Raw genomic sequence first — 46,931 nt, 5'->3', positions numbered from 1 at the left:
TAGCTTTTAGCTTTTAGCAAAGTGTTTGTTTGCTTATTCAGCAAATCAAATTTGGTTTGAATATTAGCTTGCGATGCACTAATGTGGCGTTTCATCAGCATTTCAGCAAGTTCACCATCGTGGTTCTCTATTGCGTTTATAATGGCTAAATGCTCGTCAAACGCTTTAGATACGCGCGGCCCCACCATACCCATTTGCACACGATACATACGTATTAACTGGTAAAGTCCATTACACAACAAATGGATAAGGTGCGCGTTTTTACTACCTTTAATAATGCGATAATGAAAGTCTAAATCGCCCGCTTCTTGATAGTACGACTCGCCCTCTTTAACGCGTTGAGTTTGCAAATGTTGATTAAGTAATTGCTTTAAGCCTTTAACCTCATCGGGTTCCATATTGTCGGCAGCAAGCCTACATGCTAAACCTTCAAGAGAACTGCGTACTTGATAAACCTCAATTAAACGCTCTGCAGTGAGTGCCACAACACGGCAACCCACGTTCGCTTTACGCTCTACTAAGTAACAGCTTTCTAAGCGGTTAAGTGCTTCTCTAAGCGTGGCACGGCTTACACTGTAACGCTTAGCAAGTTCTGGCTCTGAAATTTTGCTACCCTGCTCTATGCTGCCCTCTACTATTTCACGGCGCATATCTACAAACACTTGATCAGAAGCTGTAGTAATTGGTGTATCGATTAAAAAAGGTTGCGTCATGGCTTTATAAATAAATTGTCGACAATTAATGAGCTAACTATGTGCTTAATAAAAAAACATGTCAACCCCAAATAAGTTAAAAAGGAGTAAAAAACACATATATTGTCGACACTGTTAATCTAAAGTCGTATAAATCTGCTTTAAAACAAAACTAAAAACACAATATGTCGACATTCTAGCAAATTATAAAACCGCTATTTAACGCTGAAAAAACTCTTTAAAAGTGCTAATATCACGCTTTATTTTTTAATGTAAGAGCCACTGCGTGAACGCCAACACTTATATTCCTGAGCACTTTATTGATGACGTAAAAACCTATTTACCTGCTCACCTTAATTTAGACGACTTTATAAACGCGTGTCGTCGCCCGCTCAGAAAGTCTATTCGTGTAAATACATTAAAAATTTCGATTGAAGAATTTTTAAAGCGCGCAGAACAAAAAAACTGGCAACTTACCCCTATACCTTGGTGTAACGAGGGTTTTTGGCTAGAGCGCCCAAGCGATGAAGAGCAAAATTTAGCACTGGGCAATACCGACCTACACCTAAGCGGTGCCATGTACGTGCAAGAGGCAAGCTCAATGCTACCGCCTATGGCACTAAAACACAGTATTAAAAACGCAGACGAAAATAATACCTATGTGCTTGATATGGCATCAGCCCCAGGCTCTAAAACCTCACAACTTGCCGCACTCATGAATAACCAAGGCGTACTGGTTGCCAACGAGCTTTCGTCGTCTCGCTTAAAAGTACTGAGCGCAACGCTTAAACGTATGGGTGTAGGTAACTGTGCGCTTTCGCATTTTGATGGTGTTATATTTGGTAACTACATGTTTGAATGCTTTGATAGCATTTTGCTTGATGCGCCTTGCTCAGGCGAAGGAACGGTAAGAAAAGACGCCGACGCACTTAAAAATTGGTCAATAGAATCAAATATTGAGATTGCTCAAGTACAAAAAGACTTAATTAAAAGCGCCTTTTACGCATTAAAGCCAGGTGGTACGCTTGTGTATTCAACCTGTACGCTCACCCCGCTCGAAAACCAACAAGTATGTGATTATTTACTCAGTGAATTTGGCGACTACATTGAGCCACAAGCGCTTAGTGATTTATTTGAAGGCGCAGAAAAAGCCACAACTCCCGAGGGCTACTTACATGTATGGCCGCAAACGTACGACAGTGAAGGTTTTTTTATTGCTAAATTTAAAAAACGAGCAAGCTGCAATAACCCAACCCAAACGGTTAAAAAAGGTGCGTTTCCGTTTAACGAGTTTGATAAAAAGCAAACCACGTTATTTATGAGCCAGCTTAAAAAGCAGTTTGGTTTAAAAGCGCTGCTAGGTAAATTAATGCAACGCGATAAAGAGCTGTGGTTGTTTCCTGATGGGTTTGAAGCCGTGCAAAATAAAATTAAATACGCACGTTTAGGTATTCAGCTGGGTATTATTCATAAAAATGGTGTAAGGCTTACTCACGAATTTGCTACCGTGTTTGGCAGTGAGTGTAAAAGCAATACCTATGCTTTAACAAACGAGCAAGCAAATGACTATTTTAACGGTAAAGATGTACGCCTTGAAGACGTTACAAAAGCCACCGGCGAAGTAGTATTAACCTTATGTGGCTGCCCTATTGGACTGGGTAAATGGCAAAAAAATAAAATAAAAAACTCTTTGCCTCGCGATCTCGTGCAAAATACGCAGTTAATAAGCTGGGCATAAAACAAGCAATACATTAGTTAACCTGTGCACAACTTAATTAATCCTTTGTTATTATTTTAGGTTAATAAACAAACAAAACTTAGAGTTTTACGGGTTGGTTAACTACACTAGAATGTACTTTCTTCTTCTCCCTAAGAATTACGAAAGTGTATTTAGTTAGCGCAAGGCTCAACTAAGAGCCATTTATAGCCCAGAGCTATTTACAATGGCTCTGGGCGTTTTCATACAACTAAGTTAAGTGATTTTTAAATAGGCTGCACATGTTTTTTCGCGCTTTTAACATAAGTAAACTATACGCTTACAAGTACATACCAAACCTTCCTCTGTAGACGCGCATCTTGCTGGCGTTTAAAAGCAACGCTTTTACATACCTATAAATAAAGCGCCAACAAGCAAGGCGCCTACAGTAAAATTATTCACAAAGAGGTTTAGAGACGCTGCGCTATAGAGAAGTGATCTAGTGGCTAAGTAAATAAACCATCATTGATGTATTTATGTCTACTCATTTACTCCCCATTTTCTTCTCTTCGTGCAATTTGTTTTTAGGTAATTTTTCACAAAGAGGTCATGAGACGCTGCGTTTTTAGAGTAGTGATAAATTATTAAGTAATAAACCTTCATTGGTGTATTTATGTCTACTCATTTACTCCTCATTTTCTTCTCTTTGTGCAATTTTTTTAGTTAATTTTTCACAAAGAGGTCAAGAGGCGCTTCGCTTTTAGAGTAGTAATTAATCATTAAGTAATAAACCTTCATCGGTGTATTTATGTCTACTCATTTAATCCTCATTTTCTTCTCTTCGTGCAATTTGTTTTCAAGTAATTTTTCACAAAGAGGTTAAGAGGCGCTGCGCTTTTAGAGTAGTAATAAATTATTAAGTAATAAACCTTCATTGGTGTATTTATATCTACTCATTTACTCCTCATTTTCTTCTCTTTGTGCAATTTGTTTTTAGGTAATTTTTCACAAAGAGGTCATGAGACGCTTCGCTTTTAGAGTAGTGATAAATTATTAAGTAATAAACCTTCATTGGTGTATTTATGTCTACTCATTTACTCCTCATTTTCTTCTCTTCGTGCAATTTGCTTTTAGGTAATTTTTCACAAAGAGCTTAAGAGACGCTCCGCTTTAGAGGGTTGAAGAACAAAGTTATTAAGCAGCTTGGCCAATGGCTTCTCATTTGCTTCTTTGTGCACATGATCTTTTAAAAAGAAGCTATGCTTTTAACGTGAGAAGCAACGCTCTAAAGTAAATACACGCAATTTCACTTTACTCACGGTGGTGAGGTTAAATAACTAATAGCTGAAATATTTTCCTAAACAAGAAAACCTATTTACAGTACTTTTTAAACATCCAGTTATTTCTGGCAGATTCAAATTGTGCGCCAAACTGAAGAGACAAACATAAAATAGGGAGTGTATTTGTCTGCTTAGCTATCTCAAACGCACGTGAAAACTTATAGCCATGCTTGGCTGCAAGCCTAAGCTCGCTAACATACAAAGCTTTATATTTTGGAGGGAGTTGCTGCCAATTAGTAAGCGCTATTTCAATAACACCTAAATGAACATCTATTTTAAAAGGGCCTGATTTTTTAGCCTGCTGAATATAACCAAACACACGATCGCTTGGGCCCTCTTTATAGCTAGTGACTTTAGCTAAGTCTATCCATGTTTCGGCCCACGACGTTCTGTACTTTAACGAATTTAAAAGAGAAGACTCTACTTGCTTATATACTTTAGGAGCGCTTTCAACGTTTACATTATTTTTAGTTAGGCTAAGCATTTTTATATAAGCACTTAGCTGCCAATAATGCGCTTGGAGAGGCTCTAGTTGTGTGGCGAGTGTTATTGCCTCGTTTGCCAGGCTAAGCTCTTGAGGTGTTAGTAAATCATCTGGCTGTTTTAGCGTATTTAATGCATTAAAATACCACGCATTAGCACGCATACTTTGTATGCTTTCAAAACTAATAAACAAAGTAATAATTGCAAGCAATGTAATTTGAGTTAGCTTTTTTAAATTACTCATCAAACAAAGACTCTGTTAAACGCTGTGGATTGTTTACAAACAAGTTTTGTGCTTCTAACTCACCTATTAAATCGGTAACGAGCCTTTTTGCATTACTTAATAATGGAGGCCTGCGTTTGACTGAGTGTGCATCGCTTGCAACATAACTAACCAAGCTTTTTTGTAGCATATCAATACTAATTGCTTTAGCAGTATCGCCCCACGCCCCTTCTATGCTTGAGGCTGTTAATTGAAAATCACAACCTAACTGCTTTAAACGCTCAATATAAAATGGGTTTGCTTGGATATCTCTGTTGCGTTCGGGGTGAGGAATTATCGCTTTTATATTTTGCTTTGATAGCCAGTTTATAAACTTATCGTAGCCTTGCGGTACATGGGAATGCGGTAACTCTAACAATAAATAATTAACCGAATCTAACGCACCAATAAAAGGTAACTGTCCTGCCATAACAAGACCCATTAATTCGATGTCGAGCCTAACCTCTGCAGCTACTGCAAGCTTTAAATCAATACCTGCATTTAAAGCCTCTTGCTTTAAAACATCAATGTCATTATTAAGTGCTTTTGCTGAGTTATTAAATCGGCCTATATGAATATGTGGGGTTGCCACCATATGTGTTATCCCATCACTTTGCGCCATTTTTAATAGCGCTAAAGACTCGTTTAAATCTTTAGCGCCATCGTCAATGCCTGGCAAAATATGAGAATGAATATCAAACATAAATTTTTAGCAATTAAGAGGTTGGTTGCTCAGGCTTTTGCGAGTAGTCGTAATAATCGTAATAACCATGGCTATGCTCATCTTTGTTTTTACTCATATCAACTTTATTTAACACAATACCCGCAACATGAGCTTTTGACTCAAATAAACGCTCTATACCTGCTTTTATAGGTTTAATACGTGTTACGTCAGATTTAACAACATAAATTACCGAATCAGCACTTTGTGAAATAACAAGTGCATCACTCACTGCTTGGGTAGGCGGTGTATCAATAATAATATGGTCGTACTTAGTTTTTAGCACATCGAGCACTTCGTTAAAACGCGAGCTTGATAGTAGTTCCAACGGGTTACCAGGAATTTGCCCACTAGGCATAATAGCCACACCCGACTGTCCATCAACATGTACACATTCACTAAACTGCTCGGTGCCTATCATTAAATTGCTTAGTCCAGGATGAAATACCGGTATATCAAAGCGCTTTGCTATACTTGGTTTACGTAAATCTGCATCAATAAGTAATACTTTACCCATTTGCGCAAGCGACATTGCTAAATTAGCTGAAGTAGTTGTTTTACCCTCACCCGGAGAGCTGGATGTAACAGCAATAACCTTATGGTCACGCTCTAACTGAGTTAACAATAAACTAGTACGGAATGTACGTACAGACTCTGCAAAACGTCTGTAGTTATCGTCAAGGTAAGCATGTATGGGGAATACGCTCTTTTTAGGCATAGGTACATTAGGTAATAAACCTAACATACGCTGAGCGAGTTTCCCCTCAACATCGTTTTTAGTTTTAACTGTATCGTTTAAGGCATCAAATACAAAACTCATTACAACTGCAAAACCAAAACTTGCAACAAATGCCAAAATAACAATAAGTTTTTTATTTGGTTTAGCTGGGTCTTTAGGTGCGTAGGCACGGTCGGTAAATCGTGCAGCAGCCGAACTAAAATCGCTTGTTACCTCGGTTTCTTTAGAGCGGGATAAAAACGTATTAAATATATTACGGTTAGTTTCAACTTCACGTTTTAATTGGTTATATTTGGTTTCTTTACGGGTAATGTCTTGGTATTCAGCGCGTATTTTAATTAAATCACGCTCAAGCGCACTAACAGTTCGTGTGACGCGGTTTAACTCTTTTTCAATACCGGTAATAAGGCCTTTAATTTGTTTATTTAAGTTACTTTTTACGGTAGCAAGCTCTGCTTTAGCAGAAATTATTTTAGGGTGCTTAGGGCCATATACTTCGCTTAAATCACTCAATTTACGCTCAACTAATATAACCTCTCGCTTGACATCTTGTATCACTTTATGTGAGGTAATTTCTGGCATGCTGCCTAGTAGCTCTAAGTTATTGTTACCATATTCACTAATTACACGGTTAATGCTTTCTAGGTTGTTTTTTTCGTTTCGCACTACTACTAGTTGTTGCGATATTTGTTCAAGTTCTTGCGTTGCAAGGCCTGCTATTCCTTCAATATCAACTAATTTTTGTTGTTCACGGTATGCCTGCAAACGTACCTCAGAGTCATCTAACTGAACACGAAGTTGAGACAAACGCGTGTTTAGCCAGCTAGATGCTTGTTGCGTAATGCCCATTTTGGCACGCATTTGGCTTTCTATATAAACTTCCCCCACAGTATTGGCAACAAGTGCCGCTAATTTTGCATCGCTTGATTCAAAGCTCACTTTAACTAACTGTGTTTTACGAATAGGCGAAACAGAAAGGCGAGATTTAAACGCTAATAATAAACCGAGCATTTCACGCTCAGCTTGTTCTTCAGCAGAATACACAGTTGCTTCTTTTTTATTTAAAAAAGGCAAGTGTGATTTTATAGCCTCTTTTACTTCACTAATTGCAGACGGCTTAGCAATAAAATCTTTATGGCTTTTCAAATCAAGTTTTGCAATCACTTCGCGTGCAATACTGTCAGATTTAATTACCTCAAACTGAGTTAGGTAATACTCTTTTTGATTTGAGTCTAAGCCGTATATCTCCTCAAAACTAACCGCTTTTGCTTGTTCTGCCTCAATAAGTAAAGTTGCCGTTGCTACATATTTTGGCACTAAAGTTAGAGTGACCATAATAGCTAACAAAGTAGCTACAATGGCAAAACCTAAAATACGCCACTTTGCCCGCTTTAGCACATTGAGGTAGGCACTAAAGTCAATTATTTCTTCATTATTTACGTTATCGTTTATTTGGTTCATTAAATACTGCCTTGTAAACTGCTTAAAACAAGCGTTGTTCAATTTTTATAGTATCGCCCGCTGCAATTTGGCTATTTAAACTACCTTTTTGTTGCTGCTGTTTAGTTTGCTCTTTAAAAATAAAAATTTTATCGGTAGATGCTCGCTCGGTTAAGCCGCCGGCAAGGGCTATAGCTTGGTTAACTGTCATAGCGGGTTGGTAAGGGTATGCACCCGGGTGTTCCACCTCGCCATGAATGTAAAAAGGCCGGTATTCTACAACTTGTACATAAACATTCGGGTTTACTAAATAATCAGGTTTTAAACCTTCGGTTATAACTTGCTCAACCTCTGAGGTATTTAATCCTGCAAGTTTAACTTTACCTAAAAATGGGTAATTAACCTCGCCGCTGTTACCTAATAGTGCGGTAACCTCTAAATCTGGCTGGCCGAATACTTTGATTTCAACCTTATCACCTGCTCCTAACACATAATTTTGCGCAGATTGAGCAAAACAAATGCTGCTAAATACAAGCAGCATTAAACCAAAAAAATACTTCATTAATTAGCCTTTAACGCAAAAGTAAAGTTAACGCCTACAATTACACGGTCAAACTCAATAGCATTTACTGTAGAGTTTTTATCCATAAAATCTACATAGGTAGAAACCATGCCAAAATTGCTCGCTACATAATTTAAACCTAAACGGAAGTTTTTAGTTTTATCTTTACGGCCAACATCACCTGTATACTGCTCGTCAATATAATTAACGCTTGCAAGCGAGCTTAAATAATCGCTCCAACTATGGGTCCAATTTACACCATAAATGCTTTCTTTAATGTAATCGCCTTGTACTAATGGGTCTTTTGCTGCGCGACTAGTCATAAGCTGAACGGTAGAGTAAGTAAGTGGCTGCCAATTAATGGCGGCCTCCCAACTTAAACCACTAAAGTTTTCACGTTCACTCGAGTCAAAGTCTTTATTCTGATAACCCACTTTAAACGAGCCAGAAGTAACAGATGTTGCCTCCCACTCCATACCAGCAAGTATTTTTATATCGTCGCTGTCGCGCGATATACCACTACTGGCTAATACATCGTAACGGTAGTTTTCTTGCTTAATTTCTAAAAAAGTGCGTGTAGCGGATTGGGTATTATAATAACCCGTAATACCTAATAACGATTTATCGTAGTCACGATACTGCGATACTTCTCTAAAACTTTGATATTTTTTACTAAAAAAGCCGGCACTTAAAGCAACTTGTGCTTTTGAACTTTGCGCACCGTACTCATAACGTGCTAACACATTTTGTTGTTGGTACTTTACAAGTTCATTAACAACATCGCCTAAACCTTCGGTTAAACCACTGCCACGAGGTTCATATAGCCAATCGGCATCGCCGTTAATATCTAAGCGATGCTGGCTGGTAAACTCTTTATGTACGCCCGCACCTATATTTACTTGGGTGAAGTTATCGGCAGTATCTTTATTGTGTAACGAGCTGCTAGTGCCTAAGTCTATGTTATAGCTATCTGGCCCATCCTCAATTACCGCTTTAACATTTGGGGTTATGGTCCAAATAAATCGCGACTCTTCATCGTTCGGGGTGCTAAAAAAGTTACTATTACTACTGATACCAGTTTGTAACGTAGGGGTGATTTCGGCCCCATCTTTAGTCATAACGCTACCTGGTTTTAAATTAGCAGTAGCAGGCGCAGCTATCATAGCGCTCAAAAATGCGCTAAGTGGTACAAGTTTTTTAGTATGCATTTGCATTTTTAAATCCCTTAAAAATTGTTATAAAAATAATTTTTATATCAAACCACAACGACCAGTGCTTAATATAATGTAAGTCAAATTCAACACGTTTTTCCATTTTGTCTAAGGTGTCGGTTTCGCCGCGCCAGCCATTAATTTGCGCCCAACCAGTAATACCGGGTTTAGCTTTGTGGCGTAGCATATAAAACTCTACCTTTTTACGGTATTCCTCGTTATGCGCAACAGCATGCGGCCTTGGCCCCACAATCGACATATCGCCTTTTAAAACATTTATAAATTGCGGTAATTCATCAAGGCTAGTGCGGCGTAAAAAACCGCCTAGTGGAGTAATGCGGGCGTCATTTCTTTTAGCTTGTGTTACCACATTACTATTTTCAGTAACACTCATTGAGCGAAACTTCCATACCTTAATTTTGCGCCCATCAAGCCCATACCTGTCTTGTTTAAAAATAATAGGCCCATCCGATGTAAATTTAACAGCAAATGCAATGGCAATTAAAATAGGTGAAATCAACAGCAAAATGATACTAGCAGCAATTATGTCCTCAGTTCGCTTTATAAATTCACGCGCACCAATAAAGGGGGATTCAAAAACGCTGAGTGTATCAAGCTCGCCAACGTGTTCTATTCGTGCGTGTATTAAATTAGATACTAAAAAGTCAGGAATAATATGTACATCAACTGTGGTATCACCTAACTGCAGTAATATATCTGCTATGCGTTTATCTGCTTTCATAGGTAGGGCAATATATAAAACACTTATTTCACCATTACGTGCAGCATTAACAGCGTCCTGAATTTTGCCTGCAACATCATGCTTGGTTGAATTTTCAAACAAACGCTCTGGCTGCCTGTCGTCATAAAAGCCTAAAAACTTAAAGCCGAGCTCATCATTTTTTGTAATTTCATTATACAAATGTACGGCCGACTCTGTTGCACCAACAATGGCGACATTACGTAAGTTCATACCAAGCTTGCGCTTGTTGCGTTTAAACATGTGTGCGCCTAATCGCCAGCTATACATGAAAGCAAAGCTTAATAAAAACCACAAACCTAAACCAATACGCGAGAGCTCTTCTGTAAACTTAAATACGAACGACACACAAAATAAAACTGCAAAGGCAACAAACAAAGAGCCCCAAGCACATAAAACCATGGTCCTAAATTTACCTGCTCGCCAAGAGCGATAAGCCGAAAATATTTCAGCGCAATACAAAAAGCTTAACGCAACGGATAATGCAGCAACCATGTAAGTAGGCGAGAGTTCAAAGCTATAAAAAACAGCAGAACATTGAAAGGCCAAAAACAATGCAAAAATGTCGAACAAACGATAAAAATTTGCATCAGACGAACCATTAGGCTTAAACGTCCTTGAAGATGTCATACTATGTATCCCTATAGATATCTTAATAAGTGAACTAAGCTCCACAAAACTGTGCGACAAATGTTACAGCATCATACTAACGTATTCAATATTTAGGGTGGTTTAATATATAGCAATATTATGCAAAATATTTTTAAGTAGCTAGGTTGTTACATAAAACGAAACAAATATAAACTTATAAAAACTGGGGCAAACATTTATAAACAAAATCGTAACCTAGCTTTCAAACAATTCCTTAAACCACGACCACACGCCAAATGAGTAGTTGCTAAATATATCAATCCCTAAAGCTGATTTAACCAAATAAACAACCAATAGAAATATGCTAATAACAATAAAACTAAATAGTGATACAGTTATTGCTTGAGATACAGCGGCTATCTTTTTTTCTTTCTCGCTCAGTTCTCGCCTGTTTCGCCCTGCTAGTACAACAAAATAATATCTATATTTAAAAAACTTAATTACACCTCGGCAATCAACTGTATGCTTACCCCATTGCCTTGCACCTATCGCCACTTTTAAATGCGCTAGTTGATCTTCGGTAAAACTATCCTGTACATCATCAGGCATTCTATCAAGTAAACTACGTACAGCCGGATCTGCTTTTATATGAGACAAAAATTAGCCTTATTTATATTATTAATGTAAAATTTCTTATATACAACTAAACCCGAAATGATATTTTTACTCTAGGCATTAGGTATTTCAATTTACTAAAAGACTTTCTAGAAATGCTACGAAAGAAATTTTAAAACTATTTATGCAATGACAAAAAAGTTACATCACTGCAATTCATTGGAAGGATCATATGAACCGTGAACCATTACTGACCGCAAAAAATTCATGAACAAAAAAACAGGTTACACATTATTAGATTAAGCTCCGTCAATGTTAATTTTTCCTATAGCGATAGATAATAAATGTTAAAAATCAAAAAACTCTCCAACAAGCGCTTTTCTTTATAAGTGTTCATCCGATCAATTTACAAAAATATGTCCTATTATAGTTTTAAAGCTATTAATTTATATGAGCTATAAGGTTATAGCATTGTTTAAAATAGAAGGTAATTACACTCTAATACTACTTTAAAGCCTTCTAAATTTAGTTTTCAACAATAACCAAATAAACTTTGAATTTGTTACTAAGTAACGCTTCCACATTCTTCTAGGCTCTTGTATTACCCTGTAAAGCCATTCTAAGCCTGCTTTTTGCATCCATTGCGGTGCGCGTTTGACCTTACCAGCTACTACATCAAAGGTACCGCCAACACCCATTACAAAGTCAACACCTAGCTTGTCTTGCCATTTATTAATAAAATTTTCTTTTTTCGGAGAGGTAATGGCTACAAATAACAGTTTTGCTCCCGATTCTCGTATTTTTTTCACTACAGCTTCCTCATCATCCCAAAAATAACCATCGTTAAACCCAGCAATATTTAAATTAGGGTTTTGTGCTTTCGCTACTTCCACTGTTTTAGTTACCACCTCTTCAGTCGCTCCCAGTAAAAACACAGGAAAGTCGCGTTTGGCACTCATAGCTAGGAGCTCATGAAATAAGTCAACCCCCGCTACCCGCTCCGGCACATCGAGCCCTAAAAAGCGTGCGCCAAAAACAACACCCATACCATCAATATTAATTACCTCACAAGCCTTGACTGATGCTGCTAAGGCAGAGTCATTTTGCATATTAACGATTTTAGCAACATTAACAACTACGTGTTGTAAAAAGCGCCTTTCATCTATTCTAGTTTCAATAAAAGCTACAGTTTCTTCCATTGTAGCTACATCCATAGGGGTTTTTAAAAAATTTATTCTAAGCATTTAATTCCTTATTAATTTGAGTCTTTTATTTTAGTTATTCTTTTATATCTTTTATATCTTTTATTAATATATAACAATAGCAGAATAACAATATCGATATGAAGGAAACTAATTCAATTAACGTACTTTTTTTATCAATTAAATATAGGCTTATTAGTGGTGTAAAGTGAAGAGTATAATGTAAAACATACGCTGTCAGTGAATTCCTTCCTAAAACAGATAAAATACGATGAACAAAAATGGGGATTAAACCTTTCTCGGTTACATATGCTAAAGCTAAAGCTAGCATAATGGACATCCCTATATATAATGATAAATAAGCTGGGTGGGGAGGAGCTTTGAACTTCGCTACAGCCAAGCTACTTAATACGTCTATTGTTAAACTATTGAAATAAGATAGGCCAGTCAACACTAAAATAGAAGAAATAATAAAAAACACTAAGAACCTTTCTTTTTCTGAACCTAAATATACATATAGCTTTGCCAATAGCATTCCCACTATTGCACAGTAGAAAAAAGGAAAAAATGGATAAACATCATAAAAAAATAGCCTTAATAACATGACCTCACTACTAGGGCCAAAGAATGATCCTATTAAATATGCTGTCAGATATAAAAATGAAGACACCATTATTACAATTTTTGAATTAACATAATAAACTGCAATTAGTACGTAAGGAGTTACAAATATAGCTAGGAAATAAAACGTTAATATCTCCCCAGCAATTGAAAACCTTGAATAGAGTAGCGTTTCAATCAGTGTATCTAATTGTTCTTGATGGGCTATTGAGTATATAATAACAATCACTTCTCGGGCTAAAAGCACTTTAGGCAAACGTCTTAAACTCCAAGCTATCAATGCTTTAAAGCTTTGTATGCTATTTACTTTCCCCCAATAGGTATATGCAATTGTAAAACCAAAAACCGTTATAAACAAAGGAGTTGCTACTCTAAAAATAGCTTGTATGTATTCTACTAGTATGGATGGTAATAAATCCCTTGATTCAAGTGCACCAATATAATGAATTACAATTAAAAAAAGGATAGCCAAACCTCTTAAAGAGTCTAGCCATTCTAATCTAGGCTTTTTGTATAAATTACTCATTTCACATTATTTACATACGATTTACACCTCAAGGGAGTATATGTGATGCACAATAATAACAAAGAAAATATCCAGACAATGTGTTGATCACGAAAAAAAGCTGGTTCTGATATATTATAAAATACAGGAAAGCTAAGCGCGGCAAGCAAAAAGTTAGAGTTTTTCTTAACAAACATCAAAAAGTAAAAGGAGATTAAAAATAGACTAAGAGTACCAACTTGGCTCAATAGCTCTATGTATCCATTATGGGCTGAGTTTATATATTGTAAAAAGCTGTAATCGTCATCAAAAAAATAGGGCGGTACAGGCGTCCCGAAGTAACTGCCATAACCATAGCCATAATTTAGCTTACTAAAAAAGTTTAAATCATAGTATATATTGTCCCAAATCACTCCTCTACCTGTCATAAAAACGGGCTCAACGATTTGTCCAATATGCCAATAGTCATTCAGATAATAAGTTATTATGGGGAAAGTAGTAAATACACATATTGTAAAAAAGATAGATAACCATAAGAAAGATTTAAGCGCTATATTAGGTAAATTGATTAATACAAAATAGAGAAGAACTAGCGCAATTGATGTTTTGCTCACAGTAAAAAGCAGGGCAATAAATAATAAAGCAAGAATTTTTTTATTGCCCTCCAACTCATTGTTATTATGAAATATAATATAAGATAATAGAATCAAGATTGCTAATATTGCACCCATATTATTTTTAGACTGCGTATAACCAGCTAACTCAAAATAAGGATTAATTCCAGAACCGAAAAGAACTGAAATTATCAACATAACCAACACAATAAAACACAATAATCTAACATTCTTAACTAATGTACCAGCAATATAGGAAAAAACATACGCTTGTATTAAAACCCAATACAATAAGAGCTGAAATACTACCCGCTTAAATGATAATAAGGGGAACTTTGACCATAAGCAACTAGTGAAGAGAATCAATATGACAATACATAAGAATATTATTGGTAATTTAAGCTGCCTTACTGCAAGCTGATAAGAAAAATTTTCTTTATATTTAATTAATAAAACTGAATATAATGAACTGAGTAATATCCAGAAAACCTGTTTAAAGCTGTCACTCCCAGATTTTACTTCGCTCATATGATTTAAATCTAGATCAAGTAGATGTCCTTTTGGAGAAAAATCGGGAGTAAACACGCCACTTAGGGAAAGTAATACGATTAAAAACCCGTACTCTTTGAAAAAATTTAATAGCTTCATTTTAACCCATCAAAACAAGACTCAATACGACCATAATCTCTATATATTTCACACTTCATCCTAAAGAGCCTTGCTGAATTATGAAATGAAACAATATACAACATAGAGTGATATAAAAGTTTAAAGCATGAGCTTGAAAGAAGGTAAGGTATATATTTACTCCCATTACGCATAATCTTTCTTCTGCCATAAGTCTTACCGTTATTATAAAGTCTATGCAGAGCCCACTCGTGAGAGGCTCGCTCTGTCGTTAACATCTCGTAGACGATTGATTTGCTATTCCAAATAATAGGAGCTGTCTGAGAAAGCCTCTCAAAAAAATCCGAGTCTTCGCCTCCAGTTTCATTAAATTCTTTACTAAACAAAACTTTAAACTTTTTTACTACATCCATATCGATCAAACAATTACCTGTGGCGCCATGGCATATACGCTCTAGATGCTTATAATGCTTTCTATCATGTATTCCAGAGTTTTTTATATCTGTATGTACAAAGCTAGGGTAAGTTGTAAAAACAGGACCAATTACAGCACCAAAAGAGAGCTTTTTATTGTTAATAATTTCCAAATACTTTGAAAGCCAGTTTTCCTCAACAACCTCATCATCATCTACAAAGATTAACCATTTTGTATTCACAGATTGAAGAGCTTTGTTTCTCGCATTAACAACCCCTTTAGATTTTTCAGAGAAATATTGGACAATATAGTTTTCTCCTTTTTGTACATCATTTAACAACTGATAAGCAGATTGGTACTCATCATTATCTATAATATTTATAGTTACAAACTCATTTGTTTTATTAATGGATTTTATAACACTATTTATAGTCTCTATTAAATATGCTCTTTTGTAAGTACATATTGAAATAGTAATGTTACTGTTAGGCACTTTGAACTCTCTTTAATTTGTTTAAGTAGATGTATGACATAATTAATAGGACTAATTCGCCGAACGCAATTGATAAAGGTACATATCGCCAGTCAGAAAATACAATAATAAAGGCCATGGAAATGACAGTTGATAGACTCGCAACTAAGTTAAATAGAGTTTGTATTTTAAAAACATCAAAAGCCTGTAAAGCTGTAGATGTAACCATTCTTAACTGGATAATGGCAACGCATACCCCCCACAGAAATACTGTTAAGAACATCTTTTCCTCGGCATCACTAAATAAATAGTCTTCAACAAATGCCCACGTAAAATATATGAGAAATAAAATTAATACGTTTATAACTACTACACAAATAATGCTTAGTTTATAAAACTGCCCGAACTTACTTAAAGAGTTACTCCCCAGAAGCGAAGTAAGATAATTTCTAGCAACTCTTATCCAACCATTTATTAGTAAATTTAATGGACCAAAAAAGACTCTAGCAGCCTGGACTAAACCTAAGATTTCTGCTGAATAAAATGTAGTCAACACTATTATGTACAAGCGACTATGAATTTCTGTAATTAATACTCCAATACTAGACCACTTAGAAATTGACCATATTTTCATACTATAAAATCTATAAATTTTTGTTACGGAAAAAGTTAATTTTAATTTTAAATAAAGTAACGGAATTAATGCAGCGCACAAAGAAGCCCCTCCTAACATTAAAAGAACACTATTTGGAGTAATTTGATATAAAGCTTTGTTTAAAAATAGAAATAAGAGTGAAAGTGATATAAAAACGACATCCAAGAAAAAAACTTTCCTAACATTAAAATCTATTAGTAATAAAGATTTAATATATTCTCTTAAACAAAATGATACCAAATAAAGCCCAACAGCAATTAAGCTCAACTTCGAAAAAATCATAATGAAAAATGCAATAAAAAAAGCTATCAATAAATAGATTAATTCAATTGTGTTGTAGAAGCCTATATATTTTGAAAAGCCTTGGAGCACCCTTTTCTTTGTTCTAATGGCCATTGGCGTTACTATCAATGAATTTTGAAAGGAGATTAGCGTCATACCTATAGCAAAAATAAGGCTATATTGCCCAAAGCTATTAAAGCTTAAAACCTTAATAAGGTATATACTAATTAAAAGATTAAACACACTCAAAATACCTTGATTTAAAATCGAAGTTATTATTTTCCCTTTCATTTAAACCTTACCTATGGCCTTTCAGCTTAGCAGGATTACCACATATAATCTGATAGTTTGAGAAAGATTTAGTGACGATTGAACCTGCACCGATTACTACGCCATCTCCAATAGTAACTCCGGGTAATATGATTACGTTAGCTCCGATCCAAACATCATTGCCAATTTTGACCTCTTTAAACTCCTCTCCCTGCATATTTATAGGGATATCTCTATTTTGTATAGTATGATTCTTTGTGTAGATTTTAACATCGGGCCCCATTAGTAAATCATTACCTATCGTTACACCTCCATAAACTCTACAATTTTCTCCAAACATGGAGTTTTTACCTATGCGAATGTTAGGTGAAAATTTTGCATCTTTTTCTACATTCAAGTTACCTCCATGAAAATCTAGAAAGCACTTTGCATTGAGAGATCTTATTTTCCTAAACAGTTTACCTAGAGGCCTATAATTTGCTGGCAGATGTATTGAAAAAGCAAGGTAAAACCAATAGGCTGGAAATTTAAATATTTTTTTATACATGTTTTAAGTCGCTCAAATATCTCTCTCTAACATTATTTACTAGGAAAACATCAAGTATTCCACCTCTTATGTCCCTGTTTAAATCTTTCTTAATCATTAACTGCTCTTGAAGAAAAAATTGCATAGCGTTTTCTATAGCTAATTTATCTTTAAATATAACTTTCTGAAGATAATTTTTATCTCCTAAATAACCATCTATACCTGATTTCTCACAGCATAATACTGGAAGACCTTCTAGCAATGCTTCGACATAAACCATTCCAAAAGTTTCATTTTTACTAGGCATTAGCAAAGCACAGTAATTCTTATAACTATTAATTAGATCTACTTTAGGTAAAGTGCCTTTGAGAAAAACTTGGTCACTAACTCCATGTTTCAGGCTAAAATCTAATAATTCCTTATTAATTTTATCGTTTGAAGATCCGTATATTTCTAACGTAATATCAGGAAAAAACTGCATAACATCAATAATATCAAGTAAACCTTTTTTTTCAGCTGACTCTAATCTGCCAACAAAGATAAATTTATTCGATATAGTAAAGTCTTTATTTAAACAAGGACTAATGTGGCCTTCAGTACTTACTATATTAGGTAAGTTGCTTTCATTTAAATGTTTGTGGCATAACGTTTTATTGACCGTATTTTTAGCCCAAGCACTAACCCAAAATATATGTTTTGCTGTTTTAAAAACATGGCGAAAAAAATAGCGACAAAATGGCTTATTGTTTATAAACTTTAGATCTGTATCAGCTCTAACGCTCACAACATATTTAACGCCAGTAAATTTAGACAGAAAATATGCTATGACGCCATCAATTGTTAGTTTATGCCCATGGATAACATCAAACTGAATATTATTCTTTTTTATTTCTTTTAACAAAATTAGGGAATATATAAATGAACTAAATACATGAAATAAAGCAAATGGAAGCGACGGCACTTGAAAATAGAAATACTCATCATAAATTTGAAAGCTCAATTTACCCATCTTAATTCTTCTTAGCGCAATTATTTCATGGGTAACATCTTTTTTAGTTTCATTCAGCAGGTTTTTTACAGCATTAGTGTAGTTATGAGTTGTATGATCTGGGTAATCAGAAACTATATGCAAAACTTTTAAGTTAGACATTATTTAATTTCCCATACTTCTTAGTAGAAATGTTTTTCTTTATTATTCTCGCTGGATTTCCTGCAACTATGCAATTATCAGGTACATCTTTTGATACTAAGCTTCCGGCAGCAACAATGGAGTTATTACCTATTGTAATACCTGGCAGAACAATCGAGTTGGCACCAATAAAACATTCTTTACCTATCATTGTATTTGCATGAATAGCCCTCACGAAATCATGTGTGAGTATAGTCGCGCCAAAAGCAACATAAGAATCACGACCTATAAAAATGCCTTTAGGGTTTGTTTTGTCTAAGTTACATTTACTAGAGAGCAAGACGCCATCTGAAATATTCATACCGTAATAAAATTTTAAAAACTTAACTCTCAAGCTTAAAAGCAATAATCGAACAAAGCGAACCATATTTGAAACCTTAAAGTCTGTTTGCTAATAAATATTTACTGTAAAGTTTTATCGATTTAATTTTTATCAATAAACACAAGTTTAGGGATATATCAAAAAAGTTGCACTGACTAGCCATTAGTAGTGTGCAACTATATCTTGATGTATTACAAAATCCCGCGAGTATCAATAACAACTTTTGATGCAAACTCTGTTTTATCTGCAGCTTTAAATTGTTTATGATCAACTAATACTACAACCACATTCGCTTGCTCTAGTGCGCGTTCTAGCGATACTAAACTGACATTTTTGTCTGCAAGGTTAGCAGGTAGCTTTGCAATATTTGGCTCTACCGCTAGTATTTCACCAATATTTTTTGCTGCTAACTCTTCAACAATGTTTAATGCTGGGCTTTCACGAAGGTCGTCTATATCTGCTTTAAATGAAAGGCCTAGGCATGCAATTACTGGGCGTTTAAATTCGTCAGCGGCTTTTGCTACTTTTTCGATTACGTAAAATGGTTTTGCATCGTTAGTTAAGCGCGCTTGCTTAATTATTTTTGCTTCATCTGGGCAACTTGCAACAATAAACCAAGGATCAACCGCAATGCAGTGGCCGCCAACACCAGGACCTGGGTTTAAAATGTTTACACGCGGGTGGCGATTAGCAAGCTTTATAAGCTCCCACACATTAATTTTTAATTTGTCACAAATTACCGACAATTCATTGGCAAAGGCAATGTTTACATCACGAAATGAGTTTTCGGTTAACTTAGCCATTTCAGCAGTACGGGCATTAGTAATAATACACTCGCCGCGCACAAAAGTTTCGTATAATTTAACGGCTTTTTCGCTACATGCTTTACTCATACCGCCTATAACACGGTCGTTTGATACTAGCTCTTGTAGTACATAACCAGGCAATACACGCTCAGGGCAATGAGCGACATTTATATCAGCTGTATCGCCTTTATCTTGCGGGAATGTTAAATCAGGGCGCGCTTCACTTAGCCAAGCGGCTAGTTGCTCTGTTGCCCCTACTGGTGACGTACTTTCTAGAATAACTAAATTGCCTTTTTCAAGTACTGGGGCAATTGTTTTGGCTGCAGATTCTATGTAGCTTAAATCGGCTTTATGGTCACCGCTTTCGCTATGTACAAATGGTGTTGGTACTGCCACCATAAATACATCTGCTTTTTCTGGTACTGTTGTCGCTCGTAAATTACCTGTAGAAACAACACCACGTACTACGATATCTAGATCAGGCTCTACTATATGGATTTCACCTGCATTTATTGTATCTACCGCTTTTTGATTTACATCTAAACCTATTACCTGCATACCGCGCGATGCAATAACGGCCGCTGTAGGTAAACCGATATAACCTAAACCAACAACCGACACTGTTTTTATTGTCATTACTAAATCCTTGAAAAAATTTTAAACTTTATTTTAATCTTTAAAGTGTTGCTTAATTTTTGCAACAATGCGCTCACACGCTTTACCATCGCCATAAGGGTTATGTGCTCGGCTCATTGTTTGGTATTCTTGCGCGTTTGTTAGTAAGTTTTTAACTTCGCTAATAATGCGTTCTTTATTTGTACCGACTAATTTTACTGTTCCGGCTTCTACCGCCTCTGGGCGCTCTGTTGTGTCGCGCATTACGAGCACAGGCTTACCTAGGCTTGGTGCTTCTTCTTGTACACCGCCTGAGTCGGTTACTATTATGTGTGCTTGATTCATTAAATACACAAATGGTAGGTAGTCTTGTGGTTCAATTAGATGCACATTATCAACATTTTTTAATATACGATTTACTGGTTCACGTACATTTGGATTTAAGTGCATTGGGTAAAGCACTTGTGCTTCTGGATGAGCTGTAGCTATTTCTGCTAGTGCTTCGCAAATACGTTCAAAGCCGCCACCAAAACTTTCCCTTCTGTGCCCTGTTACTAGAATTAGCTTTTTAGTTTCGTCTAACTCTGGAAACTGTGCTTTTAATTTACTGATTAATGCGTCGTCTTTTTTTACTTTATCAACCACTTGTAAGAGTGCGTCAATTACTGTGTTGCCCGTTACAACTATATCGTTTGGATCAACCCCTTCATTGAGTAAGTTTTGTTGCGACGTATCGGTTGGAGCAAAGTGAAGCTTTGTAATTGCACCTGTTAACTTGCGATTACCTTCCTCTGGCCAGGGTGATGCTAAATTGCCTGTTCTTAAGCCAGCTTCTACATGCCCTACTGGGATTTGTTGATAAAAAGCTGCAAGACTTGCGGAAAGGGTTGTACTTGTATCGCCATGAACAAGTATTAAATCGGGTTTAAATTCCTCTAAAATAGGTTTTAAGCCCAAAAGAATATTTGTAGTTACATCGTATAAGCTTTGGCCTGGCTTCATTATGTTTAAGTCGTATTCTGGTACAATTTCGAATAAATCTAAAACCTGATCTAGCATTTCACGATGCTGGGCAGTAACACATACTTTTGCGTCAATGCCTTCTGCTTCATTTAGCGCTTTAACTAGCGGTGCCATTTTAATAGCTTCAGGGCGCGTACCAAATATACTTAATATTTTAATAGCCATGACTGTCCTTAATTTAAAATAATATAATTTTAATTACTTGAAGTAAGTAACTTTTTAACCTGCTCGGTAAACTTTTTGCCCATATGGCTTGATTGCATTGCATACTCTACATTTGCGAGCATATAACCTAGTTTAGAGCCACAGTCGTGAGATTTACCTTTAAGGTGATAAGCCTCGAGCGTTTCAAGGTGGCGTAGTTGTAGTAAGGCATCGGTAAGCTGTATTTCACCGCCCGTACCTGGTGGAGTGTATTCTAATAAGTCCCAGATAGTGGGCGATACAACATAACGACCAGATATGGCTAAATTGCTTGGTGCTTCATCGTTATTTGGTTTTTCGACCATGTTTTTAATGGTCGCGTTTTCGCCAGCGCTAATTTTTTTACCCGCTAAATCGGCCACCCCATATTGATGTACTGACTCTTGTGGTACGGGCTCTACCATTACTTGGTTATAGCCTGTTTGATCAAAACGGCTGATCATTTCACTTAAGTTATCGGTTTTTAAGTTTGATTTGTATTTATCAATAATTACATCGGGGAGCATTACGGCAAACGGGTTGTTACCCACTATAGGGCGCGCAGCAAGAACTGCATGGCCTAAACCCAGTGGTGCTGATTGGCGAACAGAAATTACGGTAACGTCTTTTGGTACTATTGAGCGCACTTCTTCTAATAGGCTGCGCTTAACGCGTGTCTCTAGGGTGGCTTCTAGCTCAAAGCTGGTATCAAAGTGATTTTCTATTGAATTTTTAGAGGCATGAGTAACAAGTACTATTTCTTTAATGCCTGCGGCTACGGCTTCGTTAACTACATATTGAATAAGCGGTTTGTCTACCAAGGGTAGCATTTCTTTAGGAATGGCTTTTGTGGCTGGCAACATGCGCGTACCTAATCCAGCAACAGGTAATACTGCTTTTAAAACTTTCACTTTAATTCCTTTCATTATTTTTTGTAAACAACGAAAAAGGCTAGTTTAAAAGCTAAATTCCTTTTTACGTGTATCACATGCCGTGTGAGGTTATTATTATACACAACACAATTGTGTACTCAATAAATAAAGCATCCTTTTAGATTGTTTTTTTGTTAATTTTTTATTAATAAAATTAGCGTTTAGCGCACTGTTTTAGTGCTTCTCATGCTTTTATATGATCTACCTTTTTAATGCTAACAATACTATACTAGACTTGTTTTATTATTAGGGAATACTTACTTAAAGGAACGTGTGTGCGTTTAGGGCTTTGTATAGTATTAGTGGTTTCGTTTTTTGTATGCGCGCAAGACATGCTTATGTATTTACGCAACAGCGATATAATTGCCCGTGCGCAAAAACAATATGGTAGCGAAGGCCATGCACGTATAAAAAACTGGTTAAATTTTATAGATGAGTCTGCTGATAAAAGTGAATGGCAAAAAATTCATTTAGTTAATAAGTTTTTTAATAAGCATATTAAATATAAAACCGACGAAGACCTATGGCAGCAAAAAGACTATTGGGCTACCCCGCTCGAGAGTTTAGGAATTGGCATGGGTGACTGCGAAGACTACGTAATTGCTAAATATTTTACTTTAATGGCCTTGGGCGTTCCTGAGGATAAAATACGATTAATGTATGTTAGGCAAAAAACGGTTAATCAACCCCACATGGTGCTTATATACATTGAAAACCCAAACCAAATCCCTTATGTTTTAGGTAATTTTAATACTAAACTACTACCTGCTAATAAACGCCGCGATTTAACCCCCATTTATAGTTTTAATGGCCAAGGTTTATGGTTAGCTAAATCGAAAGGCCTTGGTAATAAAGTAAAAAATAGCCGTGGTGTGTCTGCTTGGAACACGATGCTAGAGCGAATTGAGCAAGGTGAGCTTGCTCCCATATAGAATAACGTTAAAGGAATTATTAGTTATGTCGTCTTTTTTTAAAAATGGCTTGAGCTTAAAAACCCAAGTTTATGGACTGATTATTGTTATTTCGGTTATTTCGTTTTTTGTACGAATAATTACCGATGTAGACACCACACGCCAGTATTTACAAACGCAAATGGCTAGCCACGCTCAAGACACCGCCACGAGTTTAGGGCTTTCTATTTCGCCTTACCTTGAAGACGACAGCATAATGATTGCGCAAACAATGGCAACGGCTATTTTTGACTCGGGTTATTATAAGCAAATAAAATTTACTAACGCTGAAAACCAGGTGGTTTTTGACCTTATAAACCCTAAACGTGTTGAGTCGGTACCTAATTGGTTTATAAGCACCGTTAAGCTTAACACCCCAACTATGCAATCTGAGTTAAATAATGGTTGGATAATGGCCGGCATGCTTGAAGTAACAAGCCACGTTGGGCAATCGTATTTAACGCTTTGGGAGCATACCAAGCGTAGCTTATATGGATCGTTTTTATTATTAGTAGCGTCGCTGGCAGTGGCATTTTTAATACTGCGAGCTGTGTTTAAACCATTAAAAGCGGTAGAAGACCAAGCACATTTAGTGACCCGTAAACGCTTTACTTTAAATAACGAAATACCGGTTGCCCGCGAACTGCGCACCGTTACTAAAGCCATTAACAATATGGTTATGAACCTGCAAAGTACGTTTGATTCGCTCACTAAGCAAACACAAGCCCTTACTGAGGAAGTTTACATAGACCCTTTAACCGGTTTGGGTAATCGTAAGTCGTTTGATAACCATTTTAACTCGGTAGTCGACTCTATTAGTGATGAGGCACCCATTACGGCCATGATGATTACCCTACCCTCGCTTGCAAACATTAATAAAACAGTAAGCTACCAAGATGGCGATGAACATGTAAACGAAGTGGCAAATATACTTAAAACTATTTTTGGTGAGCTGACAAACGCAAAAGTATTTAGATTAAATGGTAGCACCTTTATTGCCCTTGCTCCTTACGATAGTGAGTTTTTAAATAGAACACGCCTAGAAATTACCGATGCATTTAGCCAACAAAAAAATAGCTTACATATAAATGGCTTTGCTAACTTTGCGTTAGTAAGTGTTGATAAGGGCATGCCTGTTGGTAACGTGCTATCGGCTTTAGATACAGGCTGTACAATTGGCGATACAAACACCAAGGTAGATAAAAACACTTTATTTAGCGTTAAACAGTGGCGCTCGCTTATTCAGTCTATTTTGGCCTCTGGTGAGGTGAGTTTTTCGGTGCAACCTGTAAAACGTGCTAGCTCACAAAACAAACAATGTTATTTTGAGGTGTTTGCTCATTTTATTTTTGAAGGTGAAAAAGTTAATAATGGACATTTATTTGCTATGGCCGAAAAACTTAACTTAACCGAAGAGCTTGATAAAAAAATAATACGTAATTTTGTAAATGTTAAAGAACAACACCCAAACGACGTATTTGCGCTTAACTTAAGTAAGGCCTCTTTATATTCTACTGATTTTATTGAATGGTTAACGCTTTATTCACATACCAAACCAGTTATAAAAACTAACCTGTTATTTGAATTGCACGAAATTAGTTTACTTTATAATGTTCACATTGCCTCGCAACATATAGATATAATTAAAGATATAGGCATTAACGTATGTATTGAGCATTTTGGTACTAGCCTTACCTCGTTTAGATACTTACAAGGGCTAGACATTGAGTATGTAAAAATAGATGGTAGCTACATACAAGACTTACTGGATAACAACCAAAGCAAATTTTTTATTCAAACAGTTAATAATATTTGCCACGGTTTTGGCATTAAAGTTTTAGCGTGTTTAATAGAAAAACCTGAAACATTAAAGGTACTTGAAAGCTTAGGGTGTGATGGCGTACAAGGTAATTTAATTATGCCGCCTTCTAAAGTTATTAAAACTAATAATAATGGTGCAAATAAAGAGTTTACTTTTTGCGCCGATACGCTAAAATTTTGTAATTAGATAATCTCTTAAAGGGACACAAGATGAAATCACTTATACTTGCTAGTTTATTTACTAGCGCATCGGCGCTTACGGTTTTACCTGCTTTTGCACAAACGGATACAGACGCGGTAGTGCAAACCGAAAGTTTAGACTCTCTAATTGCTATTTTAAACAACGCCACTGCAGATACTCCATCAGATGAGTTGCAGCAAGAGCTTGTTACTGCAATTGAGCAACTTTGCCAAAACACTGGCCCTATTGATTTAGACTCACCTATTGCTAACGGTACTTGTTCTCCTGAGCAGTTAGATGCGATTATGAATGCTGTTATAGCAGCCATAGGCGCAGACAGCGCTTTTATTTCTGACTTTTTAGCTGCACTTGTTGCTGCAGGCGTGGATAGCGATGCTGTTACATTGGCAGCAATTACTGCTGGCGTTGATGCGACTATTGCATCAGAAGCAACTGCTGCGGGTCCTACTGAGCCTACAGCCCCTGCTGGCCCCGTTATTGTTACTCTACCTACAACAACTGTACCACAAGGTGCTGGCGGCACTGGTGGTGATGCGGGTATTTCTGAAGTTGGCAACTAAATAATTATTAGTTTTATAATACAAACGCAGCCTAATGGCTGCGTTTTTACTTTAAACACTTTGTTTAAATACGTTGTTTAATTTTTAGCTTGATTTTGAGAAAGCTGTGAATCGTTTTATATTTTTTTTGCTGTGTGCAATTGTTTTTTTGCTGCCTCTACCTTTAGGTAGCTATCGCCCTTGGGCTATTATGGCTATGGGTATTTTGATTTGTATTACCTTTTTAATGCATTTGGTAAATAGCGCTGTTAATAATCAAAAAACTTACCCCCCGCGTTATTCATATCCGGTTTTTATAACTTTGCTATTGGTGTGCGCTACCTGTATTTTACAATTTTACACCGTAAGCTTAGACCCCTTTCAAACAAAGCAAATGCTGTTAAAAACAAGCTTTATGCTACTTTTTTGCTGGCTTATTTTTATTTATTGCGACAATAATGAGCGAATAAAAAAACTTATTTATACCATTATTGCTGCAGGGGTTTTTCAGGCTTTGTATGCCACATATCTAAATCTCTCGCCAGATATGCTCAGCCCTATTTTTGGGTATAAGCATACGCAGCGCGCTATAGGTACATTTACTTACTCTAATTTTTTAGCTAATTATTTAGCATTATGCTTATGTTTAGGTATAGGTGTATTAGTTAGTGAGCTAAAGCGAGGCAGCCATGCAAGTGACCTTACATTTAAACAAACTTTGCGCGCCTGGACAGAAATACTACTAAGCTCAAAAATTATTTTGCGTATATCGTTAATTATTATAATTATTGCGCTAATTTTAACGCGCAGCCGAATGGGTAATTCTGCCTTTTTTATTGCATTAATGGTTGTTAGTTTATTAGCTTTGTTTGTTTATAACAAAAAGCCTAAAGCGTTTAAATTACTTATTGTTAGTTTTTTTATAATTGATTTGATCATTATTGGTGCAATATTTGATGTTGAAAAAGTAAAGCAACGCATTAGCGAAACCAGTATTCAATCAGAAACTCGTGATGAGGTTGTTCGTGATTCAATTCCTTTAATACTCGATAAGCCTTTATTAGGCTCTGGTGGTGGTACGTTTTACACTGCGTTCCCTGCGTATCAGTCAGAGCCGTATTCGGGCTATTACGATAATGCCCATAACGATTACATTCAATTTGCTGTAGAGCTAGGCATTCCTGTAACGTCAGCTTTAGGGGCGCTTATATTGTATTGCCTATGGTTGTGCGTTCAAACCATGCGTAAACGTAAAACCGCGTTTTTTCAGGGTGTGGCTTTTGGCTGTGCTATCGCTATTGTGGATATGCTGTTGCATTCGTCGGTAGATTATTCGCTCCAAGCAGGCGCTAACTCAATGCTGTTTATGGTTATTTTATGTTTGGCGATTTTAAGTAATAAAATAGTTGTTAAACGAGGGCGTGATTTTAAATAGCTATTTTTAAAATATTTGCACAAAGAGGTTTAGAGACGCTGCGCTTTAGAGTAGTGATAAATAAAATGCCAGGATTGGTTATGTTTTCTAATTCGCTTCTCTTTGTGCAATTAGCTTAAGTTACTTTTCCACAAAGAAGTTTTCAGACGCTACGCTTTAGAGTCGTAATTAACAAAGTCCAAAATGTCTGGATCGTTTTTGTCTTCTCATTTACTCCTCACTCCCTTCTCTTTGTGCAATTAGATTTAGTTTATTTTCACAAAGAGGTTTAGAGACACTCCGCTTTTAGAGTAGTGATAAAACAAAGTAAAATATTTTCATCGGTTTCGTTTTCTCATTTACTCCTCATTTCCTTCTCTTTGTGCAATTAATCTTTTATTGTCTATGATATAAAATCAATGCGCTTAAAGTTTTATAAGGATATATATGGATATTAATAAATTGACACATGCTGTGATTGGTTGTGCTATAGAGGTACATAAAACTTTAGGGCCAGGTTTGTTAGAGTCGACTTATGAAGCCTGTTTAATATATGAATTAAGTGAATTAGGTCTAACGTCGAAGAGTCAACATGACTTACCTGTTTATTACAAAGACACACATATTAATGCTGGCTACAGGTTAGATATTTTGTTGCCCAATAAATTAATAATCGAGCTTAAATCTGTAGAAAAGTTATTACCGATTCATTCGGCACAATTAATAACCTATATGAAACTTGCAAATGTTAGTGCTGGCCTTTTAATCAACTTTAATACTATAAAATTAATTGACGGTATAAAAAGATTTAATTTTTAAGCTATTTCATTTGCTGTTCCTCTATTTAGCTTCACTCTCAAAAGACTAATTTTTAAACATTACTCACAAAGAGGTTTAGAGACGCTACGCTTTAGAGTAGTGATAAATAAGATGTCCGCATTGGTTGTATTTTCTCATTTACTCCTCATTCACTTCTCTTTGTGCAATTAGCTTAAGTTACTTTTCCACAAAGAAGTTTTCAGACGCTGCGCTTTAGAGTAGTGATAAATAAAATGCCAGGATTGGTTATGTCTTCTCATTTACTCCTCATTCGCTTCTCTTTGTGCAATAAGCTTAAGTTACTTTTTCATAAAGAGGTTTAGAGACGCTGCGCTTTAGAGTAGTGATAAATAAAATGCCAGGATTGGTTATGTCTTCTCATTCACTTCTCATTCGCTTCTCTTTGTGCGAATGTTCTTTTAATAAGAAGCTACGCTTTTAACGTGAGAAAACGCAACGTTTACAAGTAAATATCAAACCTTGCCCTGTAGACGCACAGCTTGTTGGCGTTTAAAAGTAACGCTTTTACGCTTGTTTAATTAGCAAACAAGTAAATTATCACCTCAGAGAAGTGAAGGAAAACACAAGGAGAAGTAATTTAAGGGCTAATATCTTCTCTGTGTAACGCCAGCGACTTGGTGTTCTTGGTGGTGATATTGTATTTTAAGTTAAAAGAAGCTGCGCTTCTAACGTGAGCAAGCTCTACGTCTACAAAACCAATAATGTGCTTTATTTATGCTCTAAATCAAACTCAGTTAAATGGCCGTCGCCGTGGATTAGTTGATATCGGGCTAAGTCGCCTTGCTTTAAGGTGATTAAACTAATGGCTGAGTCGCTTACTAGGTACTTTTGGCCTTCGCCTACGGTTTGGTGTTTATCTACTTCCATGTGCCAGCGTTTGGTGAAAAAGTTAAGTGGGCTTTTGGGGCCGTATAATATCGAGTCGAGCTTATCGAGTACGTTAATGAGCTTACGCGGAAATTCGTTTTTAATTCCGCTGGCGGTGAGTTGCCATATTCTATTGGGGTGGTCGCCAAAACGCTTTTGCACCGAAAAACAAAAAGAATAATGCACATCGCCCGATAAAATAAGCGTTTCGTTGGGTGTGTCTGTGCGTCTAAAGGTATCAAGCAGTTTTTTGGCCGATCCTTCGTGTGCCATCCAGTTTTCTACATCAACCATAAGCGGTTGGCCGCACATATTAAACACCGCTTGAATTGCTTCTATTGATTTAACCCCAAACACTGGCGCTGGCGATACAATAATTACCTTGCTGTGGCTCAGCAGGCTCTCTTCAAGCTCTGTTAAGCGCTCCCAATCAAGTAAGCCTGAGGGTTCGTTAAAGTTACTTTCGTTACGCCAGCGGTGTGTGCGGGTATCGAGCACAACCACTTTAGGTGTGGTGTTAAGCTCATAATGCCAATAATTAAACTCATTAAGCGGTTTATCAAAGGCTTTAAACTGCCAAATATTGTTGGCGCTACGGCTTTGTTTAAAATCATCTATAAGCTCGCCGGTTTTATGTAACGCGTCGTTACCCAAGCCTTGAAATAGCCAATAACTTATCAGCCCGTTATTAATAATACGTTTACTGCTTGGGTTTTGATTTATTGCTTGCTCCCACCCTGCCGTTAGGTTCCAATCATCGGTAACATCGTGATCGTCAAACATCATTAAAGTAGATACATTAGCAAATAATCGCTCTACGCTATTTAAGCCTTTAGCGTAGTCTATTAAGGCCTTTTTTTCGGCGTTAAAAATGGCGGTGTTTTTTTCATTACCTTGCGTGTAATGCATATTATTAATATTAACGCATTGCCACGCGGCGGCACTAAAGTTAAGCAAGTACAACGCAACAAATTCTTCAAAGTGAATTAAGTGATTATGCGCTTTTACGCTAGAAAAATGAGGCTCGTCTTTTTTTAGCCAATACCCTACACCCAATTTTGAACGTTTTTGCCATGGCGTTTTAGGTAAGTAATGGTGGCGGTTAAAAAGCTGATCGTTTATATCTGCTGGTAAGTTAAGCGCAAGCGACTGCTCTTTATAAAGTCCTAATACATCTATTAGCTGATGAATTGCCAATAGCATAGGTCCGGCTACATCATCGGCGTACACTTGATCGCCACTAAGGAGCAAAAGCTGTGCGCCTTGCTGATTATTACTACGTTGTTTATTTTGCCACTCGCTTGCAGATACTAAACTGTCTTTTGCAGGATGATGCGCGTTACGGCACGAGCCATGTAAAATATGGGTTAGCTTATTAGCAATAACAAACGAAGGCGCTGCTTGCCCTGTAAAACACCAGGGTGCTAAATCAATTTGCTGCTCGTTAATATGCAGTGTATAGGCTAATAAAGTATCGAGCGGAAACGGGTTATCAACGGGTTTTATAATAATAAAATGCAGGTAAAGGTGTTTACCTAGTGCAATGCTTTGCTGCTCGCTGTAACTTTGATGGTGTACGAGTGTAATTTGGCAATTGCCAGGGCGTGACGTCGCAAATTGAATACATATACTACGTTGCTCAGCTCGGCGCACCATGGGCCCCATTAATAAAAGCGGGAGTTGCGCCGATTGAGTAGTCATGTGTTAGCCTTTTGCTGCTAATTTAAAAAGTGAATAAAAGTTATCTGTGGTGGCTTTTGCAAGCTCGTTAAAGCTTATGCCTTTTAGCTCGCTAATGTAGTAGGCAACATCTTCTACATACGCCGGCTGGTTTGTTTTACCACGGTACGGTACAGGTGCTAAATACGGTGAATCAGTCTCAATAAGTAACCGATCAAGTGGGATTTGCTTCACTACTTCTTTAAGCTCTACGGCATTTTTAAAAGTAACAATGCCCGAAATAGAAATATAAAAGCCCATGTCGATGGCTTTTTTAGCCATATCCCAATCTTCGGTAAAACAATGCAGTACACCACCGCAATTTTCTGCTTTGTGCTCACGCATTAAGTTAATCGTATCGGCTCGGGCGTCGCGGGTATGAATAATAAGCGGCTTTTGTAACTCGTTTGCTACTTCAATATGGCCAACAAAGCTTGCCTGTTGCACTGCGTGCGTGTCTTTCGAATAATAGTAATCTAGGCCTGTTTCGCCTATTGCGACCACTTTTTCATGCGATGCTAAATCAATAAGCTGCTGTTTATTTAGGGCATCTTTTTGATCGAGCGGGTGCACGCCACACGAGGCCGATACATCGTCGTAGTGTTTAATTTTATCGAGCATGCTTGGGAATTGATCAAGCGTTACACTTACACATAAAAAATGCTCTACTTGCTTTGCGCGGGCGTTGTCGAGTACTTGATCTAAGTTTAAATCTAGTTTGTCAAAATCAAGACGATCTAAATGGCAATGAGAATCTACAATCACTATACGGCCTGTATTTTTTTGAGTGTGAAGTTTTACCAATCCACAATAAGAGTTAATCAATTTTAGAGGTTAAAACTGGCGCTAATAGATTAAAAATTTCTGATTTAGAACGACTAAATACCGAAATTTAGGGTTTGTTATTGCACCGATTTTATTACCAAAAAAAATTACTTAATTAAGCACATTGGTATTACGATTTAACGGGCAAAATAGCCCATTAAGCTACATGGTATATGTTGGGTTACCAGAGTTTAACATAGTGCCTAATAGCTTTTCGATTTTAGCGTTTAGATTTGTTTTGTCATCTAAAAAGCTAATCCCTATACCGGGTGGGTTAGAGCTTTGTGCGCCTTGAGGCGTTATCCATGCAACTTTACCCGTTACAACGTCATCTTCTAGCGCATCTGGTAACGTCACTCTTAGTGCTAACGAGTAGCCAATTTCGTAGCGCATGTTGGTACGCACAAAAAGGCCCCCTTGTTTTAAATATGGCATGTAGCAGCGGTAAAGTTCGTCAAGGTTGTCTACATCAACTAAAAGCTCTTGCATAAGTATTCCTATTAAATGTGACGCAGGGCATGCGCTAAACGCGACACTGCTAGAGGTAAATTAAGCCCGAGTACCTCTGTGCTATTTTGTAAAAATTCATTCACCGCTTGCTGCGCACTTTGGTACGCGTCAAAACTTAAACCTTTTATAAGCTGCTGTTTTAATTGCTCGCTTAAAAATAATGTAAAAATGCGTATTAGCTCAGGTTGTTTATTTATTATATTAACAAGCGGACTAAAATTATGGCTTTGTTTAAACCCAGTTGCAAATTTATATAAAGTATCAATGTGTTGCAGTTGATCTTGCGCTTGCCACTGTTTAATTAACAGTGGTTGCGTATAAAATAAAGGTAACCACACATGATCATTTATATTTAAGTTGGCTAACCAGCTTTTGGCTTCATTGGGGTTAGTTACTTTAATGTCTGTTTTGGCGCAGCGGCTTAAAATAGTGGCAGGTAACTGCGCGGTATTGCTTGTTGTTAAAATTAAAAAGCGACTATTGCTGGGCTCTTCTAGCGTTTTTAGTAATGCGTTTGCCGCAGCCGTGGTCATTTTTTCGCAGTTTTCTATAATGGCTACTTTATTCCCATTTTGCGCAGCAGAGTGGTTCATAAAATCGCTTATCGCGCGAATATCGTCCACTCCTATGCTTTGCCCCTCAACTTGCGTTAAGCGTTTGTCTGGGTGGTTTCCGGCAAGCGTTAAAGCACAACTTTTACATTGGCCGCAAGGGCTTAGCGTGCTGTTTTCGCGCTGCATGTGGGTATTAATATTTTGGCATAATAAACTATTTGCTAATTGTTCGCTTAGCTCAAACTTACCCACACCAATAGGTCCGCATAATAGCTGCGCATGGTGAAAACGCTGTGCTTTGTAACTTTGCGCGAGCTGTTGCTCTACGCTATTAAGCCACGGCAATGCCATTACTATTTTAACCCTTCAAAAAAAGTGCGTAGTACATTGGTAATATCGCGGTGCACTTTATCAATACTTTGATTGGCATCAACCGTTTTTATTGAGCTATCGTCATTTGCCAGCTCAACATAACGCATACGCGTACGCTGAAAAAACTCTATGGCTTCTTGCTCTATCCTATCAAGCTCACCTCGGCCTTTAGCACGCTCAAGGCCGATTACTGGGTCTATATCTAGGTAAATGGTTAAATCAGGTTTTAATCCTTTTAACACCATAGACGACAAAGACGATAAGGTATTAGCGCTAATGCCGCGCCCGCCTCCTTGGTAGGCCTGAGATGACAAATCGTGGCGATCGGCTAATACCCACTGCCCGTTATTAAGTGCTGGGTTAATTACATTATGCATAAGTTGCGAGCGCGCTGCGTACATAATAAGTAACTCAGTTTCAAAGGCTATGTCTTCTTTGTGCTCTGCTTTTACAAGCGTTCGTAAAGACTCCGCAAGCGGCGTGCCTCCAGGCTCGCGCACGTTAATAAAGTCTATTTGTTTTTTGTTTAAAAAGTCTTGGCATAACGAAATAGCCGTTGATTTGCCCGCACCTTCAAGGCCTTCAATAACAATAAATTTTGGTTTCATATAAGGTTTAATTCGTTTTATTTAATATATACGTTTTAACTGCCGCGTTGTGTTGCTTTAACGTGGTTGAAAATTGATGACTGCCATCGCCCTTAGCCACAAAGTAAACATACTCTGATTGCGGTGGGTTAAGCGCTGCTAAAATAGCGGCTTTTGAGGGCATGGCAATGGGTGTAGGCGGCAGCCCGTTAATGCGATATGTGTTATAGGGTGTGTAATCGCGTAAATCTTTTCGCTTAATGTCGCCGTCAAAATCCGCTCCTAGGCCGTATATTACGGTTGGGTCTGTTTGAAGGCGCATATTGGCGTTTAATCTATTTATAAATACAGCGGCTATTAGCGGGCGCTCACTGGCAAGGCCGGTTTCTTTTTCAATAATAGAGGCCATAATTAGCGCATCATATGCGTTTTTATAGGGTAGATTTTTGGCGCGCTTTGGCCATGCTTGCTCAAGTGTTTGCTGCATTTTAACGGCTGCTCGCTTTAGTAAACTACTGGCCGTATCACCGCTGTGGTAATGGTACGTATCTGGAAATAACCACCCTTCTAAATGGCCTTTTTCGCCTACTATTTGCTGCGAAAGTTGCTCTGTATTTAAGTTATTAGTTAAGTGCGGCGCGCTATTAATGGCAGCTAATACTTCCCGTAAGTTTTGCCCTTCAATAATGGTAAAGCTAAAGCTAATTTGTTCACCGTTGTTTATTTTTTTTATGTTATTTATAACACTTGTATTAGTTAGTTGGTATAAACCTGCTTTTAAATCGGTTAGCGTTGGGTCCAGCTTTGCAATCACTTGGTAACGCCAGCAACTTTTTAACCAATTATTAGCCTCCCATTGCTTACAAAGTTGGTTAAAGCCCATACCTTTTTTTACTTCAAATTGCACAGGGGTAGCTATATTTAGCGGGCTTGTTATTGTTGCTTGTAATTGTTGATACCCTACTAGCGTTGTCACTAAAGCTAACAATAATACCGATAAAATAACTTTTAACACTTAGCCTCCTTGGCTAGTAATTCATTTAATAAACGCATGCTTTGCTCAACATTAAAGGGGTGTTGCTCAATACGGTTAACAGGCACTGCACCCATTAAACTATTACATATAAATACAGCGCGTGCTTGGGTTAGCTCATTTAGGCTAACGTGCTTAAATTCAACCGCTAATTTATCACATAACGATTGCAGATAAACCCCCTTTATACCGCATTGCTCAAGGCTTGGTGTGTAGAGTGTATTATTGCCAATTGCAAACACATTAGCGGCTGATGCTTCAATGACATTATTTTGATGGTCAAGCACTAAAACATCGTCGCACTGTTGAGATGCCATGGCATTTTTAATAAGCACTTGCTCTAAACGGTTAAGTGTTTTTAAGCCTGCAAGTAATGGCTGAGATGCTAATTTAATTGGGCTTAGAGCTAAACTTACTCCGCTTTTAACTAATGCTGAGTAGTTTTGTGGAAACGCTGATACTGTAATTAAAATGGTTAAATGGGTGTGTTGTGGTAATCCATAACCTCGCCCACCTTCTCCGCGGGTAACAACTACTTTAAGGACATTTAATTTGCAGCCAGTAATGGCTGTTTTAATATGCTGCTCAAGCTCAGTAAAATTAATGGCAGGAAACGCTAAACGCTCGGCGCATTCTATCAAACGTGCTTTATGGTATTGCCAATGCTCTACGTGCCCTGCAATTACTTTGGCAGTGGTAAAAAAGCCATCCCCGTAGTTAAGGCCTCTATCGCGCGTATTAATCGCACTTGTATCATCGGTTGTTATTATTGTTTGCATATTAAATGGCTTGCATAAAAAAAGCCCAGTTAAACAACTGAGCTCTTATAATGTGGTTCGTTGTTAAAAAGATTATACCTTTTTAAATAGCAACGAGCCATTAGTCCCACCAAAACCAAATGAGTTACACAATGCAAAGTCGAGTTTTGCATCACGTGCAGTGTGGGCTATGTAATCTAGGTCACAGCCTTCATCTGGGTTATCAAGGTTAATGGTTGGCGATACTTTTTGATCGGCCAGCGATAAAATAGAAATAATAGACTCTACTGAACCCGCTGCACCTAATAAGTGACCCATCATCGACTTAGACGAGCCAACCATTACATCTTTAGCTGCACTGCCAAAAATAGTTTTAACGGCTTGCGTTTCGGCTTTGTCGCCTGCGTTTGTCGATGTACCGTGTGCGTTAATGTAGCCTACTTGCTCTGCATTTACTTGTGCATCGTTTAGTGCATTTTGCATTGCAAGTGCAGCGCCTGCACCGTCTTCCGGTGGCGAGGTCATGTGGTATGCATCACCACTCATACCAAAACCAACAAGTTCAGCGTATATTTTAGCGCCGCGGGCTTTAGCGTGTTCGTATTCTTCAACTACTACCACGCCTGCACCATCAGATAGCACAAAACCATCGCGGTCTTTATCCCACGGGCGAGATGCCGCTTGTGGGTCATCATTGCGTGTAGAAAGCGCGCGTGCAGCATTAAAGCCACCCATACCAATTGGTGTACAGGCTTTTTCTGCACCGCCGGCAACCATGGCATCTGCATCGCCGTAGGCAATCATACGCGCTGCATGGCCAATGTTATGAAGACCTGTAGTACATGCCGTTACAATAGAAATATTAGGACCACGTAAACCATGCATCATTGATAAATGGCCTGAGATCATATTAATAATGGTTGATGGAACATAAAATGGCGAAAGCTTACGTGGGCCACTGTTAAGCAGTTTTATGTGGTTTTCTTCAATGAGGGTAAGTCCACCAATACCTGAACCTACTGCTACACCAATACGTGTTGCGTTTTGCTCAGTTACTTCAAGACCTGAATCTTGTAAGGCTTGAACACCCGCTGCAATGCCATACTGAATAAATAAGTCCATTTTTTTAGTATCTTTCGCCGACATGTATGCAGTTGCATCAAAGTCATTGATGAGTCCAGCGAATTTAGTACCAAATTTTGATGTGTCAAAGTGGGTTATGTTTTGTATACCACTTTTACCATCTAATAAGCCTTGCCAGGTTGATTGCACATCATTACCTAGCGGCGTCAACATTCCTAAGCCAGTTACGACGACTCGACGTTTAGCCACGGTTTGCCTCCAATAAGGGATATTTAAACCAATCGATTAATGTATTGTTATTTAGTAAGCAGTTTGTCTTACTAAGTTTAAATCTATTGGCATTACAAAGGGAATTCATACCCAAGCGACCTCAAAGTGCGAGTCTCAAATTCAAGTAAGGATATGCTATTACACATAAATGTAGTAGAGAGTAAAAGCGGGTGAATTTGAATCATGAACTTTGAGGTGGTTTGGATATATAGATTAAAGGCAGCGAATGCTGCCTTTAATATGCGATTAATTACTCAGCGTGAGCTGATACGTAATCGATTGCAGATTGTACTGTAGTGATCTTTTCAGCTTCTTCATCTGGGATCTCAGTATCAAACTCTTCTTCTAGAGCCATAACTAGTTCAACAGTATCAAGAGAATCTGCACCTAGGTCATCTACGAAAGAAGCTTCGTTTTTAACTTCTTCTTCTTTAACACCTAGTTGTTCGATGATAATTTTTTTTACGCGTTCTTGGATATCGCTCATTCTTCTTTCCTTTATTAAAAACGCCAATGCGTTATTTTCAGATTGCGGCGTAGTTTACGCCGCATAATTCTCTGATTCAATGATTTGACCATAAATAATTGTCTGGTCAAACCTCTGAGTGTTTGTTAGGTCTTTTATCGCTTATTTTCACAGCGATTTCAAGTATGTTTAAAGCAAGATCACAAAAAATTCAATGTTTTTGAGGCCACTTACTTAAGTTATTTTGCTTTCAAAGTACTGGCAATGGTTTTTAAACCATGTACATCGCGCCATTTACATGCAAAGTTTCGCCCGATACATACGCAGCCGCGTCAGATGCTAAATAACATACTGCCGCTGCTATTTCATCAGGCTGTCCTAATCGACCTGCTGGTACATTAGCAAGGGTGGCCGCTTTTTGATCTTCTGTTAGCTCATCGGTCATATCGGTTTGAATAAAACCAGGCGCTACCACATTTACAGTAATGCCGCGTGATGCAACTTCACGAGCAAGCGATTTAGAAAAGCCTATCACACCCGCTTTAGCTGCAGCGTAGTTAGCTTGACCTGCATTACCCATAGTGCCCACAACTGAGCCAATATTAATAATACGGCCGTTCTTTTTCTTCATCATTGGGCGTAATACCGCTTTAGATAAACGGAAAATAGAGCTTAGGTTAGTGTCGATAATATCGTCCCACTCGCCGTCTTTCATGCGCATTAATAAATTATCACGGGTGATACCCGCGTTATTTACAAGCACATCAACATCTCCCAAATCCGCTTTTATTGCAGCCAAAGTCGCCTCAATCGATGCAGTATCGGTTACGTTTAAAACATAACCCTTACCATTATCGCCTAAATATTCGCTAATTTTAGCTGCGCCTGAGTCACTTGTTGCAGTACCTGCTACTTTTGCGCCTTGTGCTACTAAGGTATTTGCAATTGCTTTACCAATACCACGGCTTGCGCCAGTAATTAGGACAACTTTGCCCTCTAATGAAAATAAATTAGTCATATTATATTCTCTTATTTTGCAGCGTCGATAGAGGCAGCATCATTTACTGCACCACATACCATTGCTTTATCAATTCGTTTTGCAAGACCAGTTAAAACTTTACCTGGGCCAAATTCGTAGCTTTGTGTTATGCCTTGGGCAACTAAAGCTTGCACTGTTTCTGTCCAACGTACTGGGCTGTATAGTTGGCGCACCAATGCATCTTTGATGGCATCGGCTGAATTTTCAGCTTTCACATCAACATTATTAATTACATCACACTTAGGTGTATTAAATGTTAAAGCCGCTAAATCGTTAGCTAGTTTTTCAGCCGCTGGCTTCATTAATTCACAATGTGAAGGCACGCTTACACTCAGTGGTAAGGCACGTTTTGCGCCTGCGTCTTTACACGCTTGTGAAGCTCTATCTACCGCAGCTTTGTGCCCTGCAATAACCACTTGGCCTGGTGAATTATAGTTTACAGGTGAAACGACCTCACCTTGTGCAGACTCTTCACACGCAGCTTTTATTTCGTCATCACCTAAACCAATAATAGCGGCCATAGACCCTACGCCTGCTGGCACTGCTTCTTGCATGTATAAGCCACGGTTTTCAACCAGTTTTACCGCTTCACTTAAGCTAATAACATCACTACACACCAGTGCAGAGTATTCACCTAAACTGTGACCAGCCATAACAACATCGGCATCAGGGTTTTGAGCTAACCAATGGCGGTAAATTGCCACACTGGCTGTTAATAATGCAGGTTGAGTGCGATGAGTTTGATTGAGTTCTTCTTCTGGGCCATTTAGTACCAGCGCTGCTAAATCGTAGCCAAGTGCGCTAGACGCTTCACTAAAGGTTGATTTTACAATGTCAGAGCTCTCTAGTAGCTCGCTTAACATGCCAACGCTTTGTGAGCCCTGACCTGGAAATAGAAGTGCAATTTTTTGTGCCATACTTTGCTCTTTTTAATTAAACAAAAATTTAATGTAACTACGGCACCTAACGTTTATTCGGCCGCCGAGTTTTTAGAATGTGTTTTTTCGAAAATAGCGGCTATTTTATCTGGAAGTTGGCGTTCAACTTCTTTTACCGCTTCATCGATTGCTGCTTGAAATGCTTTTGCTGATGCATTTCCATGGCTTTTAACGACAATACCGCGCAATCCTACCAGAGAAGCACCGTTATACTGGTCGGGGTTCACCCGATTATAGAGTTTTTTTATGATAGGACTTAAAATAAACGCCATGCATTTGTAAATTAAGTGCTTTTCGAGGGCGCTTGTAAACTTTTTCATAATTAGCTTAGCAATGCCTTCGCAGGTTTTTAACGCAACGTTACCTACAAACCCCTCACAAACAATAACATCGGCCTTCCCCGAAAATATATCACTGCCCTCGCTGTAACCGGTGTAATTAATATAAGGGCTTTGTTGCATAAGCTGTGCGGCTTGTTTTATGTCTTCGTGGCCTTTTATGTCTTCTGAGCCAATATTAAGTAAACTCACTTTTGGGCTATCACAGCCAAGCGCTTGACCAGCGACCACCGACCCCATAATGCCAAATTGATAAAGTATTTCTGCATCACAATGCACATTTGCGCCTAAATCAAGCAAATACACTGGGGTTTTTCGCTCTGTAGGCACAGCAGATATTAATGCGGGGCGTTTAACGCCGGGCAACATTTTTAATACATAGTGAGCCATAAAAAATAAAGCGCCCGTGTTACCTGAGCTTACACAAGCTTGCGCCTCACCCGATTTAACTAGATCAAGGGCAACACGCATTGAAGAATCTTTTTTAGAACGTACAGCTAAAGCGGGTTCGCAAGCATTAGTAACAACTTCACTGCAATGGCGAATAATTAAACGTGGGTGTGAAAGTGAATCGAGGGATTCTAATTGATTTGTAATAACTTGCTCGTTGCCGCACAAAATAAGCGTTAAATTGGCATGAGCATTTACTGCGCAAACGGCAGCGGGGATAGATGAACGGGGGCCATAATCGCCCCCCATCATATCTAACGCTATGGTTAGATTAGTCAGCATAAAGCAATCTCTTAGTTAGAAATTACTTGAACGCCTTTGTAGTAACCGTCAGCAGTTACGTGGTGACGACGATGAGTCTCACCTGAAGTTTGGTCAACTGTTAAAGTTGGACCGTTGATCGCATCGTGTGAACGGCGCATGCCGCGTCTTGCACGAGACTTTTTGCTTTTTTGTACAGCCATTAGTCTTCTCCTAAGAATCTTTCTTAAGTTGTTTCAAAATATCAAATGGATTTGGTTTATCATCTTCCGCTTTTAACACACCAAAGCTAGCAGGCTTTGACGAGTAATTGCACGAAGCTTCGTTGTGTGTAGGCACTAATGGCACTGCTAAAATTAGCTCGTCTTCGATTAACTCAAATACGTTAATTTCGCCGTTTTCATCAAGTTCTACTTCATCGTAGACTTCAGGAAGATCATCTGACTCAGCATCCAAACCAACTGGCGAATACATAAAGTCTTGATCCAAATCCAACCCTAAATCATCATTACAACGTTGACAAGTTACAGTTACGTGCGTGGACAAATTGCCGCTAATCACAACTAAACCTTGCTCATCAGTTTTGCACTGAATTTTTACCGCTATTTCACCTACTTCTTCCTGTACAACACCTCGTAAACGAGCAAGTTTTTCAAGCGGTACAATACCATCGTAAGATAAACGGTGTTGCGCTGCTTTCCCAGGATGAAGAGTGATGGGAATTTTTACCTTTTGCATAGGGGCTGCATCATATAGATAGTTAATAGGTTAGTCAAAGCAAAAAAGCATTTTTACATGGTTTTTCACGTGTTTTCATTACGGATCTGATTTATCCTAACTCAAACTAATTTTAATTAGGATAATAATTTATGAAGCACCCGCTTATATTAGCCTCAAGCTCGCCATTTAGGCAGTCTTTATTGCAAAAATTTAATCTGCCCTTTAGTACTTTTTCGCCAAATATTGACGAAACCGCCTTACCAAACGAAACCCCTGAACAACTCGTAATGCGCTTAAGCGAAGGCAAAGCACGAGCAGCCTGCAATCACTTTGACCAAGGTTTAGCTATTGGCTCTGACCAAGTAGCTGTGTTTAACGGGCAAATTCTTGGTAAACCTCATAATAAAGAAAACGCCTTAAAACAGCTTGCGCTATTTAGCGGTCAAACCGTTACGTTTTTAACCGGCCTGTGTGTTTACGATATTGCGAGCGATAAAGCAAAAACGTTAATAGAGCCTTTTGAAGTGGTATTTAGAACACTCACCAAAGCGCAAATAGACGCCTACTGCGATGCAGAGCAACCTTATAACTGCGCCGGGAGCTTTAAAAGTGAGGGATTAGGCATTTGTTTATTTGAAAAGTTAAACGGGGACGATCCAAATAGTTTAATAGGCTTGCCACTAATTAAACTCAGCCAGCTATTAGCTGAGTTTAATCTTGATATACTTGCCGAGCAGCCAAAAAATTAACCAACTAAAATACGTTGCAACTGTTGGTAACTATCAACGGTTGCAACAGGGGTAAATTCGTTTAATTGCTCCGCGTTATGGACCCCCATGGTCACACCTATCCTATCCATGCCCGCTGCTTTTGCCATTGCCATGTCTATTTTTGTATCGCCAATCATAAGGGCATCATCTACATTAACTTCCAACTCATTTAAAAGTTGGTAAAGCATGTCAGGAGATGGCTTAGACTGCGCTTCACAGCTGGTACGGCTTGCACTAAAAAATTCGCGCAGCTGGCTTTCATCAAGCAAACGCTCAAGCCCCGCGCGCCCTTTACCGGTGGCAATCGCTAAAATAACATCTTGTGCTTTTAATGTACTTAGTACATTTTCCACATTATCAAATACAGGTGTTAGGGTAGTATCAACACGGTATTGCTGTTTATAGCCCTTAATTAATGCAGAATGCTGCGCTACGTCATCAGGAAAAAGTACCTCAATGGCAAGTTCAAGCGACATACCAATTATATTTTTAATTGCAGTGTCGCTTGGCGGTTCAATATTAAGCGCAAGTGCACTGTGACGAATACAATTAACAATTTTGCTAATTGAGTCCATTACAGTGCCATCCCAATCAAAAATAACCAGTTTATACTTTTTAAACACAGCGGCGGTCATTACGCTTTAGCATCTCTTAATTTTAAAATACAATTTTTAAGTGCGTTATCAAGCGGTGCTTCTACACGCAGAGTGGTTTCGTTTTTAGGGTGATAAAAGCTTAAATCGTGAGCGTGTAAAAATAAGCGGTTTAAACCAATTTTACGCATTGATTCATCAAAACCTTGGTCGCCGTATTTATCATCGCACGCAATAGGATGGCCTTTACACTGGGTATGAACACGTATTTGGTGAGTACGCCCTGTTACAGGAGAAGCTTGTACTAGTGAACACTCGTTAAAACGCTCAAGTACTCTAAAGCGGGTATGTGAAGGTTTCCCCTCAACATTATCTACGCGCACCACGCGCTCGCCCGACTTAAGCGTGTTTTTACGCAGGCCTTCGGTCACATTTTTAACCGATGAGTCCCACTGCCCTGTTACCAATGCCCAGTAGTTTTTTTCCATGGTTTTTTCACGCAGCTGCTCATGCAGCGCAGTGAGCACTGAGCGGCGCTTCGAAATTAATAAACAGCCCGATGTATCTCTATCAAGTCTGTGCACGAGCTCTAAATTACGCTCATCTGGGCGTAATACGCGCAGCGCCTCTATTAAACCGTAGCTTAAGCCACTACCACCATGTACAGCCATGCCAGAAGGTTTATTAATAACAATGAGGTACTTGTCTTCAAATAAAATGGCGCTTTCTAATTGTTTTACTTTATCTAGCTTTTTAGGCACAAACTCTTCGCGTTCTGCTACTTTAATTGGCGGAATACGCACGACATCATTAAGTTGTAATTTATAAACAGGCTTAATGCGTTTTTTATTAACGCGTACCTCGCCTTTGCGTAAAATTTTATAAACAGCGCTTTTAGGCACCCCTTTTAAATGGGTAATAAGAAAGTTATCAATACGCTGACCTAAATGGTCTTCGTTGATTGTGACAAAAGTTACTTGTAAGCCGGTTTTTTCTGACATTGCCTAATCACTGATTTAAGTAAAATAATTTAGTTGCTAACACGGTTATAATAGTGGGATAATCAGCAGCGCAAATATTTAGTATTTGCAAAATAACAACGGTGCTTTTTAACACATTAAAACATTCGTGATGCACATTCTGGGTAGCCGATCATACAGATCCGAGTTAAGTTTTCCAAAGCTTTTATGCCTACTCAGTTAACACGTGCGCTCAACTAACAGTAATGCGCGTAATATATTACTGATTAAGTTTGAACATGAATTGACATTTAATGTAAAAATAAAAGCAATGAACAAATAATTTGTTTGATAGTGACGACGTAAATACGTTGTTCAGCATTTGCTCACATGTAGTACCGTATAGCAGCTTATTTAGAACTAAAAATCTAGCAAATAAGCGTTTATTAACATTCGGCAGCGAACTTTGCTCGTAAGTACTTAGAAAATACTCATCGTATTTACGCAACTTAACGAGCCCTACGCGCCTAACATAAACGTACTAAAAAGATTGATATGACAGGCCAACTTCTGGGTAAAACTTGTAAAGAGCGTAAGAGCCAACAGTTTTAGCACCATAAAGAATTTAATAACGTAAGCGTACGTTATTGTTAGCCAGCATTTAAAAAATACTGCATACATATTACAGAGCGTTCCGTAACAGACCCAGTCGTGAGGCTGCACATTCTAAAAAAGGGAACAACTGAACAGGCGAACACGTTTCGTCATGTCAGCGACACAAAATAAGTAGAGTAACAATATGAAACGTATGCTAATCAATGCAACGCAGCAAGAAGAAATGCGCGTAGCACTGGTTGATGGCCAGCGCCTATATGATTTAGATATAGAAAGCCCAGGTCACGAACAGAAAAAAGCCAATATTTATAAAGGCAAAATTACACGCATTGAACCTTCTTTAGAAGCGGCTTTTGTAGATTACGGCGCCGATCGTCATGGTTTCCTTCCTTTAAAAGAAATTGCCCGCACATACTTCCCGCAAGGTTACACTTTTCATGGTCGTCCTAATATTCGCGACGTGATTAAAGAAGGCCAAGAGGTAATAGTACAAGTAGATAAAGAAGAGCGCGGCCAAAAAGGCGCAGCCCTTACTACTTTTATCAGCGTAGCGGGTAGTTACTTAGTGCTTATGCCTAATAATCCTCGTGCAGGCGGTATTTCTCGTCGTATCGAAGGTGATGAGCGTACAGACCTTAAAGAAGCACTTAGCCGTTTAGAACTACCAAAAGGCATGGGCTTAATTGTACGTACCGCAGGTGTTGGCAAATCGTTTGAAGAATTAAACTACGATTTAAAAGCGCTTTTAGTCCATTGGGATGCTATTCAACAAGCAGCCGATAGTGCTAAAGCTCCGTTTTTGATTCACCAAGAAAGCAACGTAATTTTCCGCGCTATTCGCGATTATTTACGCCGCGATATTGGCGAAATATTAATTGATAAACCACGTGTGTTTGAAGAAGCTAAAGCGCACATTGAGCGTTTTCGCCCTGACTTTATGAGCCGTGTAAAGCTATATCAAGGCGACACGCCATTATTCACACATTACCAAATTGAAAGCCAAATTGAATCTGCGTTCCAACGTGAAGTACGTTTGCCTTCAGGTGGTTCTATAGTAATTGACCCAACAGAAGCGCTTACCTCTATTGATATTAACTCGTCTAAGGCAACTAAAGGCGGTGATATTGAAGAAACAGCACTCAATACTAATTTAGAAGCGGCTGATGAAATTGCCCGCCAATTACGTCTTCGCGACTTAGGTGGTTTAATTGTTATCGACTTTATCGATATGACACCGCCTCGCCATCAACGCGAAGTAGAAAACCGTTTAAAAGACGCGGCTCGCCCAGATCGTGCGCGTGTACAAATTGGCAAAATATCGCGCTTTGGTTTACTAGAAATGTCGCGCCAGCGTTTGCGCCCTTCACTTGGTGAAGCAAGCCAAGGCCCGTGCCCGCGTTGTAGCGGACAAGGCACGATTCGCTCTAATGAGTCAATCGCCCTTTCTATTTTGCGTTTAATTGAAGAAGAAGCAATTAAAGACAACACTGCACAAGTAAATGCCCAAGTGCCAGTTGCTGTTGCTGCTTATTTATTAAACGAGCAGCGCAGAAGCGTTCACCGTATTGAAAAACATCACAAATGTGATGTGGTAATTATTCCTAATCAACACATGGAAACACCACACTACGAAGTGATGCGTTTACGTAAAGACGAAACACTGGAAACAGTAAGTTACGACCAAGTTGTTGCCCCAGAGCCAGAGTCGTTCGAAATGGCTAAACCAGCAGCTGCGCCGGTACGTGAAGAACCAATGCTTAAAGGTGTTGTTATGCCTTCAACACCCGCACCACAAGCTAAAGTAGATAAGCCAGCAGCCCCTGTTGCAGTACCTAAAGTTGAAGGTGGTTTACTCGCGGCTATTGGTAATTGGTTCAAATCGTTATTCTCTAGTGAAAGCGAAGAAGAAAAACAAGCAAAAGAAAAAGCAGAGCAAGAAAAGCAACAGCAAACGCGTAATAACAATCGCCGTGGTAACAGTGACAATCGTCGTCGTAATAACAACCAACGTCGTCGTAATAACTCACGCTCTAAACCTCGTGGTGAACGCCCTAGTGAAGAAGAAGTGAAAACTGATTCTACAGCGAACGAAAGCCAAGAGAAAAACGAGAACCGTAACAAGCGTCGTCGTAACCCTAACTCGCGTAAGCGTAACGATAACCGTAATAACGACAATCGTAATGCAGATAAAGAGCAAGTTAAAACAGACGCTAAAGCGAATGAAGCTGAGACTAAACAAAACGCTGAGCCTAAAGAGCAAAAGCCAAAAGTTCGTCGTCAACGTCGTAATGTGCGTAAGAAAGTACGTATGCAAGATGAAAATACTGAGCAAGTAAACGCATCTGATACGCCTGAGCAAGCGCAGCAAAGCACTGAAACGCCAAAATTAGAGCAACCTAAAGCGCAAGAGAAAGTGCCAGCAGAAAAGCAAGCTACTAATGAGCAAAAATCAGAGCAAACAAAGCCTGCACCTGTAAAAGAGCAAACGGCTAAAACACAACCTGAGCAAGAAGCAAAGCCAGTAGCTACAGTGCCATCTGAGGAAGCACACTCTGAAGATGAGCAAGGGCAAACACGTACGCGTTCACGCCGTTCTCCTCGTCACCTTCGTGCTTCGGGTCAGCGTCGTCGCCGCCCTGAGCAAAATGAAGCAAATGAAGAGAGAACCACTGAAGCGCCTGCATTTGTTCCTGTCGCTGATCAAGCAGCAGCAGAGTACGAGGCAGAGCTTAAAGCAAAAGCTGAACAACCAACCTCTAACGATGCATCAGAAAATGTTGAGCAAGCGTTAGCTGTAGAAGACTTAGCTAAAGTTGAAGCTACCCCTAAAGCAGAGCCAACAACAGCCAATGACGATGCAGTGAAAACGGTTGACCCTGAAACAGCTGAAGAGCCCGTTGTTGTTACTGAGCAACCTATTTCAGCACCTGAACCTGTTAAAGCAGAACCTAAAGTAGCTGAGCAACCAGCAACACCAGAGCCTGTTAAAGCAGAACCTGAAGTAGCTGAACAGCCAGCAACACCAGAGCCTGTTAAAGCAGAGCCTGAAGTAGCTGAGCAACCAGGG

At 38.3% G+C, this 46,931-nt stretch carries 42 protein-coding genes and 2 pseudogenes; 8 read left to right on the top strand and 36 right to left on the bottom strand.

The window, feature by feature from the left end:
* Nucleotides 1-713, bottom strand: a 713-nt coding sequence (locus CWC16_RS18435) for a GntR family transcriptional regulator (RefSeq protein WP_138542589.1), incomplete at its 3' end; no start/stop codon positions are given.
* A 265-nt stretch (nt 714-978) separates the two neighbouring features.
* Here CWC16_RS18435 and rsmF point away from each other — a divergent pair.
* Entirely contained in the window at nt 979-2,430 is a 1,452-nt protein-coding gene (rsmF, locus tag CWC16_RS18430) for a 16S rRNA (cytosine(1407)-C(5))-methyltransferase RsmF (protein WP_138542588.1), read from the top strand.
* 1,329 nt (nt 2,431-3,759) lie between these two features.
* On the opposite strand, the gene CWC16_RS18425 is transcribed toward rsmF, so the two are convergent.
* From CWC16_RS18425 to galU, 19 genes and pseudogenes are all read right to left on the bottom strand, one after another.
* Complete coding sequence (locus CWC16_RS18425; protein ID WP_138542587.1) at nt 3,760-4,455, bottom strand: VpsP family polysaccharide biosynthesis protein; 696 nt, start codon at nt 4,453-4,455, stop codon at nt 3,760-3,762.
* Nucleotides 4,448-5,176, bottom strand: a complete 729-nt coding sequence (locus CWC16_RS18420) for a tyrosine-protein phosphatase (RefSeq protein WP_138542586.1) — start codon at nt 5,174-5,176, stop codon at nt 4,448-4,450. The genes CWC16_RS18425 and CWC16_RS18420 overlap by 8 nt, the downstream gene beginning before the upstream one ends.
* A 13-nt stretch (nt 5,177-5,189) precedes the next feature.
* Nucleotides 5,190-7,394: a GumC family protein gene (locus CWC16_RS18415; protein WP_138542585.1), complete on the bottom strand. Its 2,205-nt coding sequence runs from the start codon at nt 7,392-7,394 to the stop codon at nt 5,190-5,192.
* A 22-nt stretch (nt 7,395-7,416) separates the two neighbouring features.
* The gene (locus tag CWC16_RS18410; protein ID WP_138542584.1) at nt 7,417-7,935 is read right to left on the bottom strand and encodes a polysaccharide biosynthesis/export family protein; all 519 of its coding nucleotides are present in this window, start codon (nt 7,933-7,935) and stop codon (nt 7,417-7,419) included.
* On the bottom strand, nt 7,935-9,149 hold the full coding sequence (locus CWC16_RS18405) for an outer membrane beta-barrel protein (protein WP_138542583.1): 1,215 nt from the start codon (nt 9,147-9,149) through the stop codon (nt 7,935-7,937). The genes CWC16_RS18410 and CWC16_RS18405 overlap by 1 nt, the downstream gene beginning before the upstream one ends.
* Entirely contained in the window at nt 9,133-10,536 is a 1,404-nt protein-coding gene (locus tag CWC16_RS18400; RefSeq protein WP_138542582.1) for an undecaprenyl-phosphate glucose phosphotransferase, read from the bottom strand. Before CWC16_RS18400 ends, CWC16_RS18405 begins: the two co-directional genes overlap by 17 nt.
* A gap of 216 nt (nt 10,537-10,752) precedes the next feature.
* On the bottom strand, nt 10,753-11,154 hold the full coding sequence (locus CWC16_RS18395) for a 3-phosphoshikimate 1-carboxyvinyltransferase (protein ID WP_138542581.1): 402 nt from the start codon (nt 11,152-11,154) through the stop codon (nt 10,753-10,755).
* Between the two features lie 467 nt (nt 11,155-11,621).
* Nucleotides 11,622-12,356, bottom strand: coding sequence for a WecB/TagA/CpsF family glycosyltransferase (locus tag CWC16_RS18390; RefSeq protein WP_138542580.1), 735 nt, complete (start codon nt 12,354-12,356; stop codon nt 11,622-11,624).
* A gap of 34 nt (nt 12,357-12,390) precedes the next feature.
* Nucleotides 12,391-13,461: an acyltransferase family protein gene (locus CWC16_RS18385; protein WP_138542579.1), complete on the bottom strand. Its 1,071-nt coding sequence runs from the start codon at nt 13,459-13,461 to the stop codon at nt 12,391-12,393.
* Nucleotides 13,458-14,702, bottom strand: coding sequence for an O-antigen ligase domain-containing protein (locus CWC16_RS18380; protein WP_138542578.1), 1,245 nt, complete (start codon nt 14,700-14,702; stop codon nt 13,458-13,460). The genes CWC16_RS18385 and CWC16_RS18380 overlap by 4 nt, the downstream gene beginning before the upstream one ends.
* The gene (locus CWC16_RS18375; protein WP_138542577.1) at nt 14,699-15,589 is read right to left on the bottom strand and encodes a glycosyltransferase family 2 protein; all 891 of its coding nucleotides are present in this window, start codon (nt 15,587-15,589) and stop codon (nt 14,699-14,701) included. Before CWC16_RS18375 ends, CWC16_RS18380 begins: the two co-directional genes overlap by 4 nt.
* Nucleotides 15,582-16,796 carry a polysaccharide biosynthesis protein gene (locus tag CWC16_RS18370; protein ID WP_138542576.1) on the bottom strand — a complete coding sequence of 405 codons (1,215 nt, stop codon included), beginning with the start codon at nt 16,794-16,796 and terminating at the stop codon, nt 15,582-15,584. The genes CWC16_RS18375 and CWC16_RS18370 overlap by 8 nt, the downstream gene beginning before the upstream one ends.
* A 25-nt stretch (nt 16,797-16,821) precedes the next feature.
* A pseudogene (locus CWC16_RS20425) lies at nt 16,822-16,962 on the bottom strand (DapH/DapD/GlmU-related protein); the annotation flags it as partial.
* A 108-nt stretch (nt 16,963-17,070) separates the two neighbouring features.
* Nucleotides 17,071-17,322, bottom strand: a pseudogene (locus CWC16_RS20420) (hypothetical protein); the annotation flags it as partial.
* Nucleotides 17,315-18,451 carry a glycosyltransferase family 4 protein gene (locus CWC16_RS18360; RefSeq protein ID WP_138542574.1) on the bottom strand — a complete coding sequence of 379 codons (1,137 nt, stop codon included), beginning with the start codon at nt 18,449-18,451 and terminating at the stop codon, nt 17,315-17,317. The pseudogene CWC16_RS20420 and the gene CWC16_RS18360, both read right to left, overlap by 8 nt.
* A complete protein-coding gene (locus CWC16_RS18355) occupies nt 18,444-18,857 on the bottom strand; it encodes an acyltransferase (RefSeq protein WP_138542573.1) in 414 nt (137 codons plus the stop codon). Before CWC16_RS18355 ends, CWC16_RS18360 begins: the two co-directional genes overlap by 8 nt.
* A 146-nt stretch (nt 18,858-19,003) precedes the next feature.
* A complete protein-coding gene (wecC, locus tag CWC16_RS18350) occupies nt 19,004-20,254 on the bottom strand; it encodes a UDP-N-acetyl-D-mannosamine dehydrogenase (RefSeq protein ID WP_138542572.1) in 1,251 nt (416 codons plus the stop codon).
* Nucleotides 20,255-20,287: 33 nt separating this feature from the next.
* Nucleotides 20,288-21,421: a non-hydrolyzing UDP-N-acetylglucosamine 2-epimerase gene (wecB, locus tag CWC16_RS18345; protein ID WP_138542571.1), complete on the bottom strand. Its 1,134-nt coding sequence runs from the start codon at nt 21,419-21,421 to the stop codon at nt 20,288-20,290.
* 29 nt (nt 21,422-21,450) lie between these two features.
* Nucleotides 21,451-22,350, bottom strand: coding sequence for a UTP--glucose-1-phosphate uridylyltransferase GalU (galU, locus tag CWC16_RS18340; protein ID WP_138542570.1), 900 nt, complete (start codon nt 22,348-22,350; stop codon nt 21,451-21,453).
* Between the two features lie 296 nt (nt 22,351-22,646).
* Here galU and CWC16_RS18335 point away from each other — a divergent pair, with 296 nt between their 5' ends.
* The 5 genes from CWC16_RS18335 to CWC16_RS18315 all read left to right on the top strand — a co-directional run bounded on the left by CWC16_RS18335 (nt 22,647) and on the right by CWC16_RS18315 (nt 28,116).
* On the top strand, nt 22,647-23,303 hold the full coding sequence (locus CWC16_RS18335) for a transglutaminase-like cysteine peptidase (protein WP_138542569.1): 657 nt from the start codon (nt 22,647-22,649) through the stop codon (nt 23,301-23,303).
* Between the two features lie 25 nt (nt 23,304-23,328).
* Nucleotides 23,329-25,329, top strand: a complete 2,001-nt coding sequence (locus tag CWC16_RS18330) for a bifunctional diguanylate cyclase/phosphodiesterase (RefSeq protein WP_138542568.1) — start codon at nt 23,329-23,331, stop codon at nt 25,327-25,329.
* Between the two features lie 23 nt (nt 25,330-25,352).
* The gene (locus CWC16_RS18325) at nt 25,353-25,904 is read left to right on the top strand and encodes a hypothetical protein (protein WP_138542567.1); all 552 of its coding nucleotides are present in this window, start codon (nt 25,353-25,355) and stop codon (nt 25,902-25,904) included.
* A 106-nt stretch (nt 25,905-26,010) separates the two neighbouring features.
* Nucleotides 26,011-27,318: an O-antigen ligase family protein gene (locus CWC16_RS18320; protein ID WP_138542566.1), complete on the top strand. Its 1,308-nt coding sequence runs from the start codon at nt 26,011-26,013 to the stop codon at nt 27,316-27,318.
* 426 nt (nt 27,319-27,744) lie between these two features.
* Nucleotides 27,745-28,116 (top strand): GxxExxY protein, encoded by a 372-nt coding sequence (locus CWC16_RS18315; RefSeq protein WP_138542565.1) that lies wholly within the window; start codon nt 27,745-27,747, stop codon nt 28,114-28,116.
* Between the two features lie 729 nt (nt 28,117-28,845).
* Here the strand turns inward: CWC16_RS18315 and CWC16_RS18310 are convergent.
* The 14 genes from CWC16_RS18310 to yceD form a co-directional block, all read right to left on the bottom strand.
* The gene (locus CWC16_RS18310; RefSeq protein WP_138542564.1) at nt 28,846-30,705 is read right to left on the bottom strand and encodes an alkaline phosphatase D family protein; all 1,860 of its coding nucleotides are present in this window, start codon (nt 30,703-30,705) and stop codon (nt 28,846-28,848) included.
* Nucleotides 30,706-30,708: 3 nt separating this feature from the next.
* The gene (locus CWC16_RS18305; RefSeq protein WP_055015072.1) at nt 30,709-31,488 is read right to left on the bottom strand and encodes a TatD family hydrolase; all 780 of its coding nucleotides are present in this window, start codon (nt 31,486-31,488) and stop codon (nt 30,709-30,711) included.
* Between the two features lie 222 nt (nt 31,489-31,710).
* Nucleotides 31,711-32,037, bottom strand: coding sequence for a PilZ domain-containing protein (locus CWC16_RS18300; RefSeq protein WP_055018382.1), 327 nt, complete (start codon nt 32,035-32,037; stop codon nt 31,711-31,713).
* Between the two features lie 11 nt (nt 32,038-32,048).
* A complete protein-coding gene (locus CWC16_RS18295) occupies nt 32,049-32,963 on the bottom strand; it encodes a DNA polymerase III subunit (RefSeq protein ID WP_138542563.1) in 915 nt (304 codons plus the stop codon).
* Nucleotides 32,964-32,965: 2 nt separating this feature from the next.
* Nucleotides 32,966-33,592 carry a dTMP kinase gene (gene tmk / locus CWC16_RS18290; protein WP_055015057.1) on the bottom strand — a complete coding sequence of 209 codons (627 nt, stop codon included), beginning with the start codon at nt 33,590-33,592 and terminating at the stop codon, nt 32,966-32,968.
* A 7-nt stretch (nt 33,593-33,599) separates the two neighbouring features.
* Nucleotides 33,600-34,586: an endolytic transglycosylase MltG gene (gene mltG, locus CWC16_RS18285; protein ID WP_055018380.1), complete on the bottom strand. Its 987-nt coding sequence runs from the start codon at nt 34,584-34,586 to the stop codon at nt 33,600-33,602.
* Nucleotides 34,580-35,383 carry an aminodeoxychorismate lyase gene (gene pabC, locus CWC16_RS18280; protein WP_138542562.1) on the bottom strand — a complete coding sequence of 268 codons (804 nt, stop codon included), beginning with the start codon at nt 35,381-35,383 and terminating at the stop codon, nt 34,580-34,582. Before pabC ends, mltG begins: the two co-directional genes overlap by 7 nt.
* A gap of 72 nt (nt 35,384-35,455) precedes the next feature.
* A complete protein-coding gene (fabF, locus tag CWC16_RS18275; protein WP_055015060.1) occupies nt 35,456-36,694 on the bottom strand; it encodes a beta-ketoacyl-ACP synthase II in 1,239 nt (412 codons plus the stop codon).
* A 271-nt stretch (nt 36,695-36,965) separates the two neighbouring features.
* Entirely contained in the window at nt 36,966-37,202 is a 237-nt protein-coding gene (gene acpP, locus CWC16_RS18270) for an acyl carrier protein (RefSeq protein ID WP_004587690.1), read from the bottom strand.
* A 250-nt stretch (nt 37,203-37,452) separates the two neighbouring features.
* Nucleotides 37,453-38,199, bottom strand: coding sequence for a 3-oxoacyl-ACP reductase FabG (gene fabG / locus CWC16_RS18265; protein WP_138542561.1), 747 nt, complete (start codon nt 38,197-38,199; stop codon nt 37,453-37,455).
* A gap of 11 nt (nt 38,200-38,210) precedes the next feature.
* Complete coding sequence (gene fabD, locus CWC16_RS18260) at nt 38,211-39,137, bottom strand: ACP S-malonyltransferase (protein WP_138542560.1); 927 nt, start codon at nt 39,135-39,137, stop codon at nt 38,211-38,213.
* A gap of 53 nt (nt 39,138-39,190) precedes the next feature.
* Complete coding sequence (plsX, locus tag CWC16_RS18255) at nt 39,191-40,228, bottom strand: phosphate acyltransferase PlsX (RefSeq protein WP_055015063.1); 1,038 nt, start codon at nt 40,226-40,228, stop codon at nt 39,191-39,193.
* An 11-nt stretch (nt 40,229-40,239) separates the two neighbouring features.
* Nucleotides 40,240-40,410, bottom strand: coding sequence for a 50S ribosomal protein L32 (gene rpmF / locus CWC16_RS18250; RefSeq protein ID WP_004587686.1), 171 nt, complete (start codon nt 40,408-40,410; stop codon nt 40,240-40,242).
* Between the two features lie 10 nt (nt 40,411-40,420).
* Nucleotides 40,421-40,945, bottom strand: a complete 525-nt coding sequence (yceD, locus tag CWC16_RS18245; protein ID WP_055015064.1) for a 23S rRNA accumulation protein YceD — start codon at nt 40,943-40,945, stop codon at nt 40,421-40,423.
* Nucleotides 40,946-41,076: 131 nt separating this feature from the next.
* On the opposite strand from yceD, the gene CWC16_RS18240 reads away from it, so the two are divergent.
* The gene (locus CWC16_RS18240; RefSeq protein ID WP_138542559.1) at nt 41,077-41,676 is read left to right on the top strand and encodes a Maf family protein; all 600 of its coding nucleotides are present in this window, start codon (nt 41,077-41,079) and stop codon (nt 41,674-41,676) included.
* Here the strand turns inward: CWC16_RS18240 and CWC16_RS18235 are convergent.
* Complete coding sequence (locus CWC16_RS18235; RefSeq protein WP_138542558.1) at nt 41,673-42,332, bottom strand: HAD-IA family hydrolase; 660 nt, start codon at nt 42,330-42,332, stop codon at nt 41,673-41,675. The genes CWC16_RS18240 and CWC16_RS18235 overlap by 4 nt on opposite strands.
* Nucleotides 42,332-43,291 carry a 23S rRNA pseudouridine(955/2504/2580) synthase RluC gene (gene rluC, locus CWC16_RS18230; protein WP_055018376.1) on the bottom strand — a complete coding sequence of 320 codons (960 nt, stop codon included), beginning with the start codon at nt 43,289-43,291 and terminating at the stop codon, nt 42,332-42,334. The genes CWC16_RS18235 and rluC overlap by 1 nt, the downstream gene beginning before the upstream one ends.
* A 757-nt stretch (nt 43,292-44,048) precedes the next feature.
* Here rluC and rne point away from each other — a divergent pair.
* Nucleotides 44,049-46,931, top strand: a 2,883-nt coding sequence (rne, locus tag CWC16_RS18225; RefSeq protein WP_138542557.1) for a ribonuclease E, incomplete at its 3' end; no start/stop codon positions are given.

The organism is Pseudoalteromonas sp. S3776 (assembly GCF_005886915.1).
GTDB lineage: Bacteria > Pseudomonadota > Gammaproteobacteria > Enterobacterales > Alteromonadaceae > Pseudoalteromonas.
The sequence above is the reverse complement of the archived record's forward strand: the minus strand, read 5'-3'. Positions and strand labels throughout refer to the sequence as shown.

Coding starts and splice junctions, on each gene's coding strand:
- CWC16_RS18425 (WP_138542587.1), bottom strand. CDS start 4,455: ATGAGTAATTTAAAAAAGCTAACTCAAATTACATTGCTTGCAATTATT.
- CWC16_RS18420 (WP_138542586.1), bottom strand. CDS start 5,176: ATGTTTGATATTCATTCTCATATTTTGCCAGGCATTGACGATGGCGCT.
- CWC16_RS18415 (WP_138542585.1), bottom strand. CDS start 7,394: ATGAACCAAATAAACGATAACGTAAATAATGAAGAAATAATTGACTTT.
- CWC16_RS18410 (WP_138542584.1), bottom strand. CDS start 7,935: ATGAAGTATTTTTTTGGTTTAATGCTGCTTGTATTTAGCAGCATTTGT.
- CWC16_RS18405 (WP_138542583.1), bottom strand. CDS start 9,149: ATGCAAATGCATACTAAAAAACTTGTACCACTTAGCGCATTTTTGAGC.
- CWC16_RS18400 (WP_138542582.1), bottom strand. CDS start 10,536: ATGACATCTTCAAGGACGTTTAAGCCTAATGGTTCGTCTGATGCAAAT.
- CWC16_RS18390 (WP_138542580.1), bottom strand. CDS start 12,356: ATGCTTAGAATAAATTTTTTAAAAACCCCTATGGATGTAGCTACAATG.
- CWC16_RS18385 (WP_138542579.1), bottom strand. CDS start 13,461: ATGAGTAATTTATACAAAAAGCCTAGATTAGAATGGCTAGACTCTTTA.
- CWC16_RS18380 (WP_138542578.1), bottom strand. CDS start 14,702: ATGAAGCTATTAAATTTTTTCAAAGAGTACGGGTTTTTAATCGTATTA.
- CWC16_RS18370 (WP_138542576.1), bottom strand. CDS start 16,796: ATGAAAGGGAAAATAATAACTTCGATTTTAAATCAAGGTATTTTGAGT.
- CWC16_RS18360 (WP_138542574.1), bottom strand. CDS start 18,451: ATGTCTAACTTAAAAGTTTTGCATATAGTTTCTGATTACCCAGATCAT.
- CWC16_RS18355 (WP_138542573.1), bottom strand. CDS start 18,857: ATGGTTCGCTTTGTTCGATTATTGCTTTTAAGCTTGAGAGTTAAGTTT.
- wecC (WP_138542572.1), bottom strand. CDS start 20,254: ATGACAATAAAAACAGTGTCGGTTGTTGGTTTAGGTTATATCGGTTTA.
- wecB (WP_138542571.1), bottom strand. CDS start 21,421: ATGGCTATTAAAATATTAAGTATATTTGGTACGCGCCCTGAAGCTATT.
- CWC16_RS18330 (WP_138542568.1), top strand. CDS start 23,329: ATGTCGTCTTTTTTTAAAAATGGCTTGAGCTTAAAAACCCAAGTTTAT.
- CWC16_RS18325 (WP_138542567.1), top strand. CDS start 25,353: ATGAAATCACTTATACTTGCTAGTTTATTTACTAGCGCATCGGCGCTT.
- CWC16_RS18315 (WP_138542565.1), top strand. CDS start 27,745: ATGGATATTAATAAATTGACACATGCTGTGATTGGTTGTGCTATAGAG.
- CWC16_RS18310 (WP_138542564.1), bottom strand. CDS start 30,705: ATGACTACTCAATCGGCGCAACTCCCGCTTTTATTAATGGGGCCCATG.
- CWC16_RS18300 (WP_055018382.1), bottom strand. CDS start 32,037: ATGCAAGAGCTTTTAGTTGATGTAGACAACCTTGACGAACTTTACCGC.
- CWC16_RS18295 (WP_138542563.1), bottom strand. CDS start 32,963: ATGGCATTGCCGTGGCTTAATAGCGTAGAGCAACAGCTCGCGCAAAGT.
- tmk (WP_055015057.1), bottom strand. CDS start 33,592: ATGAAACCAAAATTTATTGTTATTGAAGGCCTTGAAGGTGCGGGCAAA.
- pabC (WP_138542562.1), bottom strand. CDS start 35,383: ATGCAAACAATAATAACAACCGATGATACAAGTGCGATTAATACGCGC.
- acpP (WP_004587690.1), bottom strand. CDS start 37,202: ATGAGCGATATCCAAGAACGCGTAAAAAAAATTATCATCGAACAACTA.
- fabG (WP_138542561.1), bottom strand. CDS start 38,199: ATGACTAATTTATTTTCATTAGAGGGCAAAGTTGTCCTAATTACTGGC.
- fabD (WP_138542560.1), bottom strand. CDS start 39,137: ATGGCACAAAAAATTGCACTTCTATTTCCAGGTCAGGGCTCACAAAGC.
- plsX (WP_055015063.1), bottom strand. CDS start 40,228: ATGCTGACTAATCTAACCATAGCGTTAGATATGATGGGGGGCGATTAT.
- rpmF (WP_004587686.1), bottom strand. CDS start 40,410: ATGGCTGTACAAAAAAGCAAAAAGTCTCGTGCAAGACGCGGCATGCGC.
- yceD (WP_055015064.1), bottom strand. CDS start 40,945: ATGCAAAAGGTAAAAATTCCCATCACTCTTCATCCTGGGAAAGCAGCG.
- CWC16_RS18240 (WP_138542559.1), top strand. CDS start 41,077: ATGAAGCACCCGCTTATATTAGCCTCAAGCTCGCCATTTAGGCAGTCT.
- CWC16_RS18235 (WP_138542558.1), bottom strand. CDS start 42,332: ATGACCGCCGCTGTGTTTAAAAAGTATAAACTGGTTATTTTTGATTGG.
- rluC (WP_055018376.1), bottom strand. CDS start 43,291: ATGTCAGAAAAAACCGGCTTACAAGTAACTTTTGTCACAATCAACGAA.